Below are 55645 nucleotides of genomic sequence, written 5' to 3' on the forward strand. Positions count from 1 at the left end.
CTGACCGGGCGAGAAAGGACCGAGCACGAAAATCTCGCCGGTCTTGCGGCGCTCCTCGACGGCACGGCCGGCGCCGATCGGACCCTGGCTGCCGAAGGCCAGGAAACCCTTGAGGTCCGGATGCGCCGAGATGAGATCGAGCGCGGTCGAACGGCTCTTGTCGACGTCTTCAGCGACACCATAGCGTTCGCCGACCAGTTTCATGTCGGGATAGTTCGCCTTGATGTAGGCGATCGCCGCATCGGCCCAGGCATTGTGCAGCGGAACGGTGAGCGAGCCGACGAACACGGCATATTCGCCCTTGCCGCCCATTTTCTCTGCCAGAAGCTTGCCATGGGCTTCGCCGAAACCGGTCGACGAGGCCAGCTCGAAATTCCAGTCAGCGCCCTTCTGGCCTGGCGATTCATGGGTGATGACGAATATGCCGGCTTCCTTTGCCTTGGCCAGAACTGGTTCTAGCACCTTGGCATCGTTCGGTACGACGCCGATAACCTTGACGCCCTGCGCGATCAGGTCCTCGATGGCGCGCACCTGCAGCGCCGGATCGGCGCTGGTCGGGCCAATCATGAAGGCATCGAGCCCGAGCTTGCCCCCTTGCTCCTTGATGCCGGCTTCCATAGCGTTGAACCACGGAATGCCCCCGATCTTGACGACGACGCCGACTTTGTCGGCAGCCAGCGCCGCAAACGAAACACCAAGCGACAGCGACGCAGCAAGCGCTGCAATCATAAATTTTTTCATGCTTCTTCCTCCTCCAAACGTTTCCGCACAGGAAACTCCCCGGGCCGCCCGGCTGGCGATCCCTGTCAGTTCAGTTCAAATCGACGCGGGAAATCGCATCCTCCAATTCGCCGCCTCCTCAAGCGGGCCGCGATGTGCACAATCGATATTTCTTTTTTGCACAATCGATGGTGCAAATAATATGTTTTGGATTTAAACTTTCGTCAAGAGGAAATTGGCACTAAGAAAACGAGTGGAGGACGGCATGAAGCAGCAGGGCAAAAAGAAGGCGACGATCTATGATCTTTCGATCCTGTCCGGCTGCTCCGCCTCGACAGTCAGCGCTGTCCTGAACGGCACCTGGCGCAAGCGACGCATCAAGGAAAGCACTGCCGAACTCATCCAAAACCTGGCCGAGCAGCATCAATATACTGCCAACCTGCAGGCGCGCGGCTTGCGTAATTCCCGCTCCGGTCTCGTCGGCCTGCTTCTACCTGTGCATGACAACCGCTACTTCTCGTCGATGGCGCAGACCTTCGAAGCGCAGGTGCGCAGCCACGGCAAATGTCCGGTCGTCGTCAGCGCCTCGCGCGATCCACGCGAGGAACTTGCCACGGTCGAAACGCTGATCTCCTACTCGATCGATGAATTGTTCATTGCCGGTGCGACCGATCCGGACAGTGTTCATACGCTGTGCGAGGCCGCCGGCATCCGGCACATCAATATTGACCTGCCGGGGACGAAGGCGCCATCGGTCATCAGCGACAACTACCAGGGCGCCCGGATGCTCACCGAAGCGATCATCCAACGTTTCGGCCCGGCCGATCCCCTGAAGCCGGAGGAGCTATACCTGTTTGGTGGGCGCAACGACCATGCCAGCAGGGAACGCATAAGAGGCTTTCGCGATACAAAGTCGACGTTGCTCGGCATGGACACGGATGCCTGCATCCAGCCGACGGGCTACTCGCCGAACATGACGCAAAAGGCTTTCGAAGCCTTCTACGAGCGCGAGGGGAAGCTGCCGCGTGGCCTGTTCATCAACTCGTCGATCAACTTCGAGGGCCTGCTCCGCTTCATGGCGAAGCACCCCCACGAGACCTTCGCGGACATCGTCGTCGGCTGTTATGACTACGACCCCTTCGGCTCGTTCCTACCCTTCCCGGTCATCATGATCCGACAGGATACCGAGAGCATGCTCGCCAAGGCCTTCGAACTCATCGAAGAAAGCCGTCCCGCCGTCAAAATCCATCTGATCCAGCCAGAGCTGGTTCATCCCCGGACGGCGCTGAGCGGGCCGCTCGATTCGATCCGGGACATCGACGCCTAGGCATCAGCTGTGCGCAGAGGACACGCGCGCCGGCCGGATCGAAACCGAGCGAACCGGCATCCCCGCGATTGAGACTGGACGCCGCTTCATGGCCGTAAGAAAGAGCTCGCGGCCGAGATCGCCGAGGAGATCCCGCCCGGATCAAGGCGGAAAACGGCCTCACCGCGTCGGCCCCGCCACCGCCGGAAAGATGCATCGCCTTGGGAAGATGGAAGTCCTCATGTGAGCGTTCATCGAGCGAAAGACCAATGCGCTGGGATTGGACCTCGCCGCTGAAAGCTTGGAACCTGCCGGAATGCTTCGCCACCATCCGTCGCCCGACAGAAGCCCGGATGGGTAAAAAGGGCATGCGTGAGTGTGTGCAGTTTCTGCTCCGGATGGAGATGGCGTTGGGAGAAAATCGATTGGAATTGACTGGCGGCTGCTACCAGGCGTGCTTTAGAAGTGCCCCCTCGCCTTGTTCTGGGGCGGTTGTTGCCTGAGTGCGTTCGGATGCTCCATTGCAGGGCATGTCGGCCGCTCCAATGCGGGCGCTGCTCCCCATATGGTTGTGCAGCCACGCTCCGGGCCGTTCTACTTGAACTGCGCAACCAGATCGTCAGCCCCCTTGCGGATGCCGACGTTGGAGGCATCCAAAGCGGTGAAGGTTGAGCCGATGTTCAAGGCATTCGGGTATTGCTTGGTGACGAATGCAGACAGGAGCCGGTTGCTGGTGGCATCGTAGATTTCCACGGCATAGTTGACGGATCCTGTCATGGAGCCTTCCCGCCCGCGAATGGCCTGGACGGTGTTATAGACGCCGCCCGCCATGTCGAGTCGCGTGGCCGGCCCCAGAACGGCGGTGGTGGTTTTCGCTCCCGTCAGCGTCAGATGTAGCCTGAGCGTGCCTGGCGTCGGAGCGTTCACGACCGCAAACCGCGTCTTCAGCTTTTCGGTGAATTGCGTCTGCATATAGCTTGCCAGGAAGACCTTATCCTTTTCTGGAACCTTGCCGAACTGATTGTCAGTGCCGTTGTAGACGGTGACAGGATCGACGATGATCTTGCTGTACTGCCGCCAATCGGCATCGCCCTGGTAGCGGTAGGGCACCCGCCCAGTCCTGTCTTGGGTATTCGGTTGCAACTGCGATGCCGAGGCGAGACCGGAGTAGACGGTGGGGCTCGGTGTCGAGCAGGCAGCAAGCATCGCGCAGGCAGCGATCAGTGCAACACTGATTGGAAGGAATTTCATGAGTTCTTTGGCTCCAAGGAGAAATCTGCCGGACGGCATGTTTTGATGGAGACCGTTGTATGCGATCGGAACGTTGCGGTGTTTTTTGAAACGTCTGAAAATGTTCGCGACGGTAGTGGCACGGATTAGGGTCGATCGTTCTGGGGCTCCCGTACGAATGGGATAGGCTTACCTGGTAGCGTGTCCGATCCTCCCGTATGCGGCCCCTCAAAAGCGGGAAGATCTATTGCAACGACAAGGCCGCTCGGGTCGGCGTCCAGCAATGCGAACTCTCCCTTGTGTCCCTTGATGACGATGCCCTTTGCGATGGGAAGACCGAGACCAAAGCCGCCTTTTCTACCGATCTGCCGAGATTCATCAGCCTTGAAAAACGGCTCCAAAACTTTCGCCTTGAGTTCGTCCGTCAAACCAGGACCATTGTCGGCAACTCTTATTTGTACACCGCCGTCGTCACGATGTTGCAAGGTAAGCTCGATCTGCGTGGCGTAACGGGATGCATTGTCGATGAGGTTGGATAGCGCGCGCGTGAGGGCTTGGGGTTTGCAGACATAGGCCAGCCGTCTTGGACCCTCATAAGTGACATTGATACCAGTATCCGAGAAGTCTGTTGCTACCGTCTGAAGCAGACTGGAGACGTCGACCTTCCGAAAATCTTCGCCGGCAGATGGATCCCTGAAATAGGCCAGACACTCATCGACCATCGAGGTCAGGGTCGCAATATCGGCCAGCATGAGACGCCGAAGCTCAGGTTCTGCGGAACGCTCCGCCCGCATTCGCAATCGCGTCAGCGGCGTTCGGAGATCATGGCCAACTGCGCTCAGGACTTTTGTCCGATATTCCACCATGCTCTGGATCCGATCCCGCATGACGTTCAGCGATTCGGCCAGACTGCGGATCTCTGAAGCGCCCTCTGCCTGGAACGGCTCGTCGTTGTCATCCATGCTCACCCGCTTTGCGGCGGCGGCAAATCGGGTGAGAGGATCGGTGATCAGCCAGCTGCTGAAGATACCGAGCAGCAGCAGCGGGATCACGATCTTCAAAAGTCCGCTCGCAACCGCAGGAGCAAGCCAGAGCATCGCTGGAAACACAGGCAGCTGATAGATGAGCGCGCGCCGGGCATCGACCTTGACAACCATGGAATTGGATTTCGGCTCCCCCGTCAGAAGGCGCCGCACCGACGTCGCAAGACTACTTGCCAGCAACTCTTTGATATGCCTCACAAGTTCGCTGGGAGAGACGACTTTCTCCTGCCCGACGACACGGCTGCCCGGGGCGAACCTTTCAACGTTGATCCCCAATCGAGCCGCGGAATCGAGAACGGCATCCTCTTCCTGAGTGGACGCCGCCGCGCGGAACCGATCCAAAATTATCTCTGCCTGTCCGGCGAACAATCCACTTTGAAAATCACGCTCATTCCGGCCGTAGATGAACGGCTCAGTGAACATCGCCACCAGGGAAACAAGGATGACCAGAAAGGTCGCCAGGATGAGTATCTGTTTCTGGATGGACGCCCTACGCAGGTTTTTCAAGGCAGACGCTCCACCCTGGACGCGAACAAATAGCCTCCGAGCCGCACTGTCTTTATGAAGGTCGGCTCCTTGAGGTTTGGCTCTATTTTCTGTCGGACCCGGCTGATATGGGCGTCGATGCTGCGTTCGACAGGTCCGGCGGATCCCGCATGCGTCATTGAAAGAAGCTGTTCCCGCGTCAGGACTTTGTTGGGATTGAAACAGAACGCCAGAAGCAGGTCGAACTCCGCAGTGGTCATGGAGACCTGCGCACCGTCCGGGTCGTGGAGTTGACGGCTTTTGGGATCAATGCGCCATCCGGCGAACGCCATGGGCGCAAGCCCCTCGTCCGGCCCCTGGGAGTATGACGCCCTGCGCAGGATGCTCTTGATCCGCGCCATCAGCTCGCGTGAGTTGAATGGCTTGGTGACATAGTCATCGGCGCCAAGCTCCAGGCCGAGGATGCGGTCGATATCCTCTCGCAACGCCGTCAGCATCAGGATCGGGATAGAACGTGACGAGCGGAGTCGCCTGCAGATGCTGAAGCCATCTTCGCCGGGAAGCATCGCATCTAAAACGATCAGATCGAATTGGTGTCCGGCCAGCAAGCGATCCATTTCGACCCCGCTTGCCGCTGACGAAGCCTCGAAGCCATTGCTTTTGACCAGATCGACCAGCATGCCCGCGATGTCGCGATCGTCCTCGACGATAAGGATGTGGGTCTGGTCGGAAGCTGCTATTTCGTACGCCATAATCGATCGCTTTGCTGTCGGTGGAATTCTGCTGAATCTGAAATTATCTCATTTCGACAAGATATGTCATTCGTCGGCGTTGAGGTGTCCTGACGTCAGGGTTCAAGGCCATGGCCGCCCCGATGCGCTTCGCAAGTGCCGCGCCCTGTCCGGACTTTTGCTGTCCCGCCGTCCAGTGCCACCGCCGACGCCGAAGATTAAAACGTTTGCGGCATGGAGAAGCCTCGAAGCGAACATGCGGCAGGATAATCAATTGTCGTGCAACATGATGTTCAAATATACTGAGATATGTTGCGACCAGTCAGACGTTCCGGACGTCAGGACGAGCTGGTTGAAACGGCAATGAGCGGTACGGTTGGCGTTCGAAGTTCGGTATCGACGAGGACAGTCGCGATGTAACATGCGCGCGCGACCACCAGGCAGAAGAGGACGAGTGATGCCAGCCCCGTCCCATAACGTTTGAAAGCGGAACGCTTGCCCATCGTCGCCAAAACGCCCTGTGCACCTCTTTTGACAAGCTGGCCCGTTGCCATGATGACGAAGAAAGCCGTGATCACGAACCCGCTCAACGATGTTGCTCCAATTACCCAGAACATCAGAAGGCACCCGCCGTATAGGAGCAGCTCTCGTTTCAGAGCCGCTATTTGACACTAGTTAAAAGTGAATAACCGGGCGAACCATTTCCACGACCGCCGGACAAAACTGGCTCCACATTTTGGAATCGAGGCTCGTTCAGAGATCCAGAGCCGTCCGGTGCAACACGGGCTTTGCTCTGGCACAGGGCCATGTTCATTTCTTCGCGCCTGCGGGCACGCGGCCGTCTAGATAGGGCTTTGCAGCCGCCCACCATCGAAACATCTGGTTCCTGGCGCCGTTCCAATTGGTGTTGGTTTGCGAATTGCCATCGATTGCCGCGCCCTTGCTTGACCGTGGTTCAATAAGAACCCTGATCCGCTCGAGAAACGCCTTGCCGTCGAACTGCTTCGAGGCCACCACACCGTTGCCCGTGGAGCCGACGGTGTGGAAAAACACTTCCAGATTCACGACTGGTATGGATTGGATGGCGCGTACCATGTCGATATCCGGACGGGTCGTCACCGCCAGGGAATAGCTGGCCGAGCGCAGGGCGTCGAAGAGCTCAGGCACGGAATAGACGGCGGTCGCCGCATAACCATACTCAACGAGTTTCGAGACGATGACCTGGGCCGCGCTTCTTGGGAGAAACACCAGGATCGGTTTCTCATTTTTTTTGATTTCCGAGTGCGACGTCACGGCTATTCTCCTGTTGGTTCAAGGAATAGCTACCGGATATTTGTACGTTGGTGTGTTTGGTTTTATTCGGTTTTGTTGCAGGGCGGTTCCGACGCGTTTCTGCAATGAGTTCGTTTTTCGCGCAGATCAGATCCTGCATGACGCCAGAAATTGAACAGCATTCCCAGCCCATGCACCTTGCACCGCAGAGTAGCGTTCCTTCCCGGCGTCATGACCCGGTCACCAAGGAAAGCTTTCGTACTTCGCTGATTTCACCGTTTGGACCAAGAGAAGGGGCAGATTGCCACACCGCCTCGTCCTCAAAGACGCGGAGAGCCGGTCAGGTTTGTGGGCATCTGGGGACAGGCGATCTGGAATAGTCGGCCCGTAGCAACTTGAAATCGACTGTCCCGCGCCCGTCGGCGTGAAGCACGCTGGTGATGAACACTGAGAAAATCGAGAGAAAAGAGCGCCTCGGCAAATCAGAGGACCTCAAGGTTACCGACTTGGGACGCTGACCGCTTGCCAAGACGTCAGTCGGAGCGGACGATGCCATAGATGATATCGCGACCTTTTCTCAGGGCTACACGCGGCGCATCTGCGGTACGGCCTAAAATGTAGCCAGCTCCCTGCAAGGATGACAGATTGAAACGCCCGTCGTCCTCATTGCCCGCTGTCAACGGCGCCACTTTCGGAGACTGGCTCCGCCCGGCGTAGCCCACGATCAGCGGATCCTGCGTTTCGCACTTTGGAATGCAGCGATCAAACCGCAAAACGCCTGGAGGCATCTTTCCCCTGGCGGCTGCCCGTCTGCCATCGGCACCGGATGTCGCACGCTTCTGCGAAGCAACCGGCTTCATCGTGTGGATGACGGTTGCGGGAAGGTCAGGTTTCGTTGCAAGCGCGACTTCAAAAGCGGGACTCGCATCGACAGCGGCCTGTAGTCTGGTCAATTGGTCTTCGCGAATGCCTCTGTCGACCGAGACGTGTTCTTCGGTGTCGGCTGGCATGACCGCTACGTGGCAGGCGACAGCGAAAAACAGACCGATGACTACGGCGCAGGCACCGATCTTGATACCTGGTCGCCGACCCGTCTCAGGTTGGATCCAAGACCTCGTCGTCCGTTGCGCATTCATCGTCGTCGTCCTTCCCTACGTCCGGGCCAGCTCTTTAAGCCCCGGAGTTCTCGGACAACTGTCGCCAGGACATGTTCGCACACGTGGTGTGCGAACATGTCCTTTGTCACCCATCAAAGGATGAAATCACCCTTGGCGAGCTCCACCGCGTGGTCCAGATGGATGGTGAAGTCAGCGGCCTCATCGCCGTTGGTGTCGCCGTAGACAAAGGTGTCCGAACCCTTCGTCTCGTACCGAAGCTCTCCGGCTGTGCCGTGGAACTTCTCGGTACCGATGAAGGTGAAAGTGTCATTCTGGTTCAGACCGTTGCGAGAAACCGCATCGATGTCCGAAATGTCGATACGGTCGCCGTCGTTGCTGGAAAAGGCGGTGATGGTGTCGCTAGCGAGACGGCCGGATTCGGCTGCAGTCTTGTAAACGAATACATCGCTGCCCAAGCCACCGGTGAGGAGGTCTTTGCCAAGGCCGCCCCAAAGCGTATCGTTGCCATCGCCGCCGTTGAGGCGATCGTTGTGAGCGCCACCAATCAGCGTGTCGTTGCCGTCGCCTCCCGTCAGGGTGTCCTTGCCGAACCCGCCATAGAGCCTGTCATCGCCAGCGCCACCATTCAGGCTGTTGCCGCCCGCGTTTCCGAGCAGCCTATTGTCAAGATCGTTGCCAGTGCCACGAAGCGCCTTCGTTCCGGTCAGAGTGAGGTTCTCGATATCCGAAGACAGGCTGTAGCTGGCAGAACTGATGACGGTGTCCGTGCCACCCTCATCGACGTCGGTCGTTTTGTCGCGGACGTCATCAACGATATATGTATCGTTACCGTCGCCCCCTTTGAGGATGTCGACCCCTCTTCCGCCGTCCAGGATGTCGTTGCCACGGCCGCCGCTGATCGTATCGCTGCCGCGCGCGCCAAACAGAAAATCCGCTTTAGCTGTGCCGTTTATCACCTGGTCGCCGCGGCCAAGGAAATCATCCCACCAATCAGGCGTATCATAGTCGTCCAGGTCGATATCGTCAGGATTCCACCACTCCGTTGCAGCGCCATGTACAGCGGCGTTGGACGCCTCGGATGTAATCGATTCGTAGTTGGTTTGGGTCATTGCCATGGCAGCGCTTCCTTGTGCGAACCACCGGTACGTGGTGGTGGCCAAAGCCATACCAAGAACGAGCGTTTTCAAATGTTCTGTTATGTTGGGTTATGTTACCGACCCGGTCGTTGGAAGTTCGCCGTCGTGACCACCGTAACTTCGCCTGCTGACGGCTTTAACGACACCTCCCCCGCTGCGATCTTCGAAGCCAGCGCATTGGGAGACTACGGGAGACTGATCACGAACGACGAAAGCATGAAGACCGTCAGACGTTCGAGCAAAATCGTTGGCACCTCAATCACGGCACGAGAGCCCGTCGGCTCCCCCACGACCAGCGCTGCAAAGGTTGCCGCCGCGTCTGTCGTCAGTGCCAGGCGACCGTTGCGCAGCCGCTTGCGCCAGGTCATAGATCTGCCGGCGCGTCAACCCGTAACGACGGGCGACAACATCGGAAACTCCGCCCTCGTTAGATAACTCAGATCAAATAACGAGTGTGGCTCATGCGTTTGAAAGGCCGGCTCGGCCGCCCTCCTCGCCTGCCACCAGCTCGAGCAGATGTTGCGCCGATCCTAGGCAGAGCGTCCAGCCAAGCGTGCCGTGACCGAGATTGAGATAGAGCCCTTTCACCTTCCCGGGTCGAATAATGGGCCGCGACGATGGCGTGCAGGGTCTGGCCCCTGACCATGCGCCCAAATGACTGCCCTGATGCTCGAAGGTGCCGCCGAAGGCCTCAATGGAGGCGGATTGAAACAGATCGAAGCGGTCCCTTGAAAAGCGGAAGCGCTTCGCACCTATATCCGCAAGGCCTGCGATCCGCACCTCGTCTCCAAGTCGGGCAAAGACAATCTTGCGCTTGAGATCCGTGATTGAAACCTGCATCGCAGCCGGCCGCGCCGCGGCTGTCATCGAATATCCCTGCACCGGCCAGATGGCGCCGAACGGGCGGTCCGCCAAAGACAGTAAATCGGTCGAGGACCCAGTCGTGATGACCACCAGATCACAATCAAGTGGCTCGCGCGCAGCGAAGGACAACCCGGCAACCTGCCCCTTCTGACTGCGGATGCTTCGAACCTCCTGGCCGAACACCGTTTGCAAACCATAGTGCTGAACAAGTCCATTGACCAATGCCACGCAGAACCGGTCGGGCCGGCCTGCTGCATCGTCGGGACTGTACATAACACGATCGATGGGATCGGGATAAAGTGCGAGGGCGGGCTCTATCTCCGTTGCCTGAGCTCGATCCAGCAGCTCCTGCCGGATCCCCATCGATCGCTTCAGTCGATGAGCATTCGCACCGCTCTCAAAGGCTTTCGCGGTCGGGTAGAGGATCATCTTGCCCGAGACCTGGTAGTCGAACGACAGATCGAACTCGGCCAAGACGTCTTCCAGCAGCCGCCGCGTCGCGGACGCCAAATCCAGCAAATGGCGCGTATTAGCCAGCGAGCGGCCCGGCAGGCTTTCTGCCAGGAAACGAAGACCCCAGATCAGGAATTCGGGGTCCGTCTGCAACCGGATGCGATAGGCCGGATCACGACCCATCAGGATCTCCGGCAGATGCCGCAGCAGCGACGGCGAACCGAGGGCGTCGCCATAGGCATAGCTCAGCTGGGCTCCGTTCGCACGGCTCGTGCCTTCGGCAGGCCCATGGTTCCGGTCGACAAGGGTGACTGCGTAACCCGCCCGGCATAGCAGATAGGCGGAGGCCACACCGACGACACCGGCACCGACGACAACAACCGGCTTCATCTCAGTGACCTTCTGTGACAACAGCGGACAATTCGATCTCCACGGGCACCCCGCGCGGCAGCGAGGAGACCCCGAGGGCAACCCGCGCATGCATCCAGCGATCGGGAAAGAGATCGCGGAGCAATTCCGAGGCTCCATCGACCACCAGGCCATGGCGGGTGAAATCCGGCGTGGCAGAAACATAGCCCGCGAGCCGTACAAAGCTCGTGACGCGATCCAATCCACCGGCAATTTTTTCCAGTTGTGCAAGCGCATTCAGCAAGGCCCAGCGCGCGCTATCGCGTGCTTGATCGATCGAAACCCCGCCCCCCACATGGCCAGTGCAAACGACCTGACCATCACGAAGCGGCACCTGGCCTGACACGGTGACGATCGTACCCGACTGGACCGCCCCGACAAAAGCACCGGGCGGCAAGGATGCCTCCGGCAGGGCCAATCCGAGTTCATCGAGACGCGCCTTAATGAGAGCATTACGGTTGCGCGACAGCGGCGATCCATTCGCTCCCCGCTCCGCGCATTTCGCCACAAAGCCTTTCAGGATCTGACGGTCGAGCTCAGTCAGCCTATATTCAGGATGCCATTGCACGCCCAGACAGAAGGTATCGCCCAAGGCCTCAAAGGCTTCGGTGACCCCATCGGGAGCGCAGGCAAGCACGTTGAACTTCCCGGCGCCCGTGAGCGCATGACGGTGCAGGCTGTTGACCTCAGCCGTCGTTCCGCCCTGCCACTCAGCAAGCACGCTCCCCGGTGTGATCGCGATCTCGTGCGCAAGGCGATCCGGCACCGCATAAGGCAGATGTGCCGTCGTCTCGCTTGCCAGACCAGGGAGGTCCTTTGCAAACGAGCCGCCGAGATGTTCGCCGATCAACTGCATTCCATGGCAGATTCCAAGCAGGGGCTTTCCCTCTGCCAATGCCTGATGCACAAGCGCTCGCTCGAAGGCGCCACGCTGTTTTGCGACCTCGGCACCCGGCTGGGCTCCGGTGACCAGGACGCCATCGCAGAGTGCCAAGGCTGCGGCTATATGGTCCAGATGATATGGCAGGATCAACGCAAGCCCACCTGCCTCCTTGATCGCTTCGGCATAGTTGGTACGCACCACATATTGGTGCTCGGTTTCTGCTGTGTCTTCTGTGCAGAGATCGGGCGTGATCAGAATCACCGGGGGGCGTGCATGACCGGCGTCGGCAGTGGTATGGACGCGGCTTTCACCGCCGCCTTTCGGTTGCGTATCCATTGATGTGGCTTTCTTCTGAAGTTTTAGCGGGCGGCTGGCGCGGCAAGCCGCCGGGAGAGGACGGAAAATGGCCAACCGATCATGAAGTAGCAAAGGCCGACCGCGATATAGATCTGCAGCGGCAGGAAATATTCGGTCGCCATGGCCCGTCCCGTCAGAACCAGTTCGTTCACTGTGATCAACGAGGCAAGGGAGGAATCCTTGAGCAGCGAGACGAAGGTCACGATCATCGGCGAGAGGATGACGCGCACGACCTGCGGCAGGATGATGAAGGTGAAACACTGTGCCGGTGTAAACCCGGCTGCAAGTGCCGCCTCCCGCTGCCCTTTCGGGATCGCCTTCAGTCCGGCCCGGAACAGCTCGGACACCTGGGCGGCAAAACAGAGTGAGAGCCCAAGTACCGCCGCCGTAAAGGCATTGAAGGTGATGCCTACGCCCGGCAAGCCGAAATAGAGCAGGAACAGGATGGCAAGCAGCGGCACGCCGCGCACGGTCGTGACGTAGAGCGCTGCAAAACCGCGCAGCACGGCCGAGCCGGACATCTGGGACAGGAGTAAAGCAAGGCCGAGAACCACCGAAAGGAAGAAACCGGCGACCGAAAGCAGTGCGGTGTTCAACATCGCCTCGGCCAGAAGCGGCCACCATTCACCGCCATACTCGAAATAGGGTTGTAGAAAACCGGTCATCCCTTGAGCTTTCCATAGTGAGCTTCCAGAACACGCACGCACTGCATCAAAGGCAGGCTCAGCAACAGGTAGAGACCTGCAGCCGTCGCGTAGATCAGCGTTGTCTGGAACGATGAGGTGACCATGGAGCGGGCAAAGAACATGATCTCGGGGGCCGCGATGGCTGAGACGACCGAGGTATCCTTGACGAGCTGCACAGCATAGTTGCCAAGCCCAGGAAGCGCGATGCGCATCGCCTGCGGCGTGAGGATGGAGACGATCGTCTGCCTCGGCGTCAGGCCAACGGCAAAGCCGGCTTCCACCTGGCCTTTCGGCAGCGACCGAAAGCCGGCGCGGAAAATGTCGCAGGTTACGGCAGCGCCGATCAGCCCGAGGCCGAGGATTGCCGCCCCGATCGAGGACAGTCTGAGACCGAGGCTGGCGAGGCCAAAATACAGTATGAACAGGTGCGTCAGCGCCGGGATGTTCCGCAAAAGCTCGACATAGGCGTCAATGGCGAAATGCACCGCCTTTGTCCGGGTGAATTCCCGGACAAGCGAAAGTCCAAACCCGAGGGCGAGGCCGATTGCAAGCGACGACAGGGCCACAAGCACGGTGACGCCAAGGCCCGCAACTAGGCCTTCAAGAACAAGGCGGAAGGTCTCAAAATCAGGCACAGGTGATCCTCAATGCCTGATCTGTTTCAGGAAGCTGCGGGTTCGCTCCTCGCGCGGCGTATTGATGACCGCACTGGCTGGCCCGTCTTCCACGATCACGCCGCCATCCAGGAACATCACGCGATCGGCGACATCTCGGGCAAACGCGATCTCATGCGTGACAATGAGCATCGTTCGCCCCTCGTCCGCCAGCTCCTCGATGACGTTCAGCACCTCGCGAACAAGTTCCGGATCGAGCGCCGATGTCGGCTCGTCAAACAGTATGAGCTTCGGTTTCTGGGCGAGCGCGCGGGCAATGGCGACACGCTGCTGCTGCCCACCGGACAGTTCTAGCGGCGACGCATCGGCACGATGCGTCATGTGAACCTTGGCCAGCATGTCCAGCGCCAGTTCGCGTGCTTCCTTGGCGGCAAGACCACGCACCTTGCGCACCGCGATGGCCACATTCTCGGTGACGGTCAGATGTGGCCAGAGATTGAAGAGCTGAAAGACCATGCCCATCTCGGCGCGTTGCGGCGCCAACTGCCGGTCGTTCATCAAACGCCCATTGCGCATGCCGATCCGCTCGCCATCAAGCAGGATTTCCCCCGCCGTCGGTGTCTCCAGAAAATTCATGCAGCGCAGACAGGTCGACTTGCCCGATCCTGAAGGCCCGATCAGGGCGATCTTCTCACCGGCCTTAACCGAGAAATCGATGCCCTTCAGCACCTCGACCGGCCCATAGCTCTTGCGCAGGCCCGCGACACTCAAAAGCGCGTCCATCACCATTCCTCGTCTGTTGGCTTTCGTCTGGCAGGATGGAGAGGACTGCCGAACCGGCAGCCCTCACGGTGTCCATGGATCAACCGCCCGCGGCGCAGGAAGGCAGCTTGTAGTCGGTCGGGCGATCGACGCCGGCGCGGAAGTTTTCACCGGCTGGCTGGTACCAGACATCGGCGGAAAGGCCGTAACGCTGGCCGATCTCCTTCATCTCACAGGTCTTCCACATCTCTGCGATGATCGCGTCCATCTTCTGGCGCAGGTCATCGTTCTTCTTGTTGAGGCCGTAGACAACCTGGCCAAGACCGGTCAGCAGCGGAAAGTCCGGATTGGTGTCGGTGAAGGCGAGGAACTGCATGTTCCAGTCGGGGTTTTGCTTGATTGCATAAGAGACCACTGGCGGATCACCGATGACGGCATCGATACGACCGGCGATCAGGTCTCGGACGGCAGCATCGGAGGTATCATAAAGCGACAGCTCAAGATCCTTGATCGCCTTCAGCTCAGGCACGAAGGAAAAGCCGGTGATCGTGCCGACTTTCTTGCCCTCGAGATCCGAAAGCTTGTCCCAATTCGTCTTGGTCGACTGCATGATGCCGTTCTTGAAATAATGGATCGGCTCGGACAAGGTCATGATCTTGGTGCGCTTCTCGGTCCAGCCCATCGTGCCGAGCATGACATCGACGCGGCCGGCCTCGACGGAAGCGATCGTGCCCGACCATTCCATCAGCGCGGGCTCGATCTTGAGACCGAGCTTCTCGGCAATCCGCTGCATGATCTCGCCGTCATAACCGATCATCTTGCCGTCCTGCCAACCGGAGCCCGGCATATCGCCGGTAAAGGCAACGGTCAGCTTGGCTTCCTGGGCAAGCTCGAAGGCGCTGGCTGGCGAAAATGCGGACAGGCCCGTGATCGCTGCCAGGAGGGCGTGCATCACCAGCCTTCTCGAAAGAGAAAGTTTCATCGTTCAAATCCCTGTTTTTGGTTCCCCGATCCGGAGGTTCGCCACCGGATTGTCTTGTTCGACAGGGCAAACTCTGGCAGCAAAATCACTGGCTGAATTTTGAAAATCAGACATAATCTTTGAAAACTCGACGCTGGCTTTTATGCGGCTGCCGATGGGAGAGGCTGATGGTTCCAGAGTCAGGCGTGTCGAATGAAGGCGGCGAGGACTATGTCCATTGGCTGGATGGGCTGTGGAAGGAACGGTTGCTGACGGCGCGTGATCGCAAGCCGGATCTCACCATCGGCATTCTTCTCTGGCCGACCTTTCCGATGATGTCGCTGACCGGCATCGTCGAGCCGTTGCGCCACGCAGCCGATTTCGCCGACAATTCGCGCCCGCTCTATTGTCGCTGGTCTATCATGGGCGAGCCCGGCCACGGCGCCGTGGCAAGCTGCGGCATTCGTGTGCAGGCGGACGCTGCCTATATCAATCCAACCGACTTCGACTATATCGTGGTGATCGGCGGGCTTCTGCCCCATCTGCGCGCGGCCCCCGCCAGACATCGAGCCTATCTGCGGGTCGCGGCCTCGGCCGGCGTGCCGATCATTGGTGTCTGCACCGGGGTCTTCGTCCTTGCGCAAGAAGGGCTTCTGGCCGGCCACAAGGCCTCGGTTCATCCATTCCATGGCGAAGACTTCCGCATGGCCTTTCCCCGGCTCGCCTTTTCCACGCGCGACGATTTTTTGATCGACAAGGCACGCATCACGGTACCAGGCGGCATCTCGGTTCTCTCCCTGATGACAGACCTGATCCGGACCCATTGCGGACCGGACCGGGCGGCCAAGGTGGTGCACCAGCTTTCGTTGACCGAACAGAAAGCCATGAGCACCTTCGACCAGGAAAGGGCGACGATCTTTCGCAATTTCACCGACACACGCATCCAGCGTGCCGTGGTCCTGATCGAGAGCAGAAAAGGCCGCGGCGTCTCACCGGAACAGGCCGCCCAAGCGGTCGGATTGTCACCCCGCCAGTTCGCACGCCTCTTTCAACAACACACTAACATGACGCCGAAGCGCTTCATTCTGGAAACACGATTGCGATATGCCCGCTTCCTGGTGGAAAACAGCATGATGCCGATGACCTCCATCGCCTTCGAGACCGGCTTTTCCGATTCAGCGCATTTCGCCACAGCATTTCGGGCACGTTATGGAGTCGCGCCGAGCAAGTTACGCTGAAATGAACTTCCCTTGCGCAGTCATTTTTGATGAGGCGGAAGGTCAATACCCGAAGTCAGCCATTCTCACAATCGATCGGAATCATTGACTTCTGCGGCTATGCAAAGGTGATCAAAGTCACAGCGCCGAGCCCCGGATTGCGTTCGGTGGCCAATTCTGAAGTACCCAAGCTACTTGACATCAACGTGGCCCAACAGAAGACGAATCGAACCGGCGATCCTTGGATTTTTGGAAAGTAACGCTTACAAACGGATTCGAACTGAAGGCCCCGTAATAGACCAACGTCAATCGCTGCTCCAATACGGTCGGACATTTCCCGCTAGATCGCCTTGGGATTCGAACCAACGGCCCCGTCGTTACCCGTTACCTGAAATCCCGCGTCTTCACCCGGATCGCGTCGAGATGCAGATAGGTGTAGGCGCTTGCAATTGTCCGGGGTCGCGCTCGCAAACGGAGCAGATTTTTGCTCAGATTATCTGACAATGAAATTCTGGCTGCGCTCACCTTAATTGCCAATGTGCTCGCCATCGACGCAGCGTGCTTGCAATCATAAAATCCTGCTCACGCAATGTGCCAATGGTGGGGGGCATTGGGCTGGTTCAGCACCCCGAACCACGATTGACCGCAATGTTAGCCCCTGCGGATCAACTTGCCACAGTTCGTTCCAGCGAATGGTTTTGAGCGTTCGCGGAAACGACCCTTTACCATCACCTGGGGAAGTATCGCGACGATCAGGAAGCCGTGGCGTGTACCGGAGCGGACCATGGCTGAGCGGGGTAAGCGTCCGCCTAGCGAGGCCCTCGTCGATCTTCGGCGGCGCTTGTCTTTGCTGTCGGCCCGTGACCCAACTCGTGGAGACGGCCGTGTTGCATGGATCGGACCGTAGGCGAGATTTCCCTTACCCAGGGCACTTTTCATGCGCGTTCGAACTCGGGACGTCCGAGTTCGGTCATCCGGTTGAGAACGCGGCCGCCGATATTTCCTTCGGTTTTTTTGGTTTTCGAAGTTTCTCGCTCTCAGTTTCGGCCCGATCACGGCCTTCCACCTTCCCATCTGTGTCCCCACGCGGCTGCGCTGATTGTAGCCGGTGGATTTTTGCCAGGCCAACCGACCACAGGTCTCTATCTCGACGATACGGCGGTCTCGAGCCGATGGCTCCGGCGCCGATTGGGGGCTGGCAACGGCGTTCTTCGGGGGCGGGATAATGATGTCTGTTTCCACACCAAAGCGTGTTGCAAGCAGATTACGGGTTGCGCGCCATCATAGGCGCCATCAGCAATTAACCAGGCGACAGGGCCATCAATCTGGTTCAGTAGGTCAGGCAAAGTCGTCGAATCACCGGCGTCATCCGTGGTCAGATCGGCGCAGACAATCTTACCATTGGCAATGGTCGAGGCCAAGCTGCGCCTGATCGCGGACCTTCAGCCGGGGGAGGTCGTCGTTGCGGAGAAGATCGATCGCATCAGTCGTCTACCGTTGCCTGAGGCCGAGAAGGCTCAGACAGTGCCTGCGAGCCGGGCTCTTACGATTGAGGAACTGGCACTTTCGGTTTTGCGGCTCTGCGTCCGGATTGCAGTATACCGACGCCGATCAAGATCGCTGCCATTGCAACGATGTCGATGAACTGTATCTGTTCTCCAACCCAGAGTGCACCGATCAGAAGCGCCACGATTGGTGGGAGGTAGGTCGCGCTCGATGCAACGATTGCTCCCAACTCCTGGGTGATGAAGTAATAGATGATAAATGCGATGCCGGTACTACACAGCCCAAGGCCAAATACAACACCAACGAGAGCCCAGTTATCGGTTAGGATGGCTGCCATTCCGGTGTAGTCGGTCGTCCCCAGCAGTGTCAGCAGGGCCAGCGCGAGCTGGTATGCAGCGAGAGCGGCCGGTGGGATTCCCAGGGGCGATATGAACTTGCGGACATAAACGAACCCCGCGCCAACGCACAGTGATCCTCCCAAAAGGTAGAGTGCGCCGAGGAAATTGACCTGGCTCACCCCGGCGTTCCAAGGTTGGGCAATCAGCAGGATACCAATAAAGCCCAGGGCCGTGCCCCCGATGGTTTTGGCGTTAAGAGGTTCCTCCCGTAGGAAGAGCCAAGCGGCCAGGAAGGTAAAAAGCGGGATCGATCCGCTGAGCATTCCGGCGATGCTGGATGGAAGCAGCGCCGTACCTTTCGCATAGCCAATATAGTAAAGCGTCGACGCGAAGACGGACATGATGAGGAAGTGATGGGCGTGGCGCAGATGCCTCTTGCTCATCGCCCCTGTGGCCAGCGCGAACAGGAGCACTGGAACGAAGCCAAACAGCACGCGCAGCAGAACGATCTGCGTCGGCGCAATGAGGACGGCAGCCCACTTCATGAAGATAAAGCTACTGCCCCAGATCAGGCCTAGCGCCGCGAAGGCGACGTAGGCCAAGGTCTTCGAGTTTGTCGTCATAGGATGTGTCACACTGATCGCATGAGGCCGCCATCGACGCGGATGCTTTGGCCCGTAATGTAGCTTGCACCCTCGGAAGCGAGGAACACGATGGTCGCGGCAACTTCATCACTCGTGCCGTAGCGCTTCATCGGAACGCTGTCGCGGCGCTCCTCGGTCGCCGGCAGGCTGTCGATCCAACCCGGAAGAACGTTGTTCATCCGGACGTTTTCGGCCGCATAGGTATCCGCAAATATTTTCGTGAAGGATGCCAACCCTGCCCGGAACACAGCGGAAGTCGGGAACATCGGGCTTGGTTCGAAGACCCAGGCCGTGGAGATGTTGATGATCGTGCCCGATTTCTGCTTCTGCATGTGGGGTGTCACCATGCGCGTCGGGCGGATCACGTTCATCAAGTAGACGTCCATGCCGCGCTGCCAGTCTTCATCGGTGACCTCAAGGATCGGGGCGCGAGGTCCATGACCGGCGCTGTTCACGAGGACATCGATACGTCCCCAAGCGGACATTGTGAGATCGACGAGCTTGCGAAGGTCATCGTTTGACTGGTTGGAACCGGTGACGCCGACGCCGCCCAGTTCCTTCGCGAACTCCTCGCCCTTGCCGGAGGACGAAAGGATCGCGACCTTGAAGCCGTCGGCAGCAAGGCGCTTCGCCGCAGCCGCGCCCATACCGCTTCCACCCGCTGTTACGATAGCTACCTTTTCTACAGTCATCGCCTTCTCCTGTGATTTAGATTTCCGCATCAGATCGCGGTCTACAGTTCCATGCGAAGCGTGATATCATTCGAGAACCATCAATACGAACCAGTTCCATTCTCGTTATACAGTAGAAAATCTATCGAATGGCAGAAAGCTTCCGACGTCTTCCCTCTCTCAACGGTCTTCGCGTGTTCGAGGTGGTCACCCGCCACTTGAACTTTCGCGTGGCGGCTGAGGAACTTGGCGTGACTCAAGGCGCTGTGGCGCAACAGATAAGAGGGCTTGAGGCTGAGCTGGGGCTGAAGCTCTTCGAGAGGCTTCCGAGAACGCTTGCTTTGACCGAGGCCGGACGTAGCTACGTGGCAAACGTCCGACGTGCCTTTGAGCTTATTTCCGAAGCAACCGACGCACTGAAGCCGGAACCGCTTCACCTAACGATAAGTGTGACCCCCAGCTTTGCCTCGAAATGGCTAATACCTCGATTGCCGGATTTCACGTCCGCCCATCCGGACATCGATCTGCGCATCCTGGACTTGCTTCGGAAAAGTGGAGAGGCGATTTCAGATCATGCGGCCAGTCTCTCGAAGTGTGCGGGGCTTAAATAATCAAGCGCCGAGTGCCTGCGAACGGGATTGTAGAAGCCGTCGATGTAACGGGCAATGGCAATTTCGGCGTGGTCTCGCGTTTGATAGATGGTCCTCCAGATCAGTTCTGATTTCAACGTTTTGAAGAACGTTTCGACCATCGCGTTGTCGTAGCAATTTCCCTTTCCTGACATCGAGATCAGAATGCCTTTGCTGCGCAGCAGCGCCTGATAGTCAATCGAACAATATTGACTGCCGCGATCGGAATGATGGATCAGGCCAGGCTTTGGACGACGCATGACAATGGCTTTTCGAAGAGCATTGACTGCCAGTTGGCGATGTAGCCGATCGCCGACATGCCAGCCGACGACGCGGCGAGAGAACAGGTCGATGACAACGGCAAGATAGAGCCAACCCTCGCGGGTCCATACGTAGGAAATATCAACACCCCATTTCTGGTTTGGCCCGGTCGCAGCGAAGTCCTGATCGATGATGTTCGGCGCGACCGGAAACGCATGCTGGCTATCCGTGGTGCGCTTGAACCGCCGCTTTTGCCGGGCATGGAGGCCATTTTCTCGCATCAGCCGGGCAGTTCGTCGTCGACCGATGGCAAAGCCGCAGTCTTGCAATTCTCGCGTCATGCGTGGACTGCCATAGGTCTCGTGAGAAAGCGCATAGGCCGAGCGCACATGCGCCAGCATCACCATATCCTCGTGCTGCCGACGACTGGCGGGTCGATCCTTCCAGGCAAAATAGCCGCTCTGGCTGACGCCCAGAACCTTGCAAAGACGGTATGCGGGGAATTCCGTTTTCGCCTGGTCGATGAAGCGGAACTTCATCGACTTCCCTCCTTGGCGAAAAAAGTTGCGGCACGCTTCAATATCTCGCGTTCCTGCCGCAGGATTTCGTTCTCCCGGCGTAACCGTTTCAACTCGGCCACCATGTCCTCGGTGGCAGCCGCCCCTGTCGGCGCATCCATCGCCTGATCACGGCTACGGCCGATCCAGCGCACCAGCGTCGATAGGCCGACGCCCAAATCCTGGGCGATCTCGCGCTGCGTCCGGCCGCTCGTCTGCGCTAGGCGCACTGCCTCCTTCTCAAATTCTTTCGTAAAATTCTTCTGCTTCGGCATTCCGGTTTCCTTTCAACTCAAGAAAACCTCTCCACTTTTCCGAAGCAAGTCCATCCTCGCGAGCGACCGGATATCGAACTTCCAGACTGATGCAGTCGACCTTGCGGTTCGTTATGGCTGTCCGCCATTCGGACCGGGGCTGAACGCCGACCTTTTGTTCGATCAGATCATTGTGGCCGTTGGCAGTCCGTTACTGGTGGAGAAGCTCGGCGCACCGAGCGATGACGACAACATCGCTCGGTATCCGCTCCTGCACGATGCCCATAACTTCTGGCCGCAGTACCTGGAGTCGGCGCTTTTGAGGAGGACGACGATGGCGGCTGTCAAGAACATCAGATTCAATCAGACCTCGCTGGCAATCGAGGCTGCAGTAGCCGGTCAGGGGCTAGCTTTGGCCAGTACCTTCTTTGTTGAGGATGACATAGCCTCGGGACGTCTCCTCCGGGTGTTGCCAACGGAACTTCGCGTAGGCTCGGATTTCTACGTAGTATCACCACGTAAGCCCCGGCATCCACATTCCGTTGCGGCAGTTCGAAGCTGGCTTGCCAGCGCCGCCATGCGATGAACTGCAGCTAAGCCACACACGCTGGCAACGGCCGCTTAGTTACTACAGTTGCGTTCGATGTCTCATTTTGTAATGAGCGCCCATTGCGATGGCTTGATGCTTCCGTCGCCAGAGCGACCACGCGAGAATGAATGGGACTCTGATCGGCGGCCACAACAGGAGGCGTGTGATCAGATAACGGATCTCTGCGACGCTGGGCAGAAGCGCAAATTTGTTGGTCAGGCGGCGATTGGCGGGTTTGGACTCGTTTCGTTCGGTTTGCCACCGGCGCTGCGGCGCAAGTCGGCTCCCAACTTGGCGAGGAAGGCTGCAGCCGCCATGACGAGTGTCATGTGTCGGTGCCAGGCATGCCAGGAACGCGCCTCGCAATGATCGAGGCCGAGATCATCCTTTGTGCGCTGGAAGCACTCCTCCACCGTCCAGCGTAGCCCGGCAGCACCCGCCAGCTCGCAAAGCTCGGTACCGACAGGCGCAAAGGTCCTCCTCACGGGCCTCAATCCGACCTGATGCCGACCCGGCGTCGCAACTGCCTCGCACCGGCCCATGCCGGCCCCCATGGCGTGCGCGCGATCACCCCTTGCAACTCCGCTCTGACGAAAACCAGCGCCCCTGATCCCGTCCGTGACCTCCAAGGCAATACAGCCATACGGCAAGTGCTTGCAAACGCTACAAAATATGCCGGTTTATGGACGGAGGCTAGTTAAAAAGCCCGGAGCTTCTGCTCCGTGCGGGTCATCAGCCGCTCAAGTTCCGCCATATCGACCGCGGAGAGTTTCGGTCCCGGCGCGCGGGTGGCGGCGAACGCGATCGCACCGCGCTTCATGAGGATCATCTTGCGTAGCCCAGGGCCGAAGCCGAGTTGCTGCTCGTGGCGCAGGATCGGCAGATAGGCATCGAACATATCCTCCGCTTCCTCCGCCTTGCCTGCCCGAAACAGATTGATTGTTACGACCAGCGCCTCCGGATAGGCAAAGCCGGTCATAGCGCCATCCGCCCCGCGGGCGAGTTCCTGCGGCAGATAGAGCCCACCATTGCCACACAGGATCGACACGCGCGGAAAACCTTGCTCCTCGGCGGCACGCACGGCGGAAATCTTGGCAAGGCCGGGGCAATCCTCATGCTTGAGCATGACGATCTGCGGCAGGTCGCGGGTGAGTTCCAGAATGGTGCGCGGCGAAACCGGCACGCCCGTCGTCTGCGGGAAGTCCTGAAACACCATCGGCACGCCGGCGCCGAGGGCGGCGCAGACCTGATGAAAGTAGGACATGACGCGATCCTCGCGCGCCGGCCCTCGCGACGGCGCAACCATCACTCCTGCCGCTCCCTTGTCCATGGCGGCACGGCCAAGCGCGGCCAGATTGCCGAGCCCGGCATCGGAGACACCGACCACGACCGGCAGATCGCCGGCGCGGCGCATGAAGCGGTCGAGCACGGAGAGTCGCTCCTCCGGCGTCAGCTTGTCGGCTTCGCCCATCATCCCAAGAATGGTCATGCCGGTGACGCCGGTCTCCCGGTAAAACTCGACCAACCGATCAATACTGTCGAAATCCACGGCTCCGTCATCCGTAAATGGCGTAGCGGCGATGATGTAGACGCCGGATGTGTTGCGGTCGATCAGGTGAGGCATCGTTTCCTCCAGTTTCTAGCAGCGGGTTTTCGGACGGGCAAAGGGGGCGATCGTCACACCTTCCGCCACCAGTGCCTCGCGCAGCGCGGCCGCCATGCCCACTGCGCCCGGCGTGTCGCCATGCATGCAGAGCGTCGCCGCCTCAACCGGTAGCTTGCCGCCGCCAGTCGTGGGGATGCGGCCGTCGCGCACCATGGAGAGCACCTGATCGACGCTCTGCCGTGGATCGTGGATCACCGCGCCGACCTCGGACCGCGGCGTCAGCCGGCCCTCGTCGGTATAAGTGCGGTCCCCATATATCTCGCAGGCGATCCTCAGCCCGGCCTTTTCGGCCGCCTTCATGGTTTCGGAATAAGGCAAGGTCACGAAGACGAGCGAAGGATCAACGACCGCGACGGAGCGGACGCAGACGTCAGCAAGGACCGCATCCTCGGCCGCCATGTTGCCGAGCGAGCCGTGCGTTTTTACATGGGTGATCGGCCAGCCGAGGGCCTCCGCCATGCCGCGGATCGCCGCGATCTGATAAATCAGTTGGGCCTCGAGGTCTTCCGGCCGCTCGCCGGAAATGCGCCGGCGCCCGAATCCGTAGAGATCCATGAAGGAGGGATGCGCGCCGATTGCCACGCCGCGCTCCTTCGCCATCAGGATCGTCTTGCGCATCACCACCGGATCACCGGCATGAAAGCCGCAGGCGATGTTGGCCGTGGTGATCAGTTCAAGCATAGCCTTGTCGTCGCCCATCGTGTAGGCACCGAAGCTTTCGCCCATGTCGCAGTTGAGATCAATCGAGGCCATACCCTCTGTCTCCTGGATAGCGCGTCCTGCGGGATGCGATGTTGTGTGCTGACGAATGAATGGTGGTATCGAACAGTTCGTTCAGTAGCCGCGCGCCGTATCCACGGTGGCTTGCAGGATACCGCGAGCGCGCCAGTGATGAGAACAACGGCGGGTATGCGGTTTTTACCACTCGATCAATGCGCGAAAACGCTGTCGAAATCCTTGAACCCTTTGACCTCAATCGGATTGCCCGATGGATCGAAGAAGAACATGGTGCGTTGTTCGCCCGGTTCGCCGGAAAAGCGGACGACCGGTGGAATGTCGAAGGCGATGTCGCCCTTTTCGAGACGCGCGGCGAGCGCGATCCAGTCTTCAAGCGGCAGCACGACGCCGAGATGCGGCATCATCACCATATGGTCGCCGACCTTGCCGGTGCGGGTGACTTCGAAAGGCTTGCCGAGATGCAGCGAGATCTGGTGACCGAAAAAGTCGAAATCCACCCAGGTATCGGTGGAACGGCCTTCCTCGCAGCCGAGCACGTCGCCATAGAAGCGGCGCGCCTCGTCGAGGTCGGTGACGTGATAGGCAAGGTGGAACAGCGAACGCATGGAAAACTCCTTGTGGGGTAATCAGCGCACGGCGATGCCGCGCGGCAGGGTGGACAGAACATCGCAACCGCTTTCGGTCACGATGACGGTTTCGGAGGCGCCGACGGTGAAACGGCCGTAGGCGCGAAGCGTGGCGGGCAAGTGAAAGACCATTCCCGGTTCGAGAAGGGTGTCGACGCTAGTAAAGAGGCTGAGAATGGTGCCCTCACCCCAGTCGGGCGCAAAGGCGACGCCCATGGAATAGCCGATGCGCTTACGGAAGGCGGCGGTATAGCCGGCCGCGTCGATCACCCGTTGGGCCGCGTCGTGCGGCGCGCTCGCAGGCACGCCGGGCCGGATGGCGGCGAGCGCCGCCTCAAGTGCCACCAGCGCGCAATCCATCATCCGCGCGGCTTCGTCCGAGGGTCGGCCGATGAACGCGGTACGCATCATTGCCGAATGATAGCGCGCATGGCTTGCGGCCATTTCCAGAAAAACCGCATCGCCCGTTTCCATCGCACGGCGCCGCCATGTCATATGCGGCAGGCCGCTGCGCGGTCCCGACGAGACGAGCGGTTCCATGCCGAAGGCCTCAGACCCGGCGGCAACGGCGGCGGCCATCATGGCGGCAGCGACGGCGTTTTCATCGACACCCTCGCGGCAGGCGGCAATCGCCGCGGAAAGCCCGGTCTCCGCGTAAACCGCGGCCTTGCGGATGGCCTCGAGTTCGGCGGGTGACTTCACCATTCTAAGTGGGGGCAGAAGGGCCGAACCGTCCGAAAGCGGACCCGCGCCGATCGCCGCCTCGATGCGCTCCGCCATCAGCGGGGAGACGAACCAACCGTTCCTTTCCAACGCCGGATTGGCAAGGCCGAGCCGCCGCACCAGCGCGGCAAGCGCAGCTGCCGGATCCTCGCCGTCCTGATAGACGGTGACGTCAGCAAGCCATGTATTGGAGATGGCACCCGGCAATTCGAGCTGCCGCACCAGGAGCGCCAGTTCCCCTTCCGCCGGGAGGACGAGTGCCTGAAAGGCGAAATAGCCCGCCGTCTGGCGGCCCGTCAGCCAGTAGATCGTCTCCGGCGAGGTGACGATGAGCGCTTCATGGCCGGCAGTGGCGATTGCCGCGCGCGCCCACTGCTGCCGGCTTTCGAACTCGGCGGCAGGAAAGGCTGCTTCCATGCCGCGCAGGTGGATCAGGTCGGTCGGGATAATTGTCTCCTGAGGCATCACGGTCTCGCCAGCCAGTCAAGGAAGCGTGCGCGGACGCTGGCGAAATGCGCTTCCATTGCCGCTTTCGCGCCGTCCGCATCGCCGGCCTCAACTGCGGCAATAACCGCCAAGTGCTCGCGTGCCTGGTCGGTGAAACGGTCATGCGTGCGGGTGATCGTGCAGCGACGTGCAGTTTCCCTGAGTTCCGCCAGCATGACGGGCCAGAGCGTTAGCCCTGCCGCTTCCGCGACAGCGCTGTGAAAGGCGTCATCCTGCCGCCAGAATTCGTCGAAGGCCGTGTCGGCGCCATCGCCATAGGCCTGCATGACCGGGCGGATGGCGGCAAGTGCGGGATGCAACGCCCCGATCTGGTGGGTCCGTTCCGCCGCGCGCGCCGCGACCGCGCCTTCCAGCAGCCGGCGCAGCTGCACGATATGCAGCAATTGCTCCACCGTGACGGCGCGCACCGTCAGCGTGCCGTTGGCGAGCCTTTTAATGACGCCTTCCTGCTCCAACCGCGACAGCGCGACGCGCAGCGGGGTGCGCGAGGCGCCGGCATCCGCCGCGAGCTGGTTTTCGCTGAGGGGTTCGTCGGCGGCAATGCGGCCTTCCAGAATGGCGCTCTTGATGTCGCGATAGATGCGATCGGCCAGCGTTTCCCGGTCGTCTGTGTCGGCGGCGGTGAGGCTCTGTTCCATCATGCGCGTGCCTGCCTGTCGGCGAAGGTGGCAGCAAGTACGCGAACGGCGGCCGCCAGATCCTTTACGTCCATGCCCTCGTCAGGATTGTGGCTGCCGTTCCAGTTGCGGATAAAGAGCATGGTGCTGTCCCAGCCCGCAGTGGCAAAGACGGCCGCATCGTGTCCGCCGCCGGACAGCATCACGCGCGGGGCAAGGCCGAGCCGCGCCGCCCCTTCGGCGATGCGGGCATTCAGCCCCGAAGACAGTTTCGCCGGCTTGCTGCACGACTGCGCGCCGAGCCGGAAAAGCACGCCGCGCCGCGCCTCGATGGCTGCGATCTCCTGCTTCAGGATAGCATCCATCTGGTGGAGTACCGTGCCCTCGCCGGAGCGAATATCGACCGCAAATTCCAGCCGTCCCGGCACCTTGGCGAAGGCGTGCTCGTCGCTCGCCGCATCGACCCGGCCGAAGGTGACGGCGAGGTCGAGGCCTTCGCAAAGCACGGCGGCCCAATGGCGGTCGAGCACGCTCACCAGATCGGCGAAGGCAAAGACGGCATCGGCGCGCTCGGCGCGCGGAGCGCCGCCGGAATGGGCCCAGACGCCGTCAATCCCGGCATTGCGGTAGCGCAGACCGCCGCGCACGCCATTGACCAGCGCGAAAGGTTCGTCAGCCTGGTGCAACACCGGCCCCTGTTCGATATGGATTTCGACGAAGCTGGCGGGCAACAACCCCGGCCCCTTCAGCACGGCATCCGGATCGCCACCCTCGAGGCGCATGTGATGGGCGAGCGTTTCGCCGGTATCTGCGCGGTGGGCTTCCATTTCGGGTGCCGTCAAACGGCCGAGCGTAGCGCGCGAACCGATATAGGAGACAGGAAACCAGACGCTTTCTTCGGCGCGGGTGACGGTGACGACGAGATCGACCGGCGGCATCTCGCCGCTTTCTGCAAAGGATGCAGCCAGCGCCATCGCGCCTGCGACGCCGGCAACGCCGGCAACGCCATCATAGGCGCCGCCCATCGGCACCGTATCAAGGTGCGAACCGATGAAGAGCGGCGGCGCGGCGCGGTCGCGGCCGGGCATGCGGGCGAACAGGTTGGACCCGGCATCCCTGGTCACCGTCATGCCGAGCTTTTCGGCCTCCGCGGCGATGATGGCATGGGCTTGCGTTTCAAGGGGGCTGTACGACGGCCGCGTATAGCCGGGGCCGGGAAGGCTGAGGCTATTCACCTCCTCGATGATCCGGGCGATCGTCGTTTCGATCATGAGGTGATCCTTTCTGCATGCGTCGCATAGGTGCCGATCGGCGCGTTGACGGCGGTAGCGGGCGTGGTGCCCGAAAGCGCGGTCAGCACGTTACGCGCCGAACCGACTGCGGTGCGCTTCAGCGCCTCCAACGTCGCACCGCCCAGATGCGGCGTAAAGATAACGCGGTTCGACTGACCAAGCGGCCCGACCGGCGCATCGTGGGAATAGACGTCGAGGCCGACGGCGGCAATCCGACCGTCGGCAATCGCCTGCGCAAGTGCCATCTCGTCGACCAGCCCGGCACGGGCCGTATTGACGAGGATCGCCCCCGGCTTGACGAGCGAAAGCGTTTCTTCGCCGATCAGGCCGCGCGTGTCTTCCCGCATCGGCGTATGCAGCGAAATGAGGTCGGCCTGACGCAGCCCCTCTTCCAGCGATGCGACACGCGCGAAGCCGCCGACATCGGGAGCACGCGGAGAAAAGACCAGCACACGCATGCCAAACGCGCTTTCCAGCATGCGGGCGAGGCCCGCCCCCGTCGCACCGAAACCGACGATCAGCGCCGTCTTGCCGGAAAGCTCGCTGAAGACGCCGCGCTCACGGAAACCGTGGAGTCCTTCGCGCTCCTCCCGGTCGGCCGCTGGAATGAGCCGCGCCGCCGCAAGCGCAAGGCCGAGCGCCAGTTCCGACACCGAGCGGGCGTTGAAGCCGGGCGAATTACAAACGAGCACGCCCTTTTCGGTTGCGGCTCTCTTATCCACGGCATCGTGGCCAGCGCCATGCACGACCACGACCTTAAGGGTGTCGGCGGCATCGAAAAAGACCGCCGGAAAGCCGACATCGCGAGTAATCGCGGCGACGCAGCCGGGCAGCAGCGCTGCGACGGTTTCCAGCGACGGATCGGGGCAGATCACTGGCTCGATACCCGCGGCTACCAGAAGATCGAGCCCGTCGGCATGTACCGGCTGAACAATAAGGCACTTCATTGGCCTTTTCTTTCCTCATAATGTTCAAGATGGGCGAGAATGGCGTTCCGCGCCCGCAAAATATGGGCGCCCATGAGTTGTGCGGCTTCCTCCCCGCCGCCCCTGCGAAGCGCATCGAGAATGCCCAGGTGCTCGCGGCACCCCTTCAGGAAGCGATCCGGAACGCGACCGTAATCGAACATGCAGGTGCGCAGGCGTAGCGCCTCAACGGTCGACACGAGCACCGGATTACCGCTGGCGGCGGCGATCATGTGATGGAAGTCGTCGTCGATACGCCAATGCTCCTCACCGGGTCCGACCAGCATCAGCGCTTCGATGCGGGCGCGCATGGCTTCAAGGACGGCCGGCGAAAGCCCCACGGCGGCGCGCGCGCCATGGGTTTCGAGCGTCTCGCGCAACAGGAAGATTTCGCATACCTCGTCGCAGGTCAGCCGGCGAACCTTCAGGAAACGGCCCTCGCGGGCGGCAAGGCCTTCGGCCTCGATGCGCTTCATCGCCTCGCGCACCGGAGTACGCGACATGTCGAGCAGCAGGCCGAGGCGGCCCTCGGACAGCGTGTCGCCGGGGCCGAGTTCGCCCGACAGGATCATTTCGACAATGCGGTCGCGCGCCTGATAGGCCAGGGGTTGGTTCATGATGCTCCTCCTCCCGTCTCGACATCTTCCAGCGTGGCGAGCACGGTTTCAAACTGGCGACGGGCCGCGATGTCCGCCTCCTCGGCCTCGTCCTGCGAAACCCGCCGAAAACGGATTTGCTCGCCGCTCGGCATCTGCGTCAACCGGTTGAGATCGGCCGAAGCGATCGTCGCGATCTTCGGATAGCCGCCCGTCGTCTGGCGGTCGGCCATCAGCACGATGGGGCGGCCGGACGACGGGATCTGAATGGACCCGGCAAGCGTGCCGTCGGAGACGATATCGTGCCCCCCAGCGGCGCAAAGCGCCGGTCCGTCGAGCATCATTGCCATGCGGTCACGCATGGCGGAGATGGTAAAGGGGCAGCAGAGGAAGGTCTCCCACGCATCGCGACCGAAGTAATCGTCTTGCGGTCCCGGCACGATACGCACCGGCCCCGGCTTGCGGCGGAAGAGCATCCCGAGGCGAAGCGGCGATGCACCCGGCTCCTCGCCAAGCGGCAGGCAGTCGCCGGCGGCAAGCGCCCTGCCCTCCAGTCCGCCGAGGGCGGTGCGCAGATGCGTGGCGCGGCTGCCGAGCACCGGTGGCGTAACGATGCCGCCCGAGACGCCAAGATAGCCCCACACCGCGCCACGCATGGTGCCGATCGTCAGCACCTCTCCCGCTTTCAGGAGATGGCTTTCCCAGCCGGGAACCGCCTGCGTGTCGATTCGGAGGTCACTGGCGCCGCCGGTGACGGCAACGAGACAGTCGCGGCTGGTGCGAACCGCGCCGCCGGTGATCGCGAACTCGACGACGGCGGCGCCGGGCGCATTGCCCACCAGCGCATTGGCGATCGCATAGGCCTCGCCATCCATGGCGCCGGAAGCTGAAACGCCGTAGCGCAGCAGGCCGGTCCGACCGGCATCCTGCACCGTCATCATCAGGCCGGCACGTTCTATGGTCAGCGTGCCACTCATGTCGCGGCCTCCTCCATGCCGGTTCCGCCGGCGGCGATGTGGGCCTCGATGTCGCGCGCCTCTTCCGCGCCAACCGGGCGAAACCGGACCCTGTCGCCCGCAGCCAGCAGGAACGGCTGAAGCCGGACCGGATCAAAGAGGCGAACGGGCGTCTGCCCGATGAAGCGCCAGCCGCTTGGCCCGGCCACGGAACTGATGCTGGCCTGCTTGCCGCCGATGCCGACGGCGCCAGCCTCGATCCGCTGACGCGGCACCGGCAGGCGCGGCGTGTGCAACCGCTCCGGCAGTCCGCCGAGATAGGCGAAGCCGGGCGCGAAGCCGATCATATAGACGCGGTATTCGGCGGAGGAATGCAGCGCGATCAGCTCGTCCGGCGTCATCTCCTTCATGGCGGCGAGCGCGTCGAGATCCTGCCCCACCGCCCCGCCATAGACGACCGGGACATGGAAGCGCCGGTGACCTGCGGCATCAGCCTTCAGCCCCCCCAGCCGTTCCAGCAGTGCTGCGCCAAGCGCCTTGCCACGCACGATGGCGGGATCGTAGAGCACCATCAGCGAGCGGTAGGTGGGCACTGTCTCCTCGACACCCGGTATCGGGCGCGCGGCGAGATCATCCGCCAGCGTAATGATGGCGGCATTGATTTCCTCGCTTATCCGGTCGGAGAGTTCGACCGTCAGAGCTCGGGCGCCGCAGGGCAGAATACGCGCTGTCATGTCCTCATGCTGCCTTCAACGTGCCTGCGCCATCAGGTCCGGTACGGCCGTGACAATGCCGGGAAACAGCGCGATCAGGATCACGAAGGCGGTCATGATGAGGAAAAACGGCATGGTTGCCCGCGTGATGCGCGCCATGCTGTCTCCGGTCAGCCGCTGGATGACCGTCAGGTTGAAGCCGACCGGCGGCGAGATCTGTGCCATTTCCACTACAATCACGATAAAGATGCCAAACCAGATCTTGCTATAGCCCGCGGCCATGACGAGCGGAAGCGTGATCGGCAGGGTCATAACGATGCAGCCGAGCCCTTCCATCACCGTGCCGAGAATGATGTAGAACATCAGAAGCACGAGGATCAGCATGAAGGGCGACAGTCCCCAGCCCTCGATCATGCCGGCGATGTAGCGCGGCAGGCCGAGATATCCAATGGCAGTGGACAGGAACATGGCGCCAACCATGATGAGGCCGATCATGGCACAGGAATCCGCCGCCTGCCGGGCCGATTCCAGCAGCCCCTTGACGGTGAGCGTCTTTTGGAAGAAGCCGATCGCGATCGATCCGGCAACGCCAACCGCCGCCGCCTCGGTCGGCGAAGCGATGCCGCCATACATGGAGCCGACGACGCCGACGATCAGAAGCAGCAGAGGGCCGAGATCCTTTAACGCCACGAGCTTTTCGACAAGCCGCGTCGAGGGCGGCGTTGCGCCGACGAGGGCGGGATCCATGAGCGCGCGAATGCCGATATAACCCATGTAGGCGGCCGCCATCAGCAGGCCGGGCAGGATGCCGGCCATGAAGAGCTTGAGGATCGATTCCTCGGCCATCACGCCGTAGATGATCATGATGGTGGACGGCGGAATGAGAAAGCCGAGCGTGCCAGCGCCGGCAAGACTGCCGGTAACGAGGTCGCGGTCATAGCCCCGTGAGATGAGTTCCCTGGCGGTGATGCGTCCGACGGTCGCCGTGGTTGCCGCCGAAGAGCCGCAGACCGAGGCGAACAGCGTGCAGCCCATGACGGTGATGTGGCCGAGGCGGCCGGGCACGCGGCGCAGCCAAGGCGCCAGGCCCGAAAACAGTGCTTCGGAAATCTTCGTCCGAAAGAGAATTTCCGCCATCAGAATGAAGAGCGGCAGCGCCAGCATTTCCGGCGAGACCAGCGTGTTCCACGACTGCTGGGCCAGCAGCTTCGAGAACGGGATGGATGGCCGGAAGAGCCATAGCAGCGCGGCACCCGTGCCGATCAGTCCGATGCCGATCCACACGCCGGTCCCAAGGATGATGCTCATGAGACCAAGAAGGCTTAGAGAAACCTGCCCCATTGTCCTACTCCAGTCCCGGTCCGGTGGTGAGCGTCTCGCCGCGGGTAAGGCGCAGAGACTGGGCAACCATTTGCAGCGTTAGAAGCACGCCGCCCGCCGCCAGGACCGCCTGCGGATAGACGAGCGGTGTGCGGATGACGGAAGAGGAGGTGGAACCGCGCTGGAAGGAAAGCCACGCCATCTCGATCAGTGCGTAGGTGAGCGCCACGCTGATGGCGAGCCCCAGCAGGCAGGCCAGCATGTCCAGCATTCGGCCGCCGCGCGGCGACAGAATTTCGGTGATCGCCGTGACGCGCACATGCGAGCCGGATTTCAGCGCGCTGGCGGCGGCCATCATGAAGGTACTTCCCATCAGATAGGCCGCAAAATCCCAAGAAAAGCTCAGCGAAAAGCCGCTGAGATTGCGGATGATGATTTCACCCGCGATCAGCACGAAGATCGCCAGAAGGCTAAGGGCTGCAATGATATTGCCGAAGGCGGTCGACCGGTCGATGAGGCCGACGACCGCGCAAAATCGTGAATGCGATCCTGTATTCATGGCCATTCTCCGAAAACAGCAGGGAGGATGACCAGCCGCCGCAGCGAACGGCGGCTGGTCGACGCCCTATTTCTGCGCCTTGAGATACGCGTCGATATAAGGAGCGGCGTCGGGGACCCGCGTCTTGAAGTCGTCCCACAGCGGCTTTGCCCGCTCGATCAGCGCTGCCCGCAGTTCCGGCGACGGCGCCTCGACGGCAATTCCCTTTTCCTTGAGGATGGCGAGCTTGTCCTCGTCCTCGGCACGGCTGACGAGCCAGAATTCGCCCTCCAGCTTCTTGGAGACATCCTCGATTGCCTTCCGGGTTTCCGGCGCGAGCGCGTTCCAGGCATCGAGGTTGACGGTGACGATGTTGCTCGACGCCTGCCAGTTGAAAGTGCTCATGCTCTTCATGAACTCCCAGAAAGCACCGTCGACGCCCGATGATGAAGAGGTAGTAACGCCGTTGATCGTGCCGGCGGCAAGCGAGGGTACGACTTCGCCCCAGGGCATCTGCACCGGCGCCGCGCCAAGTGCGGCAAAGAAATTGTGGCCATTGGCATCCACGACGCGGATCTTAAGGCCCGCGAGGTCCTCGATCTTCTCAATCTTGTTCGGCGAATACACCGCCTGGCCCGGCCACGGCACCATGTACAGCAGCTTCTGGTTCATCGAGGTTGCAACGTCCTCGATCTTCGGCCGGAAGAATTTGTGCAGCAGCGCCAGATCCTGCAGGGTGGGCGCCAGATAGGGCAGTGTTTCAATGCCGAGGACCGGCGCCTCGCCGACCTGCTGGCTCATCAGAATATCGGCGATGGGCACGATGCCGTCGCGCACAGCCGTCATGCCTTCCGGCCCCTTGATACCCAGCGCACCGCCGGAGTGGACGGTAATGACCACCTCGCCCTTCGTGACATCCTTGACGGTTTCGGCGAATTTCATCGCGTTCTTGGTGTGGAAATTGCCCTCCGGCCACACGACGGACATATCCCAGGCGGTCTCTGCGGCCGCGGGCACGGCAATGGCAGCAATCAACGCGGCGACACCCGCGCAAAGCACGTTCTTCATGATACGGGAACCCCTCTTTTGACGTCCGCCGCACCGGCTTGGGAGGATCGGCTGAGCGGATCAGAATTCTTTTTGTTTTTTCGGTATACAGATCGTATTCCGAACAAAAGCAACATATGGTGATTTTTTTGGCTGCGCAAGAAGCCGCTGAAAAATTACTCAGAAAATAGCCCCGCCCGCCGTCGAGGGGATTTCGCTGGACGGGATGAATAACCCAACCAATTGTTTACAAGGCGTTTTATTCGGCCTTTCGATAACCGGATGAACTAAACGCAACCGTCCGGATAACCGTATTTCGCACCGAATACCGGGACGGGCCGGACGATCCACCTGAAACTCCAGAGACAAACCCGCACGAGGACTTCCCGAAATGATCCGTACTGTCTACCTCAATGGCGAGTGGCTGCCGGAAAACGAGGCCAAGGTTTCCATCTTCGACCGTGGATATATGTTCGCCGACGCCGTCTATGAGGTCGCCGCCGTCATCGGCGGCAAGCTGATAGATTATGCCGACCATGCCGGCCGGCTGAAACGTTCGCTGGAAGCACTCGAGATACCCTTTTCGCTGACGGACGAGGAACTGCTCGCCCTGCATCGCGAGATCCTCGCCCGTAACGCTGTTTCCGAGGGGCTGATTTATCTGCAGGTATCACGCGGGGCGCATGACCGCGATTTCCTCTTTTCCGGCGACCTGGCCCCGACCTTCGTGATGTTCACGCAGGCCCGCACCGTCATCGACAATCCGAAACGGCAGACCGGCATATCAGTCATCATCTACCCGGAGGGGCGATGGGCAAACCGCCAGATCAAGACAGTGCAGCTTCTCTATTCATCGCTCGCCAAGATGGAAGCCCGCCGGCAGGGCGCCGACGACGCGCTTTTCGTCGAGGACGGGAAAATCACCGAGGCGACCTCGGCAAATGCCCATATCGTAACCAAACAGGGCGTGCTGGTGACGCGTGGCCTTTCCAACGCACTGCTGCACGGCATCACCCGCGGTTCGGTGCTGGATCTGGCGCGACAGGCGGGGCTTGCCGTCGAGGAACGCGCCTTCGCCCCGCAGGAAGCGCGGGATGCGGCGGAAGCCTTCATCACCTCGGCCACGAGCTTCGTGATGCCGGTGGTGAAAATCGACGGCCGGGTGCTCGGCGACGGCAAGCCGGGTCCCGTATCAAAAAAGCTGCTGGAGCTTTACATTACCGACCGCCTCGCCAGTGCGATCTGACGCAGATATACGTTGGATCTACATCGCTGGTGTGGGCGTGTCACGGGTCTTGACCGGGCGATTATGCGCCAAGTTTCATTGGCGGCCTCACGGGGCTATCGATGGTCGCAAGCGCTCAAGTGTTTGCGGTGCAGATGAATAGGTTGCGATCGGGCTGTGAATTGAAAGCAGTGATGCTTTGTGGCGCATAGTACCTGAAGAAGCAGCATTGCCGATCGTGCCTTTTTCATATCCAGCTGCGCCCTTCGAAAAATTAAGGCGATGCAATCATGGAGTGCTATCGAGCGCGGCCATGGCGTCCGCCAGCGCCTTTCGGACGCGTAATTTCTCCTCCGGATCGAGCTGGCCGATGTCGAGATGGAGGTCGAGCCCGGCCAGATGCTCGCTCAGGATTCGGGCCCTCCTGTCGGCGCCCGCCATCAGGCCATCCATATAGGGCACGATCTCGCGCTGGATGCCCTTCATCGTGATCGGCGGCAGCGCATGCGCATCGGCGATATCCTGCACCAGCGCATAGGTTTCGTAGCTGATGACGATCTTGCCGCCATCGGCGATGCTCTGCAGCCGTGCGGCGAGGTTCGCCTCGGCGCCGATGATCGTGTAGTCCATGCGGTCGTTGCTGCCGAAGTTTCCGACATTGCAATAGCCGGTGTTGATCCCCATGCGCACCACGAAGGGTTCCTCCGTGCCATCGTTGCGCCACTTGGCCTTCAGTTCGCCCAGCCGCTGCTGCATGTCCATCGCCATGCGAATGCAGGCCTTGGCGTCCTCGGTCGCTCCCTTCGTCTCGGGATCACCGAAGAAGACGAGGATCGCATCGCCGATGAACTTGTCGATCGTGCCGCCATGGGCGAGCGCGATGTTCGACATCTCGGTCAGATATTCGTTCAACATCTCCGTCAGCGCTTCCGGCTGAAGCCGCTCAGTGGTCGCCGTGAAATCCTTGATGTCGGAAAAGAAGATCGTCAGCCGCTTCCGCTCGGTGTGGACCACCACGTCCTTTTGTCCGCTGAAGATGCTCTTGTAGATCTGCGGCGAGAGATAGCGCGAAATCTTAAGCGAGATGCTGGCCAGGAACTCATTGGCCGCTTCCAGTTCGCGGTTGAAGTTTTTGATGACGCGCGCATGCCTCCGCTGCAGCACGACGAAGGTCATGCCCACGATCGCGACGAAGAAAAAGTAGAGCAGCAGATATTTGAAGGCGAAGGCGTTGCGGGCGAAGGGCTGCGTGATCGACACCTCTTGGATGCCGCGTACGTCGCCGACCTTCCAGTTCGTTCTCGGGCTTTCGGGATGGCTGTTGTGGCAGGCCACGCAAGCCGGCCCCATGACGACCGGCGTGATCATGCGGTAAAGGTTGTTGAAGCCGTCGCGCGCAATGTTCGCCACGGTCTGCTTCGAATCCGCCCGCAGCGTGGCGAGCGCCGAGGTCTCGAAGGCATCCATCGGATGCGCAGCCCGGTTCTTGAACGGCAGGTCGGAGATGAAGCGGTAGGAGATGTTGGCTTGTTGCTCCTTGATGACGCCGCCAAGTTCCAGCGAGAGCGTCGCTGGCAGCGGAATCGCACCGGGGATGGTCGCGTAGTTGTGCGAGATTACCGTATCGGCCGCCTGTCCCTCCGCATGGGCGGCCAACACCCGGCCCACCACGTTCGTCGCATAATAGGAGCGGATACTGGTGATCAGCGAACTCATGTCCTGCGCCTGCCGCTGCAGGGCATCGCGCGAGAGGCTGTTGATGTCGAGCCAGACGGCGAGCGGAAGACCGGCGATCATTATCAGCACGAGCAGCACGAGCAGCCGCACTCCGAAGCGGCTCTCGGCAAGGTTCTGTCGCAACTCGTCGGGAACAGCCATCTGGTTTCTGCACACGGGTGATCGATGCAACCTACAGCATGGCGCGTAGATCTGTGCAACGGTTTTGCACGCGCTTGATGCGAAAATACGAGACCCGGAGGCTTGGGACAACGCCGTCGGGTCGGAGCGCCCGTTTTGTGCCGATACTCTATGACCAAAATTTCGCCCGCCTGGCCAGCCAGTACTGGAGGAACGTCTACCGCGGCGGTCCTGCGTAGGTTCCCGAGGAGGTGGCATGAAAGAGGCCGCGCCCGTGAGAGAACGGATCACTGAGATGCAGATGATGATCGAGGGACAGTCACACTTCCGGCCTTTCGGCTTACCTTATTGGGGTTTCGCAGATCTCAATAAGGGAGTTGGAGGCATGACTGCCTCTTATGATTACCATATCGGGGTCGACTACCACAAATCCTACAGTCATCTGGTGGTGCAGGACAGCAGCGGCAAGACGCTCCGATCCGGCCGGGTGAAGAACGATCGCCAGTCGCTGGGCGGCTTTCTGGAACGCTACCGGGAGAACTCGCATGCGGTTGTCGAAGCGACCCGCAACTGGATGGTGATGTACGACTGGCTCGACGACATTTGTGACGATGTCGTTCTCGCCCATCCCTTGAAGGTCAAGGCGATCGCCGACGCCAAGATCAAGACCGACAAGATCGATGCGACGGTGCTGGCCCATCTGCTCAGGGCCGATCTGGTGCCGGAGGCCTGGGCACCAGGCGAGCGCGCGAGAGAACTGCGCATCGCGCTTCGTGAGCGGATATTCTATGTCCGGCTGCGCACGATGACGAAGAACCGCATTGTCACGGTGTTTGATCGCTATCCGGAACAGACGGCACAGTTGAAGAAGCTCGGTGACCTATTCGGCAAGGCTGGCCGCATCCAGCTTGCTGACGTGAACGTCTCGCCGATCGACCGCATCCAGATCGACCGTGGTCTCGACTTCATCGGCGATATCAATGAGCGGATCAAGCAGTCGGAAGCGACGATCCGGGCGATGACCAGGGCCAATGGTAATGTGAAGCTGTTGAAGACGATCCCTGGCATTGGCGAGTTCTTCGCCCGGTTGATCGATGCGGAGATCGACGAGATATCACGGTTCCGGTCACCGAAGAAGCTTGCCGCCTATGCCGGGCTTGTGCCGTCGACCTATTCGAGTGGTGGCAAGACCTTTCACGGTAAGATCATCAAGCAGGGCAACAAGTGGCTGCGCTGGGCTTTCGTGGAAGCGGTCTCTCCCGCCATCGCCAGCGATGCGCAACTTCGTGCCCAGTACGAACACCTAAAGATCAGAGGAACAAACAAGGCGCGGGTGGCTATTGAGCGCAAGCTTTTGACGATCGCCTTCCAGATCCTGCGTGACCAGCGCGCTTACGAGCCGCGCGGCACCAAAACCACCGAAGGCACGTCAACGATATCCCGGCTGTCCTGATAATGTCTTAGCGAGCCCGGCAAGGCTGGGCTGCGCTCTTCGAGGAGAATGGGAAACCGGGAGCCGAACGCCACTCTGTGACCGAAGCCAAGAGCGGCATCAGGGTCACGCATTGGAGACTGGTTTGCGTACCGAACGGCAGACGTCTGTCGCGCCGAAGAAAACACTTTGCCGGTCGGCGCCAATGCCGGTCCAAACAAAACCGAACCCAGGGAAAGCCGCCAATTGAAGGTGTTCTGCCCCCTTGTGTTCTTTCATTGGAGATATTATGCGATCTTCGAAGCACAGAACAAGAACATTTCTGCCCGGCATAGGCGGGCTGCGCGTCATCAGCGATCGCTTCGCCGGACTTATGGAAGTTCGATCTCGCCGTCCACTACGTGGTTGAGGCCGGTGCCTTCCGCCGTCAGCGTCATTCGGACCTTCAGCTTCTTGCCGTCGGTTTGGCCTTCGCGCACCGTCTCTTCGATCTTGCGCTGCGAAGTGACGCCAACTTCCTTCAAGAACTTGCGGATCGACATGTTGAAGGCGTCTTCGCTCATGGCGGAACTCCTCTGCATCCGAAAGGGATTGTAAGGGAACGTAAGTGATCAAGGAAGCAGGCCGGTGCCTGCTTTCATTGCAAAGTTGCATAAAAGCCGCAACGCCACAGGTTTCAGCTTCTGGATGCGTCAAGGGACTCCATTTCGAGCGGATCATTTGTTATCGCTTCGGTTGAAGAGCATTGGCGCATCGAGGTAGACTTTGCCTAAGTAAATACCGGTCTCAATCCAGTTTCACCCGTACTGCCGGATAGCAACACGCTGTCGGCGTATGATCATGTTCATCGGGTGGTGGCAAGAGACCGGTTTGGCATTGTTAAAATGTGCCATGTACAGCTCCGCTGTCTCAGCTCTTCAGCCGCCCAAAACATCGCCACACCGCGCCCGCAAGGGTTCTCTCATGCACCATCTTGGTGGACTTCCGTACGGAAGACCAAACGGTCTCCGGCAAAGCCGGGGCGGTTCAATAGCTCCAGGCCGCCTCGATCAACATGCGGCGTGCTGTTGTGTTCCCCGCTTTGGTAATGCCGCCCTGGCGTCGGGTTCCGCCGCTCGAATGCTCCGATGGTACCAGCCCCAGATAGGCCATCAGTTGACGCGGGTTTGTAAAGCGACTGAGATCGCCCAATTCGGCAATCATCGTTGCGGCGGTTCACAATATGCAGGTATCGAGGGTTGCGAGAGCGATCCTCTCGTAGAGCCTCATGCATAGGAGGAGACGGGCCATGGACGAGACTATCACATACGTCGGATTGGATGTTCACAAAGAAACGATTTCGGTGGCGTTTGCCGATGGCGGTAAGCGCGGTGACGTGCGCGCGTTTGGCCAGATCGTCAACACACCAACGGCCTTGGCCCGCATGCTAGCCAAGCTTTCGCAGTCGGGCCGGACCCTCAAGTTTTGCTACGAAGCAGGACCTTAGACGGGTCACCCAGCCCCAGGCGAACATTTAGTCTAGACGGCAAGCTCACTGAATTCCCTCCCTTTGTAAGCCACGTGGCGCAGATACGATTCCTGGGCGCAAAAGAATCGTGAGATTGCTAAAACGCGATATTAGCCCCAGGAACTGTAGCGCCGGGGGAGTGCGTTCCAACCCTTGGCCGGATCACAAGGCCCTCCAGGCAAACGCTTTCAACTGAACAGGGCCTGATGAAGCTGGGCTGCATCGGCAAGACGGACTCGACGGTCGTCATGAGCAAGATCAAGGAGACGTCCAAGATAGGCGGCACAATTATCCCCCGCTAACCGAGGTCACCAGACCAAACCAGGTGTTGGGCCATGGACCTCTGACCTACATCCCTGTAGCGCGCGGCTTTGTCTATCTCTGCGCTGTCGTCGATTGGTTCACTCGCCGGGTTCTGTCGTGGCGGCTGTCGATCACGATGGAGACAGCCTTCTGTATCGAAGCGGTAAAGGAAGCGCTTGCTCTGTATGGAAAGCCGGACACCTTCAATACGGATAGTCGCAGTTTACCTCCATCGACTTCACCGCCGTGCCGGAGAAGGCGGAGATCGACAATTCCATAAACGGCAGGGGCGCGTGGCGGGACAATGTCTTCGTCGAGCGGCTCTGGCGCTCGATCAAATATGAGGAGGTCTATCTCCACGCCTACAAAACCGTGTCCGAGGCCCGAGCTGGCATCGGCCGCTCTTTGACCATTTACAACGAAAAGCGGCCACATGGTGCGATCAGCAACAAGGTGCCGATCACCCTATACAACCCCGGCGGCGCGACAAGCCTGCCATCGTGGTCATTGCCTGAAAACTCAACCCCCGGCAGCCCAAGATTTGGTCTCGGAGCAAAGGCGTAGCGGCCGCTGCTTGACATACGGCCGCTCGCTCCTTTCACTGTAGGCAATCTGTTCTTACATTTGGAAGGCCGGGCCATGAATTTGAGCTCACGCGAAACAAGGTTGCTGACCAATCTGATGAAGGATCTGTCCGCGGATTACTCCACCGGAGAAATCCGCGAGACCATCGGCGCCAAGATCATGGAACTGCTGCACGCGCAATTCTTCGCTTCCTACATCTGGTGCACTGACGCCAAGCGCTTCGATCATCGAATCGCGATCAACATGAGCGATGTCAATCTTTCGAGTTATGAGGATCATTTCCAGTTCTGCGACCCCATCACCCCAGTTTTGCAGAAGAGGCGACGAGCGACCCGTGTCAGTGACATCATATCCCGCGAACGCTTCCTGCGGACCGAATTCTTCAACGATTTCCTTGCGCGCGATGGCTTGTGGTACGGGTGAATTACTTCGCCTATACCGGCAACCGGAACGTCGGGGATATGAGGATCTGGCGTGATCGTCAAAGCGAGGATTTCTCCAACCGCGACATGGAGATCCTGAACATGATAGGCCCGGCTTATGCTAATGCGCTGAGCAGGGCATTGCAGCAGGAAGGCGCGCGAAGCCCCGAACTTCGCATGTCCGCCGCGCTTGTGCGGCTTGCGGAGAGGCACGGCCTCACGCCGCGCGAACAGGCCATCTATTCGGCTGTGCTCAACGGTTCGTCGGACAAGGAGATCGCCGACCTTTGCGGCATATCCTTCACAACGGTCAGAACGCACCTGAAGCACATATATGAGAAGACCGAAACCTCTAACCGGACACAGATCCTGGCAAAACTTCTCCAGTAATTCGGGACCTGCCGTGCAAAATCCTCATTTCTGAGGATGTACCCTCGCCCGACCTTGCGAATAGCCTCTTTCTTGCATGGACAAGGGGTTATTCATGACGGCATCCAATCTCCACGAACTGACAATCAGGCAAGCCATCGCCGGGATGGCGGGCGGTAAGTTCAAATCACGTGATCTCGCCGAAGCGCTCATCGCGCGGTGCGAGGCAGGCGCGGCGCTCAACGCCTTTGTGTCCACGGACTGGGACGGTTTGCGGAAAGCCGCGGATGACATCGATGACAGCGGGCGCGCCGGGCAAGGTCTTGGCGGTGTGCCGCTCTGCCTCAAGGACAATATCAGCACCGGCATTCTTCCAGCAGGCGCCGCCACGGCTGCTCTCGCCGGTCACATCGCGGCAGCGCCCGCACCTATAGCAAAGGCGTTGTTCGACGCAGGTGCGCTGCTCGGCGGCACCGGCAACATGAATGAACTCGCGTTCGGCATCACATCCAACAACAGCGTGACCGGTGCCGCGCGCAATCCGTGGAATGTCAACATGATTCCCGGCGGTTCCAGCGGCGGCGTTGCCATCGCCGTCGCGGCGCGCATGATGCCGGGCGGCATCGGCACCGATACCGGTGCCTCGGTCCGCTTGCCGGCGTCGCTCTGCGGACTGGTTGGCTTCCGGCCGACCGTGGGCCGTTATTCCGGCGCTGGCATCGTGCCGATCAGTCACACACGCGATACGGCCGGACCTATCACTGTCGATGTCGAGGATACGATCTTGCTCGACGCGGTGATCACAGGGCGAGCCGCGCCCCAGGAAACCGTTGCTCTAAAGGGACTGCGGATCGGCGTCCCGAGAGAGCATTTCTACGAGATGCTGGAACCTGCCGTTGCGGGAGCCGCCGAGGCGGCGCTTGGCGCCCTGCGCCTTGCCGGTGTCGAGGTCATCGAGGCCGACATTGCCGGGATTGGCGCGCTGGACGAGGCCGTCAGCTTTCCAGTCGCGCTTTATGAATTCCTTGTTGACCTTCAAAAATATCTCGACGGCAATGACATCGGGCTCACGCTTCGCGAAGTCTGCGATGGCGTCGGCAGCCCGGATGTCCGCGCACTGTTCGAGTCCCTGCTTGACGGCGGCGCCGTACCAGAAGCGGTATACAGGGAGGTCATCGGCAGCTTCCGGCCGAAGCTTCAGGCAGTCTATCGTGACTACTTCGCCAGACACAATGTCGAGGCGATCATTTTCCCGACATCGCCAATGACGGCACGGCCGATCGGACAGGACGCCTCGGTGGAGCTCAACGGAGAACAGGTGCCGACCTTCGGTACCTATGTCCGCAATGTGGGGCCTGGCAGCAATGCCGCGCTTCCCGGCATCAGCCTGCCGGTTAGCTTGAGTCCGGAGGACCTGCCGATCGGCATGGAACTCGATGGACCCCGGGGATCCGACGATCGGCTGCTGGCGATTGCGGCCACGATCGAGCCGGTCTTCTCATTCAGGCATAGGCCGACGCTCGCATCAGGCCTGTAAGCATTCGATAAACCAAACGAGGGTGAACCAATGAAAAGGCGTAATTTTCTGATGACTTCCGCCACTCTGGTTGCGGCCGGGATCCTAACCCGGGTGGACTTTGTGGACCAGGCCCACGCCGAAGGGCCGCTGAAAGTGGGTGTTCTCGTCCCTATGTCCGGACCGGCCGGCCTCTTCGGGCCATCGTCCAAAAACTGCGCGCAGATGGCGGTGGACAAGATCAATGCCGAAGGCGGCATTTTTGGCCGCATTATCGAGCCGATCTATACCGATGTCGGCGTGCCGCCCGCCGAAGCAGCGCAGGCCGTGCTCAAGGTCTGGAAACGACAGGGGGCCGAAGCCTTTGTCGCATGAACGACAGCGCCGTTCGCGGGGCACTCGTCAATCTCTTCAAGGGGCAAGTGCCCTATATCTACACGCCGGTCTATGAGGGTGGCGCCTGTGCTCCCGGTCTTTTCGTAATCGGCGAGACGCCCTCCCAGCAGTTGCAGCCGGTCATTCCGTGGCTAGCCGCCAACAGGGATGCGAAAAAATGGTATCTGATCGGCAATGACTACAACTGGCCGCGCGACACCAATGCCGCCGCCAAGACCTATATCGCGGCCAGCGGCGGCGAAGTGGTCGGGGAGGAATCTCCCCTTCACGTCCGACAACTTCGACTCCAACCTCGCCAAGATCAAAGAAAGCGGCGCCAACGCCGTGCTGATCACGCTGGTCGGCGGGGCGTCCGTCGGCTTCAATCGCGCTTTCGGCAGCTTCGGCCTCTCCGATCATGTGATCCGCCTGGGCACGCTGATCGAAGAGAACACCCTGGCTGGCATCGGCGCTGATGGCTCCAAGAACCTCTTCGCCTCCGCCGGCTATTTCGCGTCGGTGGCCACCCCCGCGGCGAAGGCTTTTGCAGAGGCTTACGCAGGACTTGCTCCTTCGCCCTGGCAAAGCGGCAACGTCAATCGTGAGCAGGGTGTCTCGAAGGCGGGAAATCCGCGTTTGCGAGCGACGATGGTCGAGCTCGCTTGGCTAGGCCCGAGGACGGGCCGGTAATTGCTATGGGCTCAGACCGTGGATCCGACTACGAAGGAGAACTCGATGCCACCTGAATGAACCATTGACAAAAATCCTGATGTGAACGGATTCGAACTGCCGACCACGTCATTGTTTCGCCTGAAATTCTCTGCTGTCGCCTTCCTGGGTGAGCGACCCAACCTAACCCCATCAAACTATAGGCTGATTTTTATAGCGGAGGTTCAGACTACAAGCTGATGAAACTATAGAAATTCTCAGGCGGCAGACTGATCTTTGGATTGAAGGCCATACTATAAGCTGATAGAACAAGGCATTGAATCAGCTTATGGACTGAACAATGAAGGGCGATGCCCGTAAAAGAGCAAGATTGCGGCTCGACGAAAGACTTCGGGCGCTCCAGCCGATTGACCGCTTCAAGGCGCCGCCCAAGGGATGGATACGCGCTTTGCGCGACGCCCTCGGCATGACAGGAACGCAACTCGGCGCACGCATTGGCATCAGGCCTCAAACCGTCGAGACGATCGAGAAGTCGGAAGCGGCAGGAACGATCCAGCTCAACACGTTGCGCCGGGCGGCCGAGGCTCTGGATTGCACGCTCGTCTACGCCCTCGTTCCAAACAGTTCACTTGAAGCAGTCATAGAAGCTCGGGCACGCAGGATCGCAATACGCGAGCTCCAGCGTGTTGCACACACGATGCGGTTGGAAGCTCAAGGCACGGACAATGCAGCTTTCGAAGCTCGCGTCGAGGCATACATCCGCGACAAGCTTTCTGAGCGTGATCTCTGGAACGACACATGACGGATCTTTTCCAAGAGCCAGACGACGCAACACCGCTTGAGCCTCAGGAGCGAGAGGGCTTGCTCCAGACCTGGATCACACACCGCAAAGACCTCAACGAGGCAGAGCAGGAAAACATTGTTGATGGTGCTGCCTGGGCGCGGGGCCGGCGGCGTCTGGCGCTTGAACGGATGCTCAGCGAAGACTTCATGCGGATATTGCACAAGCGGATGTTTGGGGAAGTCTGGCAATGGGCCGGTACGTTCCGGATAACGGAGCGCAACATCGGCATTCACGCTTATCGCATCGGAATGGAGCTCACGAGCCTATTGAACGACATCCGCTATTGGATCGAGCACAAGACCTTTCCGTCGGATGAGATCGCGATCAGGTTTCATCATCGCCTGGTAGCGATTCACCCATTTCCGAACGGGAATGGTCGTCATGCGCGCCTGGCGGCTGATCTTCTGATCGAGCGGCTCGGCGGCAAGCGTTTCAGTTGGGGCGGTGGTAGTCTGGCCGATGTTGGGGAGCTGCGCGCACGTTACGTCGCCGCACTACGCGCAGCGGACAATCACAATATCGGGCCGCTTCTGGAATTCGCTCGCAGCTGAACGCTTAAATCTTCGGCGCAGTCCAATTCATCCGTCGGCGCGGCTTACACCCGAACCGATCGCTGGTCGAACTACCAACACGCGGTGGACATAGGTAGATTCCGAGCAGTCAAAGTCAAAGCTCTTGAAAGGAATCGAACCTGCGACCAGTAGTTCGTCCCGAGTCATTTTCGCAGGTTCCATATGAGACGTTACCAGTGCTGCCAGAGGGATCCGATGAAACCATTGAAATAACGCCGTCGATCCCAAAGCCACGGCAAAAGAAGGCGCTTGAAGATAGCCCTACCCGAAAGACCAAGGCCGACGCAAAGGCTCGCCGCCTGGAACATCATCCGCTGCTTTTTGGCGTCGAAGAGCATTTACGGAAGACACGGGATGTAAAAGATGGGGAGTTCCTCCGGCCCTACAAGAGAATCCAGCCGGATTTGATTTCATCAGAAGCTGCCCTGTTTCGTGCACTCTCGATCGCCGACGATCTTTACCTCGCGCTGGACAAACAGGGGTATAGGGTGCACATCGCCCCACCCACTGATGAACTTCGTCGCATTCAGGCCGTGTGCGATGGCGAGCAGCTGAGCCTCGCGATCGCGATGCCGGCGACGATCGACGGGGAAGGATTTCAGGCCGAGATTGAAGGCGGCGAGATGCGTCGCGGTGGTTACGCCGGTCTGGCGGAGGATGGACGCTGCCAGCAGCCGACCGAGCCAGGGCGCGTGCTGCAGCACGCTCAAAACATTCCAGGCATCGAGAGTGACGATAGCCTGCAGCACCGGCGGCAGATTTTCCGCCTGCCGCCGCCTGGCACGCTATTCATCGAGCGACCAGGAGGCATTCGTTGTCGAGCGGCAGTTTCCAGCGGAATACACGGGATGGATTGTGCAAAACTGTGAGTTGACCGTTTTCGATGGCGAGGCGACACTTGCAGCCTGCAGCAAGGCAGGAGGAAAAACGATGAATGAGCCAGACCGCTGGCGCCACATGACAACCGCGCCGAAAGACGGCAGTCGGATCCTCGTCACGATCCGCCCGTCCGAACAGGGGCCGGCAGAAGTTGACCTCGCGTATTGGTCGAATGGCGATCAGTTCGGTGCAGAAGGCTGGCGTGCTTCCGATTCCTCGCCCGGCCGTCTCGTCGAATATGCTGAGCCGGAATTGAAGTGCTGGATGCCGATGCCCTCGGCCAATCTCAATAGCACCTCCATGCCCTCACCTTGGGAAGGCGACGACGTCCAGCAGCTCGACGGGTCAGGGATTTAAGAACTCGCGCCGCCATGTTGCGAGGATTCGATACGCGGCGGGTGGCAAAATCCAGTTTAGTTATCGGCAACTTTCTTCGCGAAGGAAATACAAGCGCACCTTGAGCCGCTACGGCGGTGTTGCGCGTGACACCATGCTTGGCCTGATGAAGACCTGCAAAAAGCTCGGACTGTCCTCTTACCACTATCTCGGCGATCGGCTCGGGATCAGCGGCCAGGTGGGGTCGGTTCCGGTAGGGGGCTAAATGACAACCTGATCATGCGGCGTCCTCTGTCCCATGACCAGGAGAGCATAAGGTTTTGTGGGGCACCCCTCCCTTAAGGCATATCAAAGTGTCAATTCGACAAGCCGTTACGACCGATTTTATGGCTATTCCTCACCATTACCCCACAAAACGTTATGCTCCCCAAAATAAGATTTTGTGCCAGATCACGGACGTTAAAGCGATGCCGCGGCCCGGCAGGCCTGGTCATAGTGACCGGAAAGGGCGCGAATGCGCGCGGCGATCGCCGACAGGGTTTCGCCCGAGACTTCTGTGGCAAGCACGGATTTGACAAGGAGCGTTTCACGAACCGCGGCGTAACGCGTGCAGGCGGCTTCGCCGGCTGGGGTCACCATCACCAATTTTTCCTTGCCGCGCTTGCCGACCTTGATCAGTTTCAGCCGCTCCAGTTTCTTCAGCGCGTAGTTGACCACATGGGTGTCTTCGATGTTGAGAACAAGGCAGATGTCGGCGAGCGTTTTCGGCTTGCCGCGGCTGTTGATGTTGTGAAGAACCAGAACGTCCATCGGCGACAAATCGGGAATGCCGGCCGCGGCCATGCAGCGCACCATCCAGCGACTGAAGGCATGATTGAGCATGATCATGCCGAATTCGATCTCCGACAGCGCAGGTAGGGCGCCCGTCGCGAGATGTCCTGACGAGACGATGGGTCCGAGGGTTTCTGCGTCACTTGTCACAGTCCAGGCTCTCCATATCGAAATTCATTGGGTCCAAACGCCGCCGGAACCGGCCGGCGGCCTTGGCTTCTATTACATTTTTTTATAGGCATCCAGAACTGCGGCGCCTTCGCTACCTGCCTTGGCAAGCCAGTCTTCGGTAAGCTTCGCGCCGATTTCCGTAAGGCCGCTTTTCAAGGCGTCACCCGGTGCACCGACCGTCATGCGATTGGATTTCAGTTGACCCATATAGCCCGCAGTCTTTTCGGCCGCGAGCTCCCAGCCGCGCGTCTCGGCTGCCGCCGCCGCATCCAGCACCGCTGTCTGAACCGTGGGATCGAGGGCTTCGAAGCTCGCCTTGTTGACAAAGATCACGTTCTTCGGAATCCAGGCCTGCGTATCATAATAATGGGTCAGTGACTCCCAGATCTTGCTGTCGACTCCGGTGGCGCTCGAGGTCATAAGGCCGTCGACCACGCCGGTCGCGAGCGCCTGCGGCAGTTCTGCCGCCTGGATGGTGACGGGTTGGGCGCCGACGAGCTCGGCGATGCGCGAGGTACCGACATTATAGGCGCGCCACTTGAGGCCGTTCATGTCGGCGACGCTTGCCAGTTCCTTCTTGGTGAAAATGCCCTGTGGCGGCCACGGCGTCGCGTAGAGCAGCTTCAGCCCCTGGGCATCAAGCGCGGCGGCAACCGTTTCCTTTGACGCTGCCCAGAGCTTCTTCGACTGATCGAAACTCGTTGCGAGGAACGGAACGACATCGATACCGAAGATCGGATTTTCGTTTTCATGCAACGACATCAGGACTTCGCCGGCCTGCGCCTGACCTGTCTGAACCGCCCGTTTGATATCCGGCGCCTTGAACAGGGCGGCGCTGGGGTGAACGGTAATCTTCAGCTCACCCTTGCTGGCCGCCTCCACATCGGCGGCGAACTGGGTGAGGTTCTGGACGTGGTAGTTGGCCGGCGGATAGGCGGACGGCAAGACCCATTGGGTGTCCGCGAGGGATGCTGTTGTCCCTGCGAGGAAGGCCACGGCGGCAAGGCCAAGGCGGGCTAGGTTGGAAGTTCCCATTCTTATTATCTCCTATGATTAGCCCGGGAATGCCATTCGCGGCAGAACCATCACGATGTCCGGGAAGACCGTGATGATGGCGACTGTCGCCACAAGCAGGAAGAAGAAAGGCAGCGCGGCGCGCGCCACCGTCAGGCTGTCTCGTCCGCTCATGGTTTGCAGGACGAAAAGATTGAAGCCAACCGGTGGCGAAACCTCCGCCATTTCGACGATCAGCACCAGGAAGATCCCAAACCAGACGAGGTCGAAGCCAGCCTGCTGGATCATCGGCAGGACCACGACAGTGGTCAGGACGATCATCGAAAGGCCGTCGAGTGCTGCGCGAGCAGGATATACATGATGGTCAGCACGGCAATTAGCGCATAAGGGCTGAGGTTGAAGCTGTCGACCCAGGCGGCCAGCGCATTGGGTATGCCGGTATAGCCCATGGCGATCGACATGAAACCAGCTCCGGTGAGGATCAGCATGATCATGCAGGTGAGCCGTGTCGCGCCCATCACGCTTTCCCAGAAGGCCTTGCGCGTTAGCGTGCCGGACCAAGCGGCGATGCCGAGCGAACCGAGCACGCCCCAGGCGGCACATTCCGTCGCCGTCGCCCAGCCGAGAAGAAGCGTGGCGAAGACCAGCAAAACCGCCACTGCCTGATCAGGCCAGATGCCGTATACGAAAGCGATCCGTCGAAATCGCGGGCGTCAACGTGCAGGGAAATGAGCGTTTACAGTCTTCCGGAGGCATGGCGCTCTCGTATTCTTGGGAATACAGCAGGGGCAAACTTCAAGATCATTCGCATGAATGAAGCTGGAATTCCATTTGAAAGCCATGCTGATTTTGACGAAGCGGTCCTTGTTATTGAAGGAGAAATGCGGCTTGAGATCGAAGGGCAGCTCATCAGTATGCGCTCTGGCGACTTCTATATCATTCCTGCTGGAAAAGAGCACAGGGTTCTACAGGGAAGTCATAGAACTCTCTTCTTGGTGGATGCCGAATAATCTACCTATACAATTCATCCATAGTCGCAACACTCCTGAATTTTTGACATCCACCACCGCGTGGCCTTGAAAAGCGGCGGCCGTTGTCTCCCCTCCCCTTCGCAAAGGAAGGGCGGCGCGGCCGCTCTGTTATCTATCAGCGACCCGCACGGGGTCGTCGCGAGCAAACCCGCCTAGCTTGAGAACGCTTTCCGGTCAGTTTTCGACAATTCAGCTGATGTTGCGTCGCATCAAAGATGTTGCCCTGCATCAAAATTTACCTATGCTGGTCTTTCAATAGGTCGTCCCTTAGATACGGAGCTAGGCAAATATATGAGTGCCGTCGCCGCATCAAAATCGTTCCGCCCTGATATCGAAGGGCTGCGTGCCCTGGCAGTTTCCGGGGTAATTGCCTACCATTTCGGTCTCACTAGCTTGCCCGGCGGCTTCGTCGGCGTCGATATCTTTTTCGTGATATCAGGATACCTTATTACGAGGCATCTTCAGCAGGAAATAACGAAACACGGCACAGTCAACCTCTGGACTTTCTATGCGCGGCGCGCACGCCGTCTGCTTCCCGCCTCCCTTTTTGTAATTCTGACGACACTTTTGGTAGGCTATTTTATTCTCGCGCCATCCGAACAGCAACTTTACTCCAAGGGAGCGTTGTTCGCCTCGACCTATTTAATCAACTTGTGGCTCATCCGTTGGTCTCTTGATTATTTCGCTGTCGACGCCACGAATAACCCGTTCATTCATTTCTGGTCACTGTCAGTCGAGGAACAGTTCTACCTCGCTTGGCCCGTACTTCTCCTGTTGTTTACACGGATACGCCCCGGCAAGCATGGTGTTTTATTGCTGATGGTCGCGGTAGCCGCTATTTCGTTTGCGCTTTGCGCGTGGTTGACGACCGTTTCACAACCTTGGGCATTTTATTTTTCACCGTTCCGGGCCTGGGAATTTGCCCTTGGAGGCCTTGCCTCGATGGCGCTGTTGGACAACTGGGCCAAGCGCTTCCCGTATTCGCCCGCCATGGGCTGGCTCGGCCTGGCATTGATCGCCGTAACCTATTTGAGAGTATCCGAGCAGTCTGCCTTTCCCGGCTTTATTGCATTGGTGCCTGCGATGGGAACGGTCATGGTGCTTCTCAGCGGTGTGCACCAAGGTCTCAGCGGGCCCAAGGCCATTCTCGCTGTCAAACCCCTTCAGTGGGTGGGGAAACTGTCCTATTCACTCTACCTGTGGCACTGGCCAGTCATCGTCTACGCAACGATGGTGATGCCTGAATTGACAAGTGTTCAGCGCATCCTGCTCCTGGTGCTGACCCTTGCATTGTCTATTTTCAGTTATCACTTCGTTGAAAACCCGATACGCAGGAATGCCTGGCTTATGGCAGGCACGCGCCGTTCTCTCGGCTTCGCGGCGCTGCTTACAATGACGGGTATCACAGCCGCATATGCGAGCGCCACACTCGCAAAACACAATATCAGTCCGCAACAGCAAATGATCGTTGAGACTGCCGAACGCCCCTCCGTGGTGCGCGAAACGGATGGCAGCTGCGTGCTGGATCTTGAAACGGTCAAGCCAAAACCCTGCGTATTCGGCACGCCATCGTCAAACGAGACTGTCGTTCTTTTCGGCGATTCGCATGCCGATCATTGGTCGACACCGCTCGTCGACATAGCGAAGAAGGATAGTATCCGCCTCGTGACATACATGAAAACATCATGCCGGGCGACGCGAATAACAACTCGGGATTCGAGGCTGAGAAGGGATTACACGGAGTGCGATGACTGGAGAGAGCTTGCGATCAAAGAAATTATTGCAATGAAACCACGGATGGTAATCATCTCACAGCTTTCAATGATCCATCTGGCAGACCAAATTGGCGATCCATCCGAGTATCCGGCGCGCAAGAAGGAGTGGGCGCAAGGCATAAGATCAACAATCGAGGCGCTCAGCAATGCCGGCATCAACGTCGTCTTCCTTCGCGATGTTCCCACCCACATGTCCTATGTCGACAAATGCGTGGCGCGCGCGCTCTGGCAGGGAAGAGATCCGTCGATTTGCGATACACCCCGGGCTGCAGCTGCCGATGACGGTGGTGCCCAAATAGAAAAGGGGATCATCTCGAACATCAAGAATGCAAGATATGTCGATTTGACTGATCTTTTCTGCAGCCAGACGCTTTGTCATGCCGTAATCAACGGCAAGTTGACCTTCCGTGATCGTCATCACATCGCGACTCCTTATGCCGAATCTCTGGCTGCACCACTTGAACGCGCGATCTTCAAACAGACGACTGCCCATACTATGAAAGCTCACGCCATCACCGAGAAGAGACCTGAAGGCGGCATAGCTACCCGGCTGCAGTAAGCTCCAGTAGTCTGGGCCAAGCAAAACAACGCTGTTACAATACCGCCCGGCAGCAGCAACTGATCATTTGGAAATGACGAAAAGGCTTGGTTCACGGAACCACCTTATACCAACCCTCATTGACTAGAGCATCGTACGATTAATCGAACCCATATCCTGCAGCTTTGAAATAGTTTCGACATTCGGCGGTGTTGAAAAGATTACAGATGGATCCGAGGGCGTCTGAGAGGGCGTTGAAATTTCGGGCTGCGGCGGTCCTGACCAGCCCCGATCTGACCGGCTGGACCGGGTTGCAAGGGCAGATCGGGGCGGGTGACTTGCTGTCGGCTTTCGCTTTGAGCGTTCATTCGGCCGCCTCGATGCGAAAAACCGCTCTCTGCCGCCGGGCAATGACGTCGGGATGGTTGATGAAATCCGTCCGCCGTCCCGGTTTGCGACTGCTCGGCGTTCTCCGGCGACGGGATAAATGCATCGGCGAATTTGAAAAGGGGTTCATTTCCCGGTGCACCATCTGACCTTATGAAAATCGTATAAATATTACATATATCAGCATTTTATCGTCGTAACTTAAATTCACGATGTAGAAATTAAAACGTCATGAGGGATTGGAGAAGAGGCCTTGTGCCAATCCGGCAGGCCGCATCGAGACACTGATCCTGCTGGCCCCTGTCAACCCGGAGCGGCGTGTGCTAGATCACTTGCAATGGATGCGCCGGCGTGGTGCGGCGTGCCCGCAATCTTCATCAGGCAAGGGCGATCACGATGCGACAACTCAGTGAAGAGGGCCGACGGACCCTGGGAGGGATTGCAGAGCGGTACGGGATCAGCCTCGGCGCGGTAGAGCACCTTCTGATGGCGATTATCGCCGGGCAGGCGACACAGGCCCAGTTCAACCATCCCGATCTGGGTGGGATGGGGCAATGGTCGCAGGGCGGCATGATCATGGTCGGCGACATGTTCAATAATGCGCTGAAGGCGAACGTGGCCGGGATTTGTTCGGAGCTTGCGGCCTTGGTGCGCGGCATGGATTTGCTAGGCCCGCAGACGTCGCACCAGTCCCAATATCAAGGTCAGGGCGGCGGCGTCAGCCTGTTCGTGCCTGGCGCGCTGTCGGCGGCGAACTGGTGGCCCGAGGAGCTCGGGCATCCTGCCTCGACCGGGGCGCAGAATGACCTGCGCTATGCCTTTTTCCCGACAACCCGACGGCTGGCGATCGATATCGGCGGCCTGGTTACGGTCTATGACACGAAGGACCATCGCATTGGCGGGTTCTCGCAACAGCAAAGCGGCGACCAGTCGCTGAGCTTTACCTCTCAGCATGGGCTGGTGAAAATTTCGGAACTGGATGTGGTACGGCAGGGCGACAAGGGACCGGCGCACACGCCGGCTACCGGAACATCCGCCGCCAAGGCTGCGCCGCCGATATTCGCCTCGTCCGCGCCGGCATCCGCTGAGCCGCAACAAGCGGCACGTCCAGCACCGGAGGCGCTTCGGTCGGATGAGGACATCTTCGACAAGATCGAACGCCTCGCGGCATTCCATGCGAAAGGCATTCTCACGGATCAGGAATTCGAGGCCAAGAAGTCGGAGTTGCTCAGCCGACTATAGCATCCGATGAACGGGGCTTGCCACACGGAGGTCAATGGAAGGCTTTTTCTCTGCCCTTCATTCGGAGAAGTAGTACGGCAAGTCCCGACCCAATTCAGACATTAAGGAATCGAGAAATCCGACGTCTCGCCAAATGCGGGCGGCGGCCTTGACCATGCGCCCTAAACTAACCCAGCGGTATACGACCACCGCGGTTTCAAATTTTGTGGCGTGGCGGCCGGAACATGCTAATTTGAGGCTCAGCGACAAGCGGACTGAACTCGACATGGAACGACGACTATTATTCCGGCCTCAATCTAACGCCGGACGCGAGGGAATTTACGTCAACCGTTCGTGCGGAGCTTGAGCGGGAGCTGCTGCTTCTGAACGAAACGATTCCGCAAAACGACAAGGTCCGTCTGCTGTGGCGCGGCGAAAACCGTATCTCGATCACACCGTTCAAGCCTTCGCCAGAGCCCAAGGGGCTCGACGCGATCAAAGGCGAGATCGGCGGGCGCTGGCCGATAACGGGGCTGCTCGACGTGCTGAAGGAGGCTGCACTCGACACCGGTCTGCTGGACGCCTTCGAAACATCGGCGTCGAGGGTTTCTCTGTCGAAGGAGATGCTGGATCGACGGCTTCTGTTGTGCCTCTATGGTCTCGGCACGAATGCTGGGCTCAAGCGGGTCGCCGGCGCGACACCTGATGTCAGCTACGACGAACTGCTGCATGTTCACCGCCGCTTCATCCATGCGCCGGCGCTGAGGGAGGCGTGCGCGCGGGTGGCGAACGCTACGCTGGCGACCCGTAATGCGGCTGTCTGGGGAGACGCGGGTACGGCGTGCGCGTCCGATTCGACAAAGTTCGGAGCATGGGACCGAAATCTCATGACGGAATGGCATGCCCGTTATGGCGGTCGAGGTGTCATGATCTACTGGCATGTCGAGAGACGCGCGACCTGCGTCTATTCGCAGCTCAAGCGGTGCTCGTCCTCGGAGGTCGCCTCCATGATCGAGGGCGTGCTGCGTCATTGCACAGATATGGAAATCCAGCGCCAGTATGTCGACAGTCATGGTCAGAGCGCAGTCGGTTTCGCATTTTGCCGCCTTCTCGGCTTTGAACTCGCGCCGCGCCTGAAGGCGATTGCCCGCCAGAAGCTGGCGATCCCGGAAGCTGCGATGCGTGCGCGATTGCCGAACCTCCTGCCGATCCTTTCCGGAGCAATCAACTGGGAGGAGATCGAGCAGCAATACGATGAAATGGTCAAATACACTGCCGCCACGCAGACGAGAACAGCGGACCCGGAGGCCATTCTGCGCCGTTTCGCCCGTGCCGAAGTGAGGCACCCGACCTACAAGGCGCTGAGCGAGCTCGGCCGTGCGGTCAAGACGATATTCCTGTGCCGCTATCTTCGCCAGGAGGCATTCCGCCGGGAAATCCACGAGGGGCTGAATGTCGTCGAAAACTGGAACAGCGCCAACGGTTTCGTGTTCTTCGGCAAGGGCGGCGAAATTGCCTCCAACCGGATTGACGAGCAAGAAGTCTCCGCCCTCGCGCTGCATTTGCTGCAGGCGTCGCTTGTCTATGTGAACACTCGTATGCTTCAGACCGTGCTGGCGGAACCGAAATGGGCTGGCCGGATGACGCCGGAAGATTATCGAGGTCTCACGCCGCTCATCTACAGCCACGTCAACCCCTACGGCCGGTTCGATCTCGATCTGGACAGCCGGATCGATTTCGGCAGCGTAGCCGCATGAGTTACTGATACAAAATGCTCGTTGCAAAA

General features: G+C 59.7%; 52 protein-coding genes and 8 pseudogenes (1 of these 60 cut by a window edge). 19 read left to right on the forward strand and 41 right to left on the reverse strand.

From position 1 onward, the window contains the following. Positions 1-741 carry the 5' portion of an autoinducer 2 ABC transporter substrate-binding protein gene (locus ACSQ3F_RS27375; protein WP_436103317.1) on the reverse strand. It extends 237 nt beyond the left edge of the window, so only the first 741 of its 978 coding nucleotides appear in the window; the start codon lies at positions 739-741; the stop codon falls past the left edge of the window. 244 nt (positions 742-985) lie between these two features. Between ACSQ3F_RS27375 and ACSQ3F_RS27380 the strand changes: the two genes are divergently transcribed. Then, positions 986-2047, forward strand: a complete 1062-nt coding sequence (locus ACSQ3F_RS27380; RefSeq protein WP_436103318.1) for a LacI family DNA-binding transcriptional regulator — start codon at positions 986-988, stop codon at positions 2045-2047. 573 nt (positions 2048-2620) lie between these two features. On the opposite strand, the gene ACSQ3F_RS27385 is transcribed toward ACSQ3F_RS27380, so the two are convergent. The 14 genes from ACSQ3F_RS27385 to ACSQ3F_RS27450 form a co-directional block, all read right to left on the reverse strand. After that, positions 2621-3277, reverse strand: a complete 657-nt coding sequence (locus ACSQ3F_RS27385) for a DUF3313 domain-containing protein (protein WP_436103319.1) — start codon at positions 3275-3277, stop codon at positions 2621-2623. 125 nt (positions 3278-3402) lie between these two features. Beyond that, the gene (locus tag ACSQ3F_RS27390; RefSeq protein WP_436103320.1) at positions 3403-4806 is read right to left on the reverse strand and encodes an ATP-binding protein; all 1404 of its coding nucleotides are present in this window, start codon (positions 4804-4806) and stop codon (positions 3403-3405) included. Then, the gene (locus ACSQ3F_RS27395) at positions 4803-5537 is read right to left on the reverse strand and encodes a response regulator (protein WP_436103321.1); all 735 of its coding nucleotides are present in this window, start codon (positions 5535-5537) and stop codon (positions 4803-4805) included. The genes ACSQ3F_RS27390 and ACSQ3F_RS27395 overlap by 4 nt, the downstream gene beginning before the upstream one ends. Positions 5538-5854: 317 nt before the next feature. Next, on the reverse strand, positions 5855-6106 hold the full coding sequence (locus ACSQ3F_RS27400) for a hypothetical protein (protein ID WP_436103322.1): 252 nt from the start codon (positions 6104-6106) through the stop codon (positions 5855-5857). Between the two features lie 220 nt (positions 6107-6326). Beyond that, on the reverse strand, positions 6327-6809 hold the full coding sequence (locus tag ACSQ3F_RS27405) for a hypothetical protein (RefSeq protein WP_436103323.1): 483 nt from the start codon (positions 6807-6809) through the stop codon (positions 6327-6329). A 512-nt stretch (positions 6810-7321) separates the two neighbouring features. After that, positions 7322-7798, reverse strand: coding sequence for a hypothetical protein (locus ACSQ3F_RS27410; RefSeq protein ID WP_436103324.1), 477 nt, complete (start codon positions 7796-7798; stop codon positions 7322-7324). Positions 7799-8037: 239 nt separating this feature from the next. Continuing rightward, positions 8038-9093 carry a calcium-binding protein gene (locus ACSQ3F_RS27415; protein WP_436103325.1) on the reverse strand — a complete coding sequence of 352 codons (1056 nt, stop codon included), beginning with the start codon at positions 9091-9093 and terminating at the stop codon, positions 8038-8040. A 134-nt stretch (positions 9094-9227) separates the two neighbouring features. Further along, positions 9228-9410 carry a hypothetical protein gene (locus ACSQ3F_RS27420; protein WP_436103326.1) on the reverse strand — a complete coding sequence of 61 codons (183 nt, stop codon included), beginning with the start codon at positions 9408-9410 and terminating at the stop codon, positions 9228-9230. 91 nt (positions 9411-9501) lie between these two features. Next, complete coding sequence (locus ACSQ3F_RS27425; RefSeq protein ID WP_436103327.1) at positions 9502-10839, reverse strand: FAD-dependent oxidoreductase; 1338 nt, start codon at positions 10837-10839, stop codon at positions 9502-9504. After that, positions 10751-11986, reverse strand: a complete 1236-nt coding sequence (locus ACSQ3F_RS27430; RefSeq protein WP_436103369.1) for an Atu1372/SO_1960 family protein — start codon at positions 11984-11986, stop codon at positions 10751-10753. The genes ACSQ3F_RS27425 and ACSQ3F_RS27430 overlap by 89 nt, the downstream gene beginning before the upstream one ends. A 23-nt stretch (positions 11987-12009) precedes the next feature. Further along, entirely contained in the window at positions 12010-12672 is a 663-nt protein-coding gene (locus tag ACSQ3F_RS27435; RefSeq protein ID WP_436103328.1) for an amino acid ABC transporter permease, read from the reverse strand. Beyond that, entirely contained in the window at positions 12669-13328 is a 660-nt protein-coding gene (locus tag ACSQ3F_RS27440; protein ID WP_436103329.1) for an amino acid ABC transporter permease, read from the reverse strand. The genes ACSQ3F_RS27435 and ACSQ3F_RS27440 overlap by 4 nt, the downstream gene beginning before the upstream one ends. 9 nt (positions 13329-13337) lie before the next feature. Continuing rightward, complete coding sequence (locus tag ACSQ3F_RS27445; RefSeq protein WP_436103330.1) at positions 13338-14090, reverse strand: amino acid ABC transporter ATP-binding protein; 753 nt, start codon at positions 14088-14090, stop codon at positions 13338-13340. A gap of 79 nt (positions 14091-14169) precedes the next feature. Continuing rightward, the gene (locus ACSQ3F_RS27450; RefSeq protein WP_436103331.1) at positions 14170-15051 is read right to left on the reverse strand and encodes an ABC transporter substrate-binding protein; all 882 of its coding nucleotides are present in this window, start codon (positions 15049-15051) and stop codon (positions 14170-14172) included. Between the two features lie 167 nt (positions 15052-15218). On the opposite strand from ACSQ3F_RS27450, the gene ACSQ3F_RS27455 reads away from it, so the two are divergent. Further along, the gene (locus tag ACSQ3F_RS27455) at positions 15219-16268 is read left to right on the forward strand and encodes a GlxA family transcriptional regulator (RefSeq protein ID WP_436103332.1); all 1050 of its coding nucleotides are present in this window, start codon (positions 15219-15221) and stop codon (positions 16266-16268) included. Positions 16269-17389: 1121 nt separating this feature from the next. Here ACSQ3F_RS27455 and ACSQ3F_RS27460 read toward each other — a convergent pair. The 3 genes from ACSQ3F_RS27460 to ACSQ3F_RS27470 all read right to left on the reverse strand — a co-directional run bounded on the left by ACSQ3F_RS27460 (position 17390) and on the right by ACSQ3F_RS27470 (position 19427). After that, entirely contained in the window at positions 17390-17668 is a 279-nt protein-coding gene (locus ACSQ3F_RS27460; protein ID WP_436103333.1) for a transposase, read from the reverse strand. Between the two features lie 122 nt (positions 17669-17790). After that, positions 17791-18714, reverse strand: coding sequence for a DMT family transporter (locus tag ACSQ3F_RS27465; protein WP_436103334.1), 924 nt, complete (start codon positions 18712-18714; stop codon positions 17791-17793). An 8-nt stretch (positions 18715-18722) separates the two neighbouring features. Further along, on the reverse strand, positions 18723-19427 hold the full coding sequence (locus tag ACSQ3F_RS27470) for an SDR family oxidoreductase (protein ID WP_436103335.1): 705 nt from the start codon (positions 19425-19427) through the stop codon (positions 18723-18725). Positions 19428-19555: 128 nt separating this feature from the next. Here ACSQ3F_RS27470 and ACSQ3F_RS27475 point away from each other — a divergent pair. Further along, positions 19556-19942: pseudogene (locus ACSQ3F_RS27475) on the forward strand (LysR family transcriptional regulator); the annotation flags it as partial. A 35-nt stretch (positions 19943-19977) separates the two neighbouring features. On the opposite strand, the gene ACSQ3F_RS27480 reads toward ACSQ3F_RS27475, so the two are convergent. Further along, positions 19978-21128 (reverse strand): IS3 family transposase gene (locus ACSQ3F_RS27480; protein ID WP_436102719.1). Its coding sequence is split into 2 segments (ribosomal slippage): positions 19978-20861 and positions 20861-21128, totalling 1152 coding nucleotides; the frame shifts between segments, so codons are not numbered across the junction. A 70-nt stretch (positions 21129-21198) separates the two neighbouring features. Between ACSQ3F_RS27480 and ACSQ3F_RS27485 the strand changes: the two genes are divergently transcribed. Then, entirely contained in the window at positions 21199-21693 is a 495-nt protein-coding gene (locus ACSQ3F_RS27485; protein WP_436103370.1) for a LysR substrate-binding domain-containing protein, read from the forward strand. A gap of 218 nt (positions 21694-21911) precedes the next feature. On the opposite strand, the pseudogene ACSQ3F_RS27490 reads toward ACSQ3F_RS27485, so the two are convergent. From ACSQ3F_RS27490 to ACSQ3F_RS27555, 14 genes and pseudogenes are all read right to left on the reverse strand, one after another. Further along, a pseudogene (locus ACSQ3F_RS27490) lies at positions 21912-22169 on the reverse strand (transposase); the annotation flags it as partial. Positions 22170-22393: 224 nt separating this feature from the next. Then, positions 22394-23320: a dihydrodipicolinate synthase family protein gene (locus ACSQ3F_RS27495; protein WP_436103336.1), complete on the reverse strand. Its 927-nt coding sequence runs from the start codon at positions 23318-23320 to the stop codon at positions 22394-22396. Between the two features lie 15 nt (positions 23321-23335). Next, positions 23336-24115: a LamB/YcsF family protein gene (locus ACSQ3F_RS27500; protein WP_436103337.1), complete on the reverse strand. Its 780-nt coding sequence runs from the start codon at positions 24113-24115 to the stop codon at positions 23336-23338. 176 nt (positions 24116-24291) lie between these two features. Further along, on the reverse strand, positions 24292-24705 hold the full coding sequence (locus ACSQ3F_RS27505; RefSeq protein WP_436103338.1) for a VOC family protein: 414 nt from the start codon (positions 24703-24705) through the stop codon (positions 24292-24294). A gap of 21 nt (positions 24706-24726) precedes the next feature. Next, positions 24727-25914, reverse strand: coding sequence for a M24 family metallopeptidase (locus ACSQ3F_RS27510; RefSeq protein ID WP_436103339.1), 1188 nt, complete (start codon positions 25912-25914; stop codon positions 24727-24729). Then, entirely contained in the window at positions 25914-26597 is a 684-nt protein-coding gene (locus ACSQ3F_RS27515; protein ID WP_436103340.1) for a GntR family transcriptional regulator, read from the reverse strand. Before ACSQ3F_RS27515 ends, ACSQ3F_RS27510 begins: the two co-directional genes overlap by 1 nt. Next, positions 26594-27844, reverse strand: coding sequence for a hydantoinase/carbamoylase family amidase (locus ACSQ3F_RS27520; protein ID WP_436103341.1), 1251 nt, complete (start codon positions 27842-27844; stop codon positions 26594-26596). The genes ACSQ3F_RS27515 and ACSQ3F_RS27520 overlap by 4 nt, the downstream gene beginning before the upstream one ends. After that, the gene (locus ACSQ3F_RS27525) at positions 27841-28812 is read right to left on the reverse strand and encodes an NAD(P)-dependent oxidoreductase (protein WP_436103342.1); all 972 of its coding nucleotides are present in this window, start codon (positions 28810-28812) and stop codon (positions 27841-27843) included. The genes ACSQ3F_RS27520 and ACSQ3F_RS27525 overlap by 4 nt, the downstream gene beginning before the upstream one ends. Continuing rightward, positions 28809-29447, reverse strand: coding sequence for a GntR family transcriptional regulator (locus tag ACSQ3F_RS27530; protein ID WP_436103343.1), 639 nt, complete (start codon positions 29445-29447; stop codon positions 28809-28811). The genes ACSQ3F_RS27525 and ACSQ3F_RS27530 overlap by 4 nt, the downstream gene beginning before the upstream one ends. Continuing rightward, on the reverse strand, positions 29444-30403 hold the full coding sequence (locus ACSQ3F_RS27535) for a biotin-dependent carboxyltransferase family protein (RefSeq protein ID WP_436103344.1): 960 nt from the start codon (positions 30401-30403) through the stop codon (positions 29444-29446). Before ACSQ3F_RS27535 ends, ACSQ3F_RS27530 begins: the two co-directional genes overlap by 4 nt. Then, positions 30400-31116: a 5-oxoprolinase subunit PxpB gene (gene pxpB / locus ACSQ3F_RS27540; protein ID WP_436103345.1), complete on the reverse strand. Its 717-nt coding sequence runs from the start codon at positions 31114-31116 to the stop codon at positions 30400-30402. Before pxpB ends, ACSQ3F_RS27535 begins: the two co-directional genes overlap by 4 nt. Positions 31117-31131: 15 nt before the next feature. Then, positions 31132-32436 (reverse strand): TRAP transporter large permease, encoded by a 1305-nt coding sequence (locus ACSQ3F_RS27545; protein ID WP_436103346.1) that lies wholly within the window; start codon positions 32434-32436, stop codon positions 31132-31134. Positions 32437-32440: 4 nt separating this feature from the next. Further along, the gene (locus tag ACSQ3F_RS27550) at positions 32441-32974 is read right to left on the reverse strand and encodes a TRAP transporter small permease subunit (protein WP_436103347.1); all 534 of its coding nucleotides are present in this window, start codon (positions 32972-32974) and stop codon (positions 32441-32443) included. Positions 32975-33040: 66 nt separating this feature from the next. After that, on the reverse strand, positions 33041-34021 hold the full coding sequence (locus ACSQ3F_RS27555) for a TRAP transporter substrate-binding protein (RefSeq protein WP_436103348.1): 981 nt from the start codon (positions 34019-34021) through the stop codon (positions 33041-33043). A 370-nt stretch (positions 34022-34391) separates the two neighbouring features. On the opposite strand from ACSQ3F_RS27555, the gene ACSQ3F_RS27560 reads away from it, so the two are divergent. Continuing rightward, positions 34392-35246: a D-amino-acid transaminase gene (locus tag ACSQ3F_RS27560; RefSeq protein WP_436103349.1), complete on the forward strand. Its 855-nt coding sequence runs from the start codon at positions 34392-34394 to the stop codon at positions 35244-35246. Between the two features lie 267 nt (positions 35247-35513). On the opposite strand, the gene ACSQ3F_RS27565 is transcribed toward ACSQ3F_RS27560, so the two are convergent. Then, positions 35514-37103: an adenylate/guanylate cyclase domain-containing protein gene (locus tag ACSQ3F_RS27565; protein WP_436103350.1), complete on the reverse strand. Its 1590-nt coding sequence runs from the start codon at positions 37101-37103 to the stop codon at positions 35514-35516. A gap of 364 nt (positions 37104-37467) precedes the next feature. On the opposite strand from ACSQ3F_RS27565, the gene ACSQ3F_RS27570 reads away from it, so the two are divergent. Further along, complete coding sequence (locus ACSQ3F_RS27570; protein WP_436103351.1) at positions 37468-38535, forward strand: IS110 family transposase; 1068 nt, start codon at positions 37468-37470, stop codon at positions 38533-38535. 350 nt (positions 38536-38885) lie between these two features. Here ACSQ3F_RS27570 and ACSQ3F_RS27575 read toward each other — a convergent pair whose 3' ends face one another. Together ACSQ3F_RS27575 and ACSQ3F_RS27580 are read right to left on the reverse strand one after the other, a co-directional pair. Further along, positions 38886-39077 (reverse strand): DUF6494 family protein, encoded by a 192-nt coding sequence (locus tag ACSQ3F_RS27575; protein WP_436083233.1) that lies wholly within the window; start codon positions 39075-39077, stop codon positions 38886-38888. A 466-nt stretch (positions 39078-39543) separates the two neighbouring features. Continuing rightward, positions 39544-39726: pseudogene (locus tag ACSQ3F_RS27580) on the reverse strand (transposase); the annotation flags it as partial. Positions 39727-39802: 76 nt separating this feature from the next. Here ACSQ3F_RS27580 and ACSQ3F_RS27585 point away from each other — a divergent pair. The 8 genes and pseudogenes from ACSQ3F_RS27585 to ACSQ3F_RS27620 form a co-directional block, all read left to right on the forward strand. Then, positions 39803-39997 (forward strand): annotated as a pseudogene (locus tag ACSQ3F_RS27585) (hypothetical protein); the annotation flags it as partial. 331 nt (positions 39998-40328) lie between these two features. Beyond that, positions 40329-40822 (forward strand): annotated as a pseudogene (locus ACSQ3F_RS27590) (transposase); the annotation flags it as partial. 141 nt (positions 40823-40963) lie between these two features. Further along, positions 40964-41332, forward strand: coding sequence for a hypothetical protein (locus ACSQ3F_RS27595; RefSeq protein WP_436103352.1), 369 nt, complete (start codon positions 40964-40966; stop codon positions 41330-41332). Between the two features lie 38 nt (positions 41333-41370). Continuing rightward, entirely contained in the window at positions 41371-41721 is a 351-nt protein-coding gene (locus ACSQ3F_RS27600; protein ID WP_436103353.1) for a response regulator transcription factor, read from the forward strand. 94 nt (positions 41722-41815) lie between these two features. Beyond that, on the forward strand, positions 41816-43237 hold the full coding sequence (iaaH, locus tag ACSQ3F_RS27605; protein ID WP_436103354.1) for an indoleacetamide hydrolase: 1422 nt from the start codon (positions 41816-41818) through the stop codon (positions 43235-43237). A 51-nt stretch (positions 43238-43288) separates the two neighbouring features. After that, positions 43289-44281 (forward strand): annotated as a pseudogene (locus tag ACSQ3F_RS27610) (ABC transporter substrate-binding protein). 319 nt (positions 44282-44600) lie between these two features. Beyond that, a complete protein-coding gene (locus ACSQ3F_RS27615; RefSeq protein WP_436103355.1) occupies positions 44601-45062 on the forward strand; it encodes a mobile mystery protein A in 462 nt (153 codons plus the stop codon). Then, entirely contained in the window at positions 45059-45655 is a 597-nt protein-coding gene (locus tag ACSQ3F_RS27620; protein ID WP_436103356.1) for a mobile mystery protein B, read from the forward strand. The genes ACSQ3F_RS27615 and ACSQ3F_RS27620 overlap by 4 nt, the downstream gene beginning before the upstream one ends. A gap of 542 nt (positions 45656-46197) precedes the next feature. On the opposite strand, the pseudogene ACSQ3F_RS27625 reads toward ACSQ3F_RS27620, so the two are convergent. Then, positions 46198-46449: pseudogene (locus tag ACSQ3F_RS27625) on the reverse strand (DUF1612 domain-containing protein); the annotation flags it as partial. A gap of 157 nt (positions 46450-46606) precedes the next feature. Here ACSQ3F_RS27625 and ACSQ3F_RS27630 point away from each other — a divergent pair. Continuing rightward, positions 46607-46912, forward strand: coding sequence for a hypothetical protein (locus ACSQ3F_RS27630; protein WP_436103371.1), 306 nt, complete (start codon positions 46607-46609; stop codon positions 46910-46912). Between the two features lie 438 nt (positions 46913-47350). On the opposite strand, the gene ACSQ3F_RS27635 is transcribed toward ACSQ3F_RS27630, so the two are convergent. The 4 genes from ACSQ3F_RS27635 to ACSQ3F_RS27650 all read right to left on the reverse strand — a co-directional run bounded on the left by ACSQ3F_RS27635 (position 47351) and on the right by ACSQ3F_RS27650 (position 49566). After that, positions 47351-47872, reverse strand: a complete 522-nt coding sequence (locus tag ACSQ3F_RS27635; protein ID WP_113005272.1) for a winged helix DNA-binding protein — start codon at positions 47870-47872, stop codon at positions 47351-47353. 72 nt (positions 47873-47944) lie between these two features. Continuing rightward, positions 47945-48928 (reverse strand): TRAP transporter substrate-binding protein, encoded by a 984-nt coding sequence (locus ACSQ3F_RS27640; protein ID WP_436103357.1) that lies wholly within the window; start codon positions 48926-48928, stop codon positions 47945-47947. Between the two features lie 18 nt (positions 48929-48946). Then, positions 48947-49228, reverse strand: coding sequence for a TRAP transporter large permease subunit (locus ACSQ3F_RS27645; protein ID WP_436103358.1), 282 nt, complete (start codon positions 49226-49228; stop codon positions 48947-48949). Further along, on the reverse strand, positions 49225-49566 hold the full coding sequence (locus tag ACSQ3F_RS27650) for a TRAP transporter large permease subunit (RefSeq protein WP_436103359.1): 342 nt from the start codon (positions 49564-49566) through the stop codon (positions 49225-49227). The genes ACSQ3F_RS27645 and ACSQ3F_RS27650 overlap by 4 nt, the downstream gene beginning before the upstream one ends. Before the next feature lie 69 nt (positions 49567-49635). On the opposite strand from ACSQ3F_RS27650, the gene ACSQ3F_RS27655 reads away from it, so the two are divergent. The 4 genes and pseudogenes from ACSQ3F_RS27655 to ACSQ3F_RS27670 all read left to right on the forward strand — a co-directional run. After that, positions 49636-49917, forward strand: coding sequence for a cupin domain-containing protein (locus tag ACSQ3F_RS27655; RefSeq protein ID WP_436103360.1), 282 nt, complete (start codon positions 49636-49638; stop codon positions 49915-49917). A 312-nt stretch (positions 49918-50229) separates the two neighbouring features. Beyond that, on the forward strand, positions 50230-52272 hold the full coding sequence (locus ACSQ3F_RS27660) for an acyltransferase family protein (protein WP_436103361.1): 2043 nt from the start codon (positions 50230-50232) through the stop codon (positions 52270-52272). A gap of 717 nt (positions 52273-52989) precedes the next feature. After that, a complete protein-coding gene (locus ACSQ3F_RS27665; RefSeq protein ID WP_436103362.1) occupies positions 52990-53880 on the forward strand; it encodes an SHOCT domain-containing protein in 891 nt (296 codons plus the stop codon). Between the two features lie 272 nt (positions 53881-54152). Continuing rightward, positions 54153-55616, forward strand: a pseudogene (locus ACSQ3F_RS27670) (Tn3 family transposase); the annotation flags it as partial. Positions 55617-55645 lie beyond the last annotated feature (29 nt).

It is taken from the genome of Pararhizobium sp. LjRoot238 (genome assembly GCF_964252955.1).
GTDB lineage: Bacteria > Pseudomonadota > Alphaproteobacteria > Rhizobiales > Rhizobiaceae > Pararhizobium.

Bases quoted from the DNA above. Each gene is read 5' to 3' on its own strand.
- ACSQ3F_RS27380 (WP_436103318.1), top strand. From the start codon at position 986: ATGAAGCAGCAGGGCAAAAAGAAGGCGACGATCTATGATCTTTCGATC.
- ACSQ3F_RS27385 (WP_436103319.1), bottom strand. From the start codon at position 3,277: ATGAAATTCCTTCCAATCAGTGTTGCACTGATCGCTGCCTGCGCGATG.
- ACSQ3F_RS27395 (WP_436103321.1), bottom strand. From the start codon at position 5,537: ATGGCGTACGAAATAGCAGCTTCCGACCAGACCCACATCCTTATCGTC.
- ACSQ3F_RS27410 (WP_436103324.1), bottom strand. From the start codon at position 7,798: ATGCCAGCCGACACCGAAGAACACGTCTCGGTCGACAGAGGCATTCGC.
- ACSQ3F_RS27420 (WP_436103326.1), bottom strand. From the start codon at position 9,410: ATGACCTGGCGCAAGCGGCTGCGCAACGGTCGCCTGGCACTGACGACA.
- ACSQ3F_RS27425 (WP_436103327.1), bottom strand. From the start codon at position 10,839: ATGCGCGGGTTGCCCTCGGGGTCTCCTCGCTGCCGCGCGGGGTGCCCG.
- ACSQ3F_RS27430 (WP_436103369.1), bottom strand. From the start codon at position 11,986: ATGGATACGCAACCGAAAGGCGGCGGTGAAAGCCGCGTCCATACCACT.
- ACSQ3F_RS27435 (WP_436103328.1), bottom strand. From the start codon at position 12,672: ATGACCGGTTTTCTACAACCCTATTTCGAGTATGGCGGTGAATGGTGG.
- ACSQ3F_RS27445 (WP_436103330.1), bottom strand. From the start codon at position 14,090: ATGGACGCGCTTTTGAGTGTCGCGGGCCTGCGCAAGAGCTATGGGCCG.
- ACSQ3F_RS27450 (WP_436103331.1), bottom strand. From the start codon at position 15,051: ATGAAACTTTCTCTTTCGAGAAGGCTGGTGATGCACGCCCTCCTGGCA.
- ACSQ3F_RS27455 (WP_436103332.1), top strand. From the start codon at position 15,219: ATGGTTCCAGAGTCAGGCGTGTCGAATGAAGGCGGCGAGGACTATGTC.
- ACSQ3F_RS27465 (WP_436103334.1), bottom strand. From the start codon at position 18,714: ATGACGACAAACTCGAAGACCTTGGCCTACGTCGCCTTCGCGGCGCTA.
- ACSQ3F_RS27470 (WP_436103335.1), bottom strand. From the start codon at position 19,427: ATGACTGTAGAAAAGGTAGCTATCGTAACAGCGGGTGGAAGCGGTATG.
- ACSQ3F_RS27495 (WP_436103336.1), bottom strand. From the start codon at position 23,320: ATGCCTCACCTGATCGACCGCAACACATCCGGCGTCTACATCATCGCC.
- ACSQ3F_RS27500 (WP_436103337.1), bottom strand. From the start codon at position 24,115: ATGGCCTCGATTGATCTCAACTGCGACATGGGCGAAAGCTTCGGTGCC.
- ACSQ3F_RS27505 (WP_436103338.1), bottom strand. From the start codon at position 24,705: ATGCGTTCGCTGTTCCACCTTGCCTATCACGTCACCGACCTCGACGAG.
- ACSQ3F_RS27510 (WP_436103339.1), bottom strand. From the start codon at position 25,914: ATGCCTCAGGAGACAATTATCCCGACCGACCTGATCCACCTGCGCGGC.
- ACSQ3F_RS27515 (WP_436103340.1), bottom strand. From the start codon at position 26,597: ATGATGGAACAGAGCCTCACCGCCGCCGACACAGACGACCGGGAAACG.
- ACSQ3F_RS27520 (WP_436103341.1), bottom strand. From the start codon at position 27,844: ATGATCGAAACGACGATCGCCCGGATCATCGAGGAGGTGAATAGCCTC.
- ACSQ3F_RS27525 (WP_436103342.1), bottom strand. From the start codon at position 28,812: ATGAAGTGCCTTATTGTTCAGCCGGTACATGCCGACGGGCTCGATCTT.
- ACSQ3F_RS27530 (WP_436103343.1), bottom strand. From the start codon at position 29,447: ATGAACCAACCCCTGGCCTATCAGGCGCGCGACCGCATTGTCGAAATG.
- ACSQ3F_RS27535 (WP_436103344.1), bottom strand. From the start codon at position 30,403: ATGAGTGGCACGCTGACCATAGAACGTGCCGGCCTGATGATGACGGTG.
- pxpB (WP_436103345.1), bottom strand. From the start codon at position 31,116: ATGACAGCGCGTATTCTGCCCTGCGGCGCCCGAGCTCTGACGGTCGAA.
- ACSQ3F_RS27545 (WP_436103346.1), bottom strand. From the start codon at position 32,436: ATGGGGCAGGTTTCTCTAAGCCTTCTTGGTCTCATGAGCATCATCCTT.
- ACSQ3F_RS27550 (WP_436103347.1), bottom strand. From the start codon at position 32,974: ATGAATACAGGATCGCATTCACGATTTTGCGCGGTCGTCGGCCTCATC.
- ACSQ3F_RS27555 (WP_436103348.1), bottom strand. From the start codon at position 34,021: ATGAAGAACGTGCTTTGCGCGGGTGTCGCCGCGTTGATTGCTGCCATT.
- ACSQ3F_RS27560 (WP_436103349.1), top strand. From the start codon at position 34,392: ATGATCCGTACTGTCTACCTCAATGGCGAGTGGCTGCCGGAAAACGAG.
- ACSQ3F_RS27565 (WP_436103350.1), bottom strand. From the start codon at position 37,103: ATGGCTGTTCCCGACGAGTTGCGACAGAACCTTGCCGAGAGCCGCTTC.
- ACSQ3F_RS27570 (WP_436103351.1), top strand. From the start codon at position 37,468: ATGACTGCCTCTTATGATTACCATATCGGGGTCGACTACCACAAATCC.
- ACSQ3F_RS27575 (WP_436083233.1), bottom strand. From the start codon at position 39,077: ATGAGCGAAGACGCCTTCAACATGTCGATCCGCAAGTTCTTGAAGGAA.
- ACSQ3F_RS27595 (WP_436103352.1), top strand. From the start codon at position 40,964: ATGAATTTGAGCTCACGCGAAACAAGGTTGCTGACCAATCTGATGAAG.
- ACSQ3F_RS27600 (WP_436103353.1), top strand. From the start codon at position 41,371: ATGAGGATCTGGCGTGATCGTCAAAGCGAGGATTTCTCCAACCGCGAC.
- iaaH (WP_436103354.1), top strand. From the start codon at position 41,816: ATGACGGCATCCAATCTCCACGAACTGACAATCAGGCAAGCCATCGCC.
- ACSQ3F_RS27615 (WP_436103355.1), top strand. From the start codon at position 44,601: ATGAAGGGCGATGCCCGTAAAAGAGCAAGATTGCGGCTCGACGAAAGA.
- ACSQ3F_RS27620 (WP_436103356.1), top strand. From the start codon at position 45,059: ATGACGGATCTTTTCCAAGAGCCAGACGACGCAACACCGCTTGAGCCT.
- ACSQ3F_RS27630 (WP_436103371.1), top strand. From the start codon at position 46,607: ATGAATGAGCCAGACCGCTGGCGCCACATGACAACCGCGCCGAAAGAC.
- ACSQ3F_RS27640 (WP_436103357.1), bottom strand. From the start codon at position 48,928: ATGGGAACTTCCAACCTAGCCCGCCTTGGCCTTGCCGCCGTGGCCTTC.
- ACSQ3F_RS27645 (WP_436103358.1), bottom strand. From the start codon at position 49,228: ATGATCGTCCTGACCACTGTCGTGGTCCTGCCGATGATCCAGCAGGCT.
- ACSQ3F_RS27655 (WP_436103360.1), top strand. From the start codon at position 49,636: ATGAGCGTTTACAGTCTTCCGGAGGCATGGCGCTCTCGTATTCTTGGG.
- ACSQ3F_RS27660 (WP_436103361.1), top strand. From the start codon at position 50,230: ATGAGTGCCGTCGCCGCATCAAAATCGTTCCGCCCTGATATCGAAGGG.